The organism is Paenarthrobacter sp. E2MeOHC11 (assembly GCF_058744955.1).
Genome location: NZ_CP196673.1, coordinates 4,628,588 through 4,686,258, shown reverse-complemented (window position 1 = coordinate 4,686,258; position 57,671 = coordinate 4,628,588). Strand labels below are relative to the sequence as shown.

General features: G+C 63.2%; 50 protein-coding genes (2 of these 50 running past the window's edge). 29 read left to right on the top strand and 21 right to left on the bottom strand.

Annotated elements, in window-relative coordinates; translation table 11 throughout:
* The 3 genes from ACSSVG_RS21690 to ACSSVG_RS21680 form a co-directional block, all read right to left on the bottom strand.
* Positions 1-1,678 carry the 5' portion of an acyltransferase gene (locus tag ACSSVG_RS21690; RefSeq protein ID WP_492416252.1) on the bottom strand. Its footprint begins 11 nt before the window's first position, so 1,678 of the gene's 1,689 nt are visible here — the first part of the coding sequence; it begins with the start codon at positions 1,676-1,678; its stop codon lies off the left edge, out of view.
* A gap of 97 nt (positions 1,679-1,775) precedes the next feature.
* Positions 1,776-2,180: a (R)-mandelonitrile lyase gene (locus ACSSVG_RS21685; protein ID WP_231341283.1), complete on the bottom strand. Its 405-nt coding sequence runs from the start codon at positions 2,178-2,180 to the stop codon at positions 1,776-1,778.
* A 20-nt stretch (positions 2,181-2,200) separates the two neighbouring features.
* The gene (locus ACSSVG_RS21680; protein WP_231341284.1) at positions 2,201-3,097 is read right to left on the bottom strand and encodes a helix-turn-helix transcriptional regulator; all 897 of its coding nucleotides are present in this window, start codon (positions 3,095-3,097) and stop codon (positions 2,201-2,203) included.
* Between the two features lie 130 nt (positions 3,098-3,227).
* On the opposite strand from ACSSVG_RS21680, the gene ACSSVG_RS21675 reads away from it, so the two are divergent.
* Positions 3,228-4,271 (top strand): NAD(P)-dependent alcohol dehydrogenase, encoded by a 1,044-nt coding sequence (locus tag ACSSVG_RS21675; RefSeq protein WP_253468193.1) that lies wholly within the window; start codon positions 3,228-3,230, stop codon positions 4,269-4,271.
* A gap of 92 nt (positions 4,272-4,363) precedes the next feature.
* Positions 4,364-7,012: an ATP-dependent helicase HrpB gene (gene hrpB / locus ACSSVG_RS21670; protein ID WP_492416249.1), complete on the top strand. Its 2,649-nt coding sequence runs from the start codon at positions 4,364-4,366 to the stop codon at positions 7,010-7,012.
* Here the strand turns inward: hrpB and ACSSVG_RS21665 are convergent.
* Positions 7,009-8,643 (bottom strand): amidohydrolase, encoded by a 1,635-nt coding sequence (locus ACSSVG_RS21665; RefSeq protein WP_492416248.1) that lies wholly within the window; start codon positions 8,641-8,643, stop codon positions 7,009-7,011. The genes hrpB and ACSSVG_RS21665 overlap by 4 nt on opposite strands.
* A complete protein-coding gene (locus ACSSVG_RS21660; RefSeq protein ID WP_253468196.1) occupies positions 8,633-10,090 on the bottom strand; it encodes an APC family permease in 1,458 nt (485 codons plus the stop codon). The genes ACSSVG_RS21665 and ACSSVG_RS21660 overlap by 11 nt, the downstream gene beginning before the upstream one ends.
* A 159-nt stretch (positions 10,091-10,249) precedes the next feature.
* On the opposite strand from ACSSVG_RS21660, the gene ACSSVG_RS21655 reads away from it, so the two are divergent.
* The 3 genes from ACSSVG_RS21655 to ACSSVG_RS21645 all read left to right on the top strand — a co-directional run bounded on the left by ACSSVG_RS21655 (position 10,250) and on the right by ACSSVG_RS21645 (position 13,886).
* Complete coding sequence (locus tag ACSSVG_RS21655) at positions 10,250-10,867, top strand: TetR/AcrR family transcriptional regulator C-terminal domain-containing protein (RefSeq protein ID WP_231341289.1); 618 nt, start codon at positions 10,250-10,252, stop codon at positions 10,865-10,867.
* Complete coding sequence (locus ACSSVG_RS21650; protein ID WP_492416246.1) at positions 10,864-11,616, top strand: M50 family metallopeptidase; 753 nt, start codon at positions 10,864-10,866, stop codon at positions 11,614-11,616. The genes ACSSVG_RS21655 and ACSSVG_RS21650 overlap by 4 nt, the downstream gene beginning before the upstream one ends.
* 161 nt (positions 11,617-11,777) lie before the next feature.
* Positions 11,778-13,886 (top strand): elongation factor G-like protein EF-G2, encoded by a 2,109-nt coding sequence (locus tag ACSSVG_RS21645; protein ID WP_492416244.1) that lies wholly within the window; start codon positions 11,778-11,780, stop codon positions 13,884-13,886.
* 3 nt (positions 13,887-13,889) lie between these two features.
* Here ACSSVG_RS21645 and ACSSVG_RS21640 read toward each other — a convergent pair whose 3' ends face one another.
* Positions 13,890-14,555, bottom strand: coding sequence for an alpha/beta hydrolase family protein (locus ACSSVG_RS21640; RefSeq protein ID WP_492416242.1), 666 nt, complete (start codon positions 14,553-14,555; stop codon positions 13,890-13,892).
* A gap of 76 nt (positions 14,556-14,631) precedes the next feature.
* On the opposite strand from ACSSVG_RS21640, the gene ligD reads away from it, so the two are divergent.
* Together ligD and ACSSVG_RS21630 are read left to right on the top strand one after the other, a co-directional pair.
* Positions 14,632-15,657 (top strand): non-homologous end-joining DNA ligase, encoded by a 1,026-nt coding sequence (gene ligD / locus ACSSVG_RS21635; RefSeq protein ID WP_231341293.1) that lies wholly within the window; start codon positions 14,632-14,634, stop codon positions 15,655-15,657.
* 12 nt (positions 15,658-15,669) lie between these two features.
* Positions 15,670-16,770, top strand: coding sequence for a serine hydrolase domain-containing protein (locus ACSSVG_RS21630; RefSeq protein ID WP_492416240.1), 1,101 nt, complete (start codon positions 15,670-15,672; stop codon positions 16,768-16,770).
* A gap of 2 nt (positions 16,771-16,772) precedes the next feature.
* Here ACSSVG_RS21630 and ACSSVG_RS21625 read toward each other — a convergent pair whose 3' ends face one another.
* The 6 genes from ACSSVG_RS21625 to ACSSVG_RS21600 all read right to left on the bottom strand — a co-directional run bounded on the left by ACSSVG_RS21625 (position 16,773) and on the right by ACSSVG_RS21600 (position 22,783).
* Positions 16,773-17,393, bottom strand: coding sequence for an L-threonylcarbamoyladenylate synthase (locus ACSSVG_RS21625; protein WP_253468200.1), 621 nt, complete (start codon positions 17,391-17,393; stop codon positions 16,773-16,775).
* A 20-nt stretch (positions 17,394-17,413) separates the two neighbouring features.
* Positions 17,414-18,280 carry an ABC transporter permease gene (locus ACSSVG_RS21620; protein WP_492416238.1) on the bottom strand — a complete coding sequence of 289 codons (867 nt, stop codon included), beginning with the start codon at positions 18,278-18,280 and terminating at the stop codon, positions 17,414-17,416.
* Positions 18,270-19,241, bottom strand: coding sequence for an ABC transporter ATP-binding protein (locus ACSSVG_RS21615; RefSeq protein ID WP_492416236.1), 972 nt, complete (start codon positions 19,239-19,241; stop codon positions 18,270-18,272). The genes ACSSVG_RS21620 and ACSSVG_RS21615 overlap by 11 nt, the downstream gene beginning before the upstream one ends.
* Positions 19,238-20,356: a LolA family protein gene (locus ACSSVG_RS21610; protein ID WP_492419266.1), complete on the bottom strand. Its 1,119-nt coding sequence runs from the start codon at positions 20,354-20,356 to the stop codon at positions 19,238-19,240. The genes ACSSVG_RS21615 and ACSSVG_RS21610 overlap by 4 nt, the downstream gene beginning before the upstream one ends.
* 76 nt (positions 20,357-20,432) lie before the next feature.
* Entirely contained in the window at positions 20,433-21,350 is a 918-nt protein-coding gene (locus ACSSVG_RS21605) for an N-acetylglucosamine kinase (RefSeq protein WP_492416234.1), read from the bottom strand.
* Complete coding sequence (locus tag ACSSVG_RS21600; RefSeq protein WP_492416232.1) at positions 21,347-22,783, bottom strand: sugar porter family MFS transporter; 1,437 nt, start codon at positions 22,781-22,783, stop codon at positions 21,347-21,349. The genes ACSSVG_RS21605 and ACSSVG_RS21600 overlap by 4 nt, the downstream gene beginning before the upstream one ends.
* 111 nt (positions 22,784-22,894) lie before the next feature.
* Here ACSSVG_RS21600 and ACSSVG_RS21595 point away from each other — a divergent pair, with 111 nt between their 5' ends.
* The 6 genes from ACSSVG_RS21595 to ACSSVG_RS21570 all read left to right on the top strand — a co-directional run bounded on the left by ACSSVG_RS21595 (position 22,895) and on the right by ACSSVG_RS21570 (position 28,752).
* Positions 22,895-23,626: a GntR family transcriptional regulator gene (locus ACSSVG_RS21595; protein ID WP_492416230.1), complete on the top strand. Its 732-nt coding sequence runs from the start codon at positions 22,895-22,897 to the stop codon at positions 23,624-23,626.
* Position 23,627: 1 nt separating this feature from the next.
* Complete coding sequence (locus ACSSVG_RS21590) at positions 23,628-24,422, top strand: IclR family transcriptional regulator (protein WP_492416228.1); 795 nt, start codon at positions 23,628-23,630, stop codon at positions 24,420-24,422.
* Between the two features lie 173 nt (positions 24,423-24,595).
* On the top strand, positions 24,596-25,381 hold the full coding sequence (locus ACSSVG_RS21585; RefSeq protein ID WP_492416226.1) for an SDR family NAD(P)-dependent oxidoreductase: 786 nt from the start codon (positions 24,596-24,598) through the stop codon (positions 25,379-25,381).
* A gap of 33 nt (positions 25,382-25,414) precedes the next feature.
* On the top strand, positions 25,415-27,079 hold the full coding sequence (chcC1, locus tag ACSSVG_RS21580) for a 4-oxocyclohexanecarboxylate 2-dehydrogenase (RefSeq protein WP_492416224.1): 1,665 nt from the start codon (positions 25,415-25,417) through the stop codon (positions 27,077-27,079).
* Positions 27,076-27,366, top strand: a complete 291-nt coding sequence (locus ACSSVG_RS21575; protein ID WP_231341302.1) for a Dabb family protein — start codon at positions 27,076-27,078, stop codon at positions 27,364-27,366. The genes chcC1 and ACSSVG_RS21575 overlap by 4 nt, the downstream gene beginning before the upstream one ends.
* A gap of 42 nt (positions 27,367-27,408) precedes the next feature.
* Complete coding sequence (locus tag ACSSVG_RS21570) at positions 27,409-28,752, top strand: MFS transporter (protein ID WP_231341303.1); 1,344 nt, start codon at positions 27,409-27,411, stop codon at positions 28,750-28,752.
* Positions 28,753-28,755: 3 nt separating this feature from the next.
* On the opposite strand, the gene ACSSVG_RS21565 is transcribed toward ACSSVG_RS21570, so the two are convergent.
* Genes ACSSVG_RS21565 through kynA form a run of 3 tightly spaced genes read right to left on the bottom strand, consistent with a single transcriptional unit; the run spans position 28,756 to position 31,800 of the window.
* Positions 28,756-29,637, bottom strand: a complete 882-nt coding sequence (locus ACSSVG_RS21565) for a PaaX family transcriptional regulator (RefSeq protein WP_253468207.1) — start codon at positions 29,635-29,637, stop codon at positions 28,756-28,758.
* A 7-nt stretch (positions 29,638-29,644) separates the two neighbouring features.
* On the bottom strand, positions 29,645-30,883 hold the full coding sequence (gene kynU, locus ACSSVG_RS21560; protein ID WP_231341305.1) for a kynureninase: 1,239 nt from the start codon (positions 30,881-30,883) through the stop codon (positions 29,645-29,647).
* Positions 30,884-30,930: 47 nt separating this feature from the next.
* Positions 30,931-31,800, bottom strand: coding sequence for a tryptophan 2,3-dioxygenase (gene kynA, locus ACSSVG_RS21555; RefSeq protein ID WP_231341306.1), 870 nt, complete (start codon positions 31,798-31,800; stop codon positions 30,931-30,933).
* Positions 31,801-31,907: 107 nt separating this feature from the next.
* On the opposite strand from kynA, the gene ACSSVG_RS21550 reads away from it, so the two are divergent.
* From ACSSVG_RS21550 to ACSSVG_RS21525, 6 genes are all read left to right on the top strand, one after another.
* Positions 31,908-32,426 (top strand): HAD domain-containing protein, encoded by a 519-nt coding sequence (locus tag ACSSVG_RS21550; protein ID WP_492416221.1) that lies wholly within the window; start codon positions 31,908-31,910, stop codon positions 32,424-32,426.
* A gap of 181 nt (positions 32,427-32,607) precedes the next feature.
* A complete protein-coding gene (locus ACSSVG_RS21545) occupies positions 32,608-33,813 on the top strand; it encodes an inorganic phosphate transporter (RefSeq protein WP_231341310.1) in 1,206 nt (401 codons plus the stop codon).
* Positions 33,810-34,031, top strand: coding sequence for a hypothetical protein (locus ACSSVG_RS21540; protein ID WP_159699835.1), 222 nt, complete (start codon positions 33,810-33,812; stop codon positions 34,029-34,031). Before ACSSVG_RS21545 ends, ACSSVG_RS21540 begins: the two co-directional genes overlap by 4 nt.
* 96 nt (positions 34,032-34,127) lie before the next feature.
* Positions 34,128-35,123, top strand: a complete 996-nt coding sequence (locus ACSSVG_RS21535) for a hypothetical protein (protein WP_492416219.1) — start codon at positions 34,128-34,130, stop codon at positions 35,121-35,123.
* Positions 35,120-36,010 carry a hypothetical protein gene (locus tag ACSSVG_RS21530; RefSeq protein ID WP_492416217.1) on the top strand — a complete coding sequence of 297 codons (891 nt, stop codon included), beginning with the start codon at positions 35,120-35,122 and terminating at the stop codon, positions 36,008-36,010. Before ACSSVG_RS21535 ends, ACSSVG_RS21530 begins: the two co-directional genes overlap by 4 nt.
* Before the next feature lie 13 nt (positions 36,011-36,023).
* On the top strand, positions 36,024-36,575 hold the full coding sequence (locus ACSSVG_RS21525; protein ID WP_253468211.1) for a dihydrofolate reductase family protein: 552 nt from the start codon (positions 36,024-36,026) through the stop codon (positions 36,573-36,575).
* Between the two features lie 27 nt (positions 36,576-36,602).
* Here ACSSVG_RS21525 and ACSSVG_RS21520 read toward each other — a convergent pair whose 3' ends face one another.
* A complete protein-coding gene (locus tag ACSSVG_RS21520; RefSeq protein WP_231341324.1) occupies positions 36,603-37,067 on the bottom strand; it encodes a hotdog fold thioesterase in 465 nt (154 codons plus the stop codon).
* A 160-nt stretch (positions 37,068-37,227) separates the two neighbouring features.
* Between ACSSVG_RS21520 and polA the strand changes: the two genes are divergently transcribed.
* The 4 genes from polA to rpsA all read left to right on the top strand — a co-directional run bounded on the left by polA (position 37,228) and on the right by rpsA (position 43,942).
* Complete coding sequence (gene polA, locus ACSSVG_RS21515) at positions 37,228-39,870, top strand: DNA polymerase I (protein WP_253469240.1); 2,643 nt, start codon at positions 37,228-37,230, stop codon at positions 39,868-39,870.
* A gap of 85 nt (positions 39,871-39,955) precedes the next feature.
* Positions 39,956-41,275 carry a GNAT family N-acetyltransferase gene (locus tag ACSSVG_RS21510; RefSeq protein ID WP_492416214.1) on the top strand — a complete coding sequence of 440 codons (1,320 nt, stop codon included), beginning with the start codon at positions 39,956-39,958 and terminating at the stop codon, positions 41,273-41,275.
* A 50-nt stretch (positions 41,276-41,325) separates the two neighbouring features.
* A complete protein-coding gene (locus ACSSVG_RS21505; RefSeq protein WP_492416212.1) occupies positions 41,326-42,276 on the top strand; it encodes a polysaccharide deacetylase family protein in 951 nt (316 codons plus the stop codon).
* 184 nt (positions 42,277-42,460) lie between these two features.
* Positions 42,461-43,942: a 30S ribosomal protein S1 gene (gene rpsA / locus ACSSVG_RS21500; RefSeq protein WP_026540604.1), complete on the top strand. Its 1,482-nt coding sequence runs from the start codon at positions 42,461-42,463 to the stop codon at positions 43,940-43,942.
* Between the two features lie 142 nt (positions 43,943-44,084).
* Here the strand turns inward: rpsA and ACSSVG_RS21495 are convergent, their stop codons facing one another.
* Positions 44,085-44,774, bottom strand: coding sequence for an IMPACT family protein (locus ACSSVG_RS21495; protein ID WP_231341753.1), 690 nt, complete (start codon positions 44,772-44,774; stop codon positions 44,085-44,087).
* 22 nt (positions 44,775-44,796) lie between these two features.
* On the opposite strand from ACSSVG_RS21495, the gene coaE reads away from it, so the two are divergent.
* From coaE to ACSSVG_RS21475, 4 genes are all read left to right on the top strand, one after another.
* Positions 44,797-46,035 carry a dephospho-CoA kinase gene (coaE, locus tag ACSSVG_RS21490; protein ID WP_492416210.1) on the top strand — a complete coding sequence of 413 codons (1,239 nt, stop codon included), beginning with the start codon at positions 44,797-44,799 and terminating at the stop codon, positions 46,033-46,035.
* Positions 46,036-46,064: 29 nt separating this feature from the next.
* Complete coding sequence (uvrB, locus tag ACSSVG_RS21485) at positions 46,065-48,164, top strand: excinuclease ABC subunit UvrB (protein ID WP_492416208.1); 2,100 nt, start codon at positions 46,065-46,067, stop codon at positions 48,162-48,164.
* A 168-nt stretch (positions 48,165-48,332) separates the two neighbouring features.
* The gene (locus tag ACSSVG_RS21480) at positions 48,333-49,361 is read left to right on the top strand and encodes a TerC family protein (RefSeq protein ID WP_231341756.1); all 1,029 of its coding nucleotides are present in this window, start codon (positions 48,333-48,335) and stop codon (positions 49,359-49,361) included.
* Between the two features lie 29 nt (positions 49,362-49,390).
* Entirely contained in the window at positions 49,391-50,743 is a 1,353-nt protein-coding gene (locus ACSSVG_RS21475; protein WP_253468215.1) for an MFS transporter, read from the top strand.
* Here ACSSVG_RS21475 and ACSSVG_RS21470 read toward each other — a convergent pair.
* From ACSSVG_RS21470 to ACSSVG_RS21455, 4 genes are read right to left on the bottom strand one after another with little or no spacing between them, the layout of a single operon-like run.
* Positions 50,740-52,089 (bottom strand): alpha/beta fold hydrolase, encoded by a 1,350-nt coding sequence (locus ACSSVG_RS21470; RefSeq protein WP_492416206.1) that lies wholly within the window; start codon positions 52,087-52,089, stop codon positions 50,740-50,742. The two genes, ACSSVG_RS21475 and ACSSVG_RS21470, sit on opposite strands and share 4 nt — an antisense overlap.
* Positions 52,067-52,579, bottom strand: a complete 513-nt coding sequence (locus ACSSVG_RS21465; RefSeq protein WP_492416204.1) for a GNAT family N-acetyltransferase — start codon at positions 52,577-52,579, stop codon at positions 52,067-52,069. The genes ACSSVG_RS21470 and ACSSVG_RS21465 overlap by 23 nt, the downstream gene beginning before the upstream one ends.
* Positions 52,580-52,607: 28 nt before the next feature.
* Complete coding sequence (locus ACSSVG_RS21460; RefSeq protein ID WP_492416202.1) at positions 52,608-53,981, bottom strand: CoA transferase; 1,374 nt, start codon at positions 53,979-53,981, stop codon at positions 52,608-52,610.
* An 11-nt stretch (positions 53,982-53,992) separates the two neighbouring features.
* The gene (locus ACSSVG_RS21455) at positions 53,993-56,527 is read right to left on the bottom strand and encodes a DEAD/DEAH box helicase (RefSeq protein ID WP_492416200.1); all 2,535 of its coding nucleotides are present in this window, start codon (positions 56,525-56,527) and stop codon (positions 53,993-53,995) included.
* 70 nt (positions 56,528-56,597) lie between these two features.
* Here ACSSVG_RS21455 and ACSSVG_RS21450 point away from each other — a divergent pair, with 70 nt between their 5' ends.
* Positions 56,598-57,377, top strand: coding sequence for a trans-aconitate 2-methyltransferase (locus ACSSVG_RS21450; RefSeq protein ID WP_492416198.1), 780 nt, complete (start codon positions 56,598-56,600; stop codon positions 57,375-57,377).
* Positions 57,378-57,531: 154 nt separating this feature from the next.
* Positions 57,532-57,671 carry the beginning of a GntR family transcriptional regulator gene (locus ACSSVG_RS21445; RefSeq protein ID WP_231341763.1) on the top strand. Its footprint extends 241 nt past the window's final position, so 140 of the gene's 381 nt are visible here — the first part of the coding sequence; it begins with the start codon at positions 57,532-57,534; its stop codon lies beyond the right edge, outside the window.

Sequence of the window (57,671 nt, the reverse complement as noted above, 5' to 3'; positions counted from 1 at the left end):
GCAGCTGGAATGCGGCTTCAGGTCGATGCACGCCACGGGGCCGGTATCCCAAAGCTTCGGCGCTACCGAGAAGGTCCGCGAGATACCAGATGATGGCCAGCCACATCTCGGTTCCTTGAAGGGTTGGCAGATGCTGGCTGCCGCTCTCCGGCGCGGCGCTGAAGGCAATTCCCTCGCCCGGATGCCACCAGGCAAGGGCCTGCTTCAGCTGGGTCGCAGCCCATGCATTCACCTCATCCCGGCGGTGCATCGTCTGCTTCGACGCAAGCCATAGAGGATGGACAACGTCCAGGACGTTGCACGCGTTCTGCCGGCCGGGAGCGAAATATCGTGGGTCCTTGGAGTGCTCAAGGACGGTATCCACCAGGCGCTCAACGTTGGGGACCGGCAAGCCGAACTGGGCAAACGTGCCTCGGGTGAGGCGGTAATATCCGTTCACTACTTTCAACCGGGTGTCGGCCGTGGGGGTACCCCATGTACCGGCCCCAGGATTGACGTGCGTCAACAGCCAGCCGAACATCGCCTCAACTGAACCCGGGGAGTTCGGATGCCTTTGGGCGAGGTTCCAACAGGCGGCAGTTCCCCAAGCATCCACCCACGCGCCGGACTCCCAGGCTTCCTGACGCCAAGGCAGGGCCTCCAGGGACGCCACCAACCCAGCCGGGTCCATCTCTGCCACGGCACGCACCGGGTAAAGGAACCGGCTGCCCAGCAGATCCACTGCGTATCCCACGGATAGGACGTGGTATGTGGCAGGGCCGGAACCGAACCGAAGTCCGCCATCGGAACCCTGTGGATCAAAACCCAGTTCCGGAACCAGGCCTGTCAATGGATCCTGGAGATTCTGAAGCCGCGATATGTGCTCCTCACGCGACAGTTCCAACGGGGCACAACCCAGAAGAAGATCCGCTATTTCAACTGCATCGCAGTGCGCCCTAACGGTCGGCGCCGTGCCAGGCCGGTCCACATAACTGCCACCGGCGGCAGACGTCCAGTTCCTCGAAAGAATCGCAGGAGCGTCAGCGCGTGCTGCATCGGCGAAGGCCGCCAACCTGGCCAACAACCCGTCGTCGAACGCAGACTCCCCGGCACCGGATGGTCCAGCTGAAGCGGTCTCCCGCCTATCCCGGATCCGGCGGGCCGGGTTCCCTCCAACAATCGACCATTCCGGGACATCCTTGGTGACCACGGCACCGGCGGCCAGGACAGCATGGGATCCGACGGTAACTCCATCAAGGACCACAACGTTGGAGCCGATCCAGACGTCGTCCCCAAGCTGGATGCCTTTACTGGTCAGTGGTTGCTTGAAGACCGGTTCGGACGGATCCATCGAATGGTTGAAGCCAAGGATGGACGTATGGGCACCTATCCGCACGCCGCTGCCCATGGTGACGTTGCCTCGAACCACGGTGAAGGCGTTGACGGTGCAGTCGTTGCCGATGGTGATGGTGCCGGTGACATATGCGTGAGCAGCAATAAACGAGTCGGCGCCGATGGAGAGGGCATCGGGATCGACGCTGGCAAGGGGCGAAAGGAATGCCCGTTCACCGATAGTGACTCCGGCCCGTTCCGCGAAGACCTTCTGATACTCGTGCTGTGCCTCGCGCTCCATATCCGATGCGGAAGTCCAGAACGTCCAAGGGGAGTAGTCGTAGCTGAGGTGGTGAGGGGCATTCACGTTGTTGACTCCGCGGTGAGTAATGGAAAGCGCTTCCCCTATTATTCGCGCCGGTCAAACGCCGGTCAATGCGTCCACCACAATCGATCATGTTCGTTCACCCCGGGTAGCCATACTCCTCGTCGCTGACCAACTCGCCCCAGGTCGTCTCGGAACCATCAGCAACCCCGGTGGTTTCCCACATGGCCAAGTGGCTCATGAAGTGGTCAGGGGCAGCGCCGTGCCAGTGCCACTCGCCTGGAGGTGTGTAGATGGTTTGGCCCTCCTGGACCACCTTTACCTCGCCGCCGCGGGCCTGAACCAAGCAAACCCCGTCAGTGACGTGCAGTGTTTGCCCAGCGGCATGGGTGTGCCATGCGGTGCGGGAACACGGTGCGAAGCGGACGAGATTGACCCGCAGCTGCGAGGGAGCTTCACCCTTGGCGATGACGTCAAAGTAGACATCACCGGTGAAGAGTTCTGCGGGTCCTTTGGTGCTGATGGTCTTGGGGAAGATGTCCATGATTCCTTTATCGTTCCGGGTTACTGGTTGTGGATGTTTCGGGCAGGCGCTGATTCCCGGGGAATCTCCAGCGTGGTGGCGGCCCAGCTTGCGAGCAGTTGCAACGCGTCCGCTGTGCCCGTGCCGGGTTCGGCGTTGTAGACGGTCAGGGTCAAGCCGGCGTCGGCGGACAGATCCAATGCCTCGTACAACAGATGCAGGTCGCCCACGATCCTGTGACGGAAGTGCTTCTTCCCGGTGTAGTGCTGGCGGACATTGTGTGACGCCCATCGGACCCGGAATTCCTCGCTGCGGGTCGACAGCTCGCCTACCAAGTCACTGAGCCCCCTGTCGTAGGGATCCTTGCCGGCTTCGGTCCGCATGATGGCCACGGTGTCGTTGGCGGCACGTTCCCAGTCCGTATAGAAATCGTGGCTGCGCGGGTCAAGGAAGAGGAAGCGCGCATGGTTGGGCGGCCCGGCCGGGCTGTCGTAGATGTCCGAGTACAGCGCCCGGCCCAAGGCGTTGGTCGCCAGCAAATCCAGGCGCCCGTTGCGGATGAACGCGGGCGATCCGGTGATTGCATCCAGGGTAAGTTGCACGCCTGGCCGGATGGCCTGCTTTCGGATCGGACGACGACGAGACCTGCCGCCGTCGCTCGCCGCTCGTGCGAGGTCGTAAAGGTGGGCGCGTTCGGCGTCGTCAAGCTGCAGTGCGTTGGCCAGGGACTCCAGTACGCTTTCCGAGACACCGGAGAGATTTCCGCGCTCCAATCGGGTGTAATACTCAACACTCACTCCGGCGAGCATGGCCACCTCCCCGCGACGAAGGCCCGGGACACGGCGGTTGCCACCATAGGCTGCCAGCCCAGCCCGTTCGGGGGTGATTTTCGCCCGCCGGGTAGCAAGAAAGTCGCGCGTCTCAGTCCGGTTGTCCATGCTTTCAACGGTATGGCCTATGACCAGCTAAGGGAGTCCCTGTCATTACCCCTAACAGCAGTAACTCCTTCCGTTCAGGGAATCAGGGTTAGATGGAGTTATCCAACAAAGAGAACCACGCAGGAGAAACATGCCTACCGCTAATGCTTACGCTGCCCCCTCGGCCACGGGCGACCTGACCTTGACTACCATCGAACGTCGTGAGGTGGGCCCCAACGACGTCCACATCGACATCAAGTTCGCCGGCATCTGCCACTCCGACATCCACACCGTTCGCGGCGACTGGGGCCCGCAACAGTATCCGCTGGCTCCCGGCCATGAAATCGCCGGCATCGTCACTGAGGTCGGCCCGGAGGTCACCAAACACAAGGTGGGCGACCGTGTGGGCGTCGGCTGTATGGTCAACTCCTGCAAGGAATGCAAGAACTGCCTGGCCGGAGAAGAGCAGTACTGCCTCAACGGAAATGTGGGCACGTATGGTGCTGTTGACCGCGACGGCACCATCACCCAGGGCGGCTACTCCAGCCACGTGGTAGTGAACGAGGACTTCGTCGTCACCATCCCGGACGGCCTGGACCTCGATGTCGCTGCGCCGCTGCTGTGCGCAGGCATCACCACCTACTCGCCGCTCCACCACTGGGGCGCCGGCCCTGGCAAGAAGGTTGCCGTCGTCGGACTCGGCGGGCTCGGCCATATGGCCGTCAAGATCGCGCACGCCATGGGCGCTGAGGTCACGGTCCTTTCGCAGTCACTGAAGAAGATGGAGGACGGGCTGCAGCTTGGCGCGGACCACTACTACGCCACCAGCGATCCCAGCACCTTCGAGCAGCTCGGCGGGACGTTCGACCTCATCATCAACACGGTCAGCGCCTCCATCGACATCAGTGCGTACCTTCAGTTGCTGACGCTTGATGGAACGTTGGTCAACGTTGGCGCTCCGGCCGAACCACTTCCGGTGAACGTATTCTCGCTGATCACGGGTCGTCGCCGGTTCGCCGGTTCAGCCATTGGCGGCATCCGCGAAACGCAGGAAATGCTGAACTTCTGCGCAGAACACGGATTGGGCGCTGAGATCGAGGTCATCCCGGCCAGCAAGATCAACGATGCCTACGAACGCGTCCTTGCCTCGGACGTCCGCTACCGCTTTGTCATCGACGCCTCCACCATCGGCTAACAGGCACAGCAGGCACAGAAGCCACAGGAAAGGCCACGCCCCCGGATGCGGGCGTGGCCTTTCCCGTGCCAGGCACCAGAGACAATGGTCTGGTGACTTTCAGACTGGACACCATCGGCAAGGGCTTGGTCTTCGCTGATTCCCTTGAGGCCTTGGCAAACGCCGTGAAGAATCAGGGCGACGGCGGCACTGCAGTCGTGCAAGCACCACCTGGTACAGGCAAGACCACCTTGGTTCCACCGTTGTTGGCCAACCTTATCGATCAACGACAAACAGGCCGGACACGCGTCGTCGTCACCCAGCCGCGGCGTGTTGCTGCCCGTTCAGCAGCCCGCCGTCTGGCGTCATTGGACGGCAGCCGCCTGGGCGGCAAAGTGGGTTACACCGTCCGTGGTGAGAGCAAGACCAGCCAGGAAACCATGGTGGAGTTCGTCACGCCCGGCATCCTTCTCCGACGTCTCCTCGCCGACCCCGGCCTCGAAAGCACCGATGCCGTAGTTCTGGACGAGGTCCACGAGCGGGGCCTGGAAACGGACCTCCTTATCGGCATGCTCTCCGAGGTCCGGGAGCTCCGGGACGACCTCATGGTGGTGGCCATGTCGGCAACCCTGGATGCCGCACGCTTTGCCGCACTGCTGGGGCGGAACGGGTCAGGGGATGCCGACGGCGGGCCGGCTCCCGTCGTCGACTGCCCGTCCGCGCTGTATCCCCTGGAGGTTCAATGGGCTCCTGCCGCTGAACACCGGCTCAACGACCGGGGCGTGGCCCGCAGCTTCCTGGACCACATCGCCCGCACTGCAGCGACAGCCCACGCTGCGGCCCTGGCCAAGCACGACGACGTGGACGCGCTGGTTTTCCTCCCTGGCGCCCGTGAAGTGTCCGACGTCGTGACGCGCCTTCGCGCCCAGGTGCAGGGGGACGTTGAGGTACTGGAGTTGCATGGCCAGATCGGGCCGGACGCCCAGGACCGCGCCGTTTCAGGCCGGGTGCCGGGAGGCCCGCCGCGGATCATCGTCTCGACTGCCCTTGCGGAATCGTCCCTTACCGTTCCCGGCGTGCGGTTGGTCATTGATTCCGGGCTGTCAAGGGAACCGCGGCGGGACTCAGGCCGTGGAATGTCCGGACTGGTGACAGTGTCCTGCTCGCGGGCTTCGGCCGAGCAACGTGCTGGCCGCGCTGCGCGGCAAGGACCGGGCACCGTGGTCCGCTGCTACGACCAGCAGGCCTTGGCGGCCTCCCCGGCGCATCAAACGCCCGAAATCTCGGTGGCAGACTTGACCGGAGCCGCGCTCGTCCTTGCGTGCTGGGGTGCGCCGGGCGGCAAGGGCCTGAAGTTGCCTGATGCGCCCCCGCCCGGGGCCATGAACGATGCCATGGAGATCCTTCGGGAACTTGGCGCTGCCTCAGCCGACGGCTCAGTCACCGCCTTGGGCAAGACCTTGGCCCGTGTCCCCGCAGACCCACGGCTTGCCCGCGCCCTGCTGGATGGAGCTGCGGTAGTTGGCAAACGTGCAGCGGCCGAGACGGTGGCCCTGGTCTCCGGTGACCAGCGTGCACCGGGCGCAGACCTCACAAGGCTCCTGACCTCCCTGCGGTCCGGCTCCGACCCCGGTGCCCGGCGATTCGCTGAGGACGCGAAGCGGATGGAATCGATCGCGCGTCAGGAGGCGGCCGCCGTCGTGCCTTCACTACCGAAGACGGAGGTCACCGCGAGGGAAGCGCCTGGCTTTGTGGTGGCGTTGGCGTTCCCTGACCGGGTGGCCCGGCTGGTTCCCGGTGACGGATCCACCACGTACTTGCTGTCATCCGGGACGCGGGCAGGGCTGCCGGCGGGAAGTCCACTGTCCGGGCATCACTGGCTTGCGGTGGCCGAAGTGTCTCGCGCACAGGGCCGCGATGCAGCCGGAACGGGTGCCGTGATCCGCTCAGCCGCTCCCTTGACGGCGGAACTCGCCGAAGCTGCGGCGCCGGATCTACTGGTCAGCAGGGTGCAGGCGAAGTTTGACCAGGGCAAGGTGACTGCCCGGCTGGAACGCCGACTGGGCGCGATCGTCCTGTCGTCCACACCTGTCCGTCCCAGCGCGGAGGCCGGACGTCACGCTGTTGCTGCGGCGCTGGGAAAGGCCGGGTTAGCGACCATTGGCTGGTCCGCCACAGCTGATGCCCTGCGAAGGCGGCTGGCGTTGCTTTATCACCAGCTCGGCGATCCCTGGCCCGACGTCCGTGAGCCCAATCTCCTGGCCCGGCTTGAGGACTGGCTGGCCCCGGAACTGGAAGCGATGGCCACCGGGACCTCCGTTAATTCCATCAACCTCACGGAACCTTTGCGGCGACTGCTGCCCTGGCCCGAGGCATCCCGTCTGGACAGCCTCGCGCCCGAGCGGCTTGAGGTCCCCAGCGGCTCGCGGGTGCGGATCGACTACCCCGAAGTTTCGGACCGTGGGGATACGGGCGACGGCGGCAGGCCGGTTGTGGCGGTCAAACTCCAGGAATGCTTTGGCTGGGACCGCACGCCGCACCTCGTCGAGGGCCGGGTACCTGTGCTCTTTCACTTGCTGTCACCGGCAGGCAGGCCCCTGGCCGTTACTGATGACCTCGCGTCTTTCTGGTCCGGTCCGTACTCCCAGGTCCGGGCCGAGATGCGTGGTCGCTACCCCAGGCATCCCTGGCCCGAAGACCCGTGGACCGCGCCGGCCACCGCCAGGACGAAGAACCGGATGGGCTCCGGTCCCTCCAGCTAGGCCAGCCGTTCCAGCATGAACTGGATCTCGCCGTCCACGAACGTTCCCACTATGGCGCTGGCGGCCAGCTCGTCCGGGGCTGTGGTCAGGGGGTCGTGCTCGAACGCGGTGAAGTCTGCCCGTTTTCCTACTGTGATGGAGCCCGACACGTCCCACAGGCCGGCAGCCTTTGCCGCGTGCGAGGTGTAGCCCTCCAGCGCCTGGAGTGCGGTGAGTGCCTGGGCCGGCGCGATGGGTTCCTGCTCCGGATGTCCGGATCTCCGGCGCAACTGTGCATCGGCGATGATCGGAAGTGGCTCAAAGGGTGCGATCGGCCAATCCGAACCGATGCCCAACGTCACGCCTTCCTCGCGAAGGTCCCTGCAGCGCCATGCCCGCTCCGCCCTTTCAGTGCCGAGACGGGTCGACCAGTTGTCACTGTGATCCGCGAGGGAATAGTGGGTGCAGTGTGTCGGTTGCATGCTGGCCACCACGCGCGACCCCTTGAAACGAGCGACGAGCGCGTCCGGGACGGTCTCGAGGTGTTCGATCCTGTGGACGGTCTGGCTCAGGATGTCCGCTGGAACAATGCCGGGGAGCGACTCCAATGCGGTCAACACATGCTCCACTCCCGCATCACCAATGGCATGCGTCGCTGTCGGGATACCGCGCGATGCGAAGTAGCGGACGGCCGCGGTATATTCCTCCGGCCGTGGCCAGAATGGTGCGGTCGACTGGCCGTGAACATCAGGTTCGTAGAGCCAGGCTGTCCCGTTGTCCACGGTTCCATCGACGAAGAGTTTGATGGCTTCAACGGACCACCGGCGGCCGCCCGTACCAATCGTGCGGGCAAGTTCCTTCCAGTCGGTTTCATCGCTGCCCGGCATGCACCACGGCGCTGCCCGCAGCCGCAGCGGCAGCCCGCCGTCGGACTCCAACGCCTGGAAGAGTGCGCTGGATTCGTCACTGTGGTCCATGATGTGGCCCCCCGTCAGTCCCGAGCGGGCGAAGTCCTTCAAGAGATCGCCGAGGCGTGCCTTACGTTGGTTGAAGGTCTCCTGCGGGATGTGCCGTTGGACGAGCTCCATGGCTGCGGCTTCAAGCAACAAGCCGGTGGGGTCGCCGTCGGAATCGCACACCACTTCGGAAGCCTGCGCGAATTCGTGCGGACCGTGGATGCCGGCCAGTTCCAGCGCCCGGCTGTTGGCCAGGGCCGAGTGGCCGTCGAACAACCTGATCATTGCGGGCTTGTGGCCGCTGACGTCGTCCAAGACGCTGCGGTGCAACGGCGCTGTCCCAAAGGCATTCGGGTTCAGCCCCCATCCACGCAACCAACCGGCGTCGCTGGCAGCTTCCGACGACAGCAGGGCTTTGACCTCATCCAGCGTCGTCGCTCCCGACAAGTCAACGCCGATAGTCAGGTCCAGGCCGAATACCGGATGGATATGGCAATCCACCAGGCCCGGAGTAAGCGTGGCGCTGCCCAGGTCAACCACCCGCGTGCCGGCTTGCTGCCACTGCTGGGCATCCATGCGGCTTCCGACGGCGGTAATCACGCCGCCGCGGACGGCTATGGCCTGGACAGGCTGTCCGTGGGTTTGCCCATCCATCGTGTGGATGGTGTCGGCAAGGACGATGAGGTCAGGAGTCATGGGTTTCGTAGCTTCCAATCCGGGCGAAGACGTCGGGGCGGGTGGTGCGCAGGCTGCGGGCAATCAGCAGGCCTGCCAGGAAAACGATGGGGGCAACAAGGATCAGGATGGTGTTGGTCAACGCATCGGCAAAGGTGAGGAGCTCGATGTTGATGGCGATCAGCGCCACTACGCCGAAAAGCAGGATGGCCGAGGCGACGCTGAGCGGAAGGAGCAGGCGGTTGGTGACCGCCGCGGGGTTGCGACGCAGGTAGATGAACGCTGCGACCGACACCAGGCCCTGCAGCGCAACGATCCCGAAGATCCCTGGGGTGTTGACCCAGATCAGCAACTGCTTGTAGGGGTCGGCTCCGGCAATGGCGCAAATGATGATGACGACGGCGGCCAGGATGGTTTGGATCTGCCCGGCGCGATGCGGCGACTTGTATTTGGGGTGTGTCCTGCCGAGGAAAGCCGGGAGGACGCCGTCTTTGGCAAGCATGTAGACGTAGCGGTTAATAGCATTGTGGAAGGCCAGCTGCGAGGCGTAGACGCTGGTCACGATGAGGACGTACATGACCACCTCGGCCCACGGTCCTACGTACTCATTGATGGTGGCGAAGAACATTCCATCCGCCAGTTCGCCGGCAGCTGCCACCACGTTTCCGTCACCGTAGGCCTGGATGACGGTCCAAACGATGAAAGCGTAGAACACGGACATGAACCCAACGGCGATGTAGGTTGCCCGCGGGACGGACCTGTCCGGGTTGCGCGCTTCACGCCGGTACAGCACGGTGGATTCGAAGCCCATGAAGGCCGCGAAGCAGATCGCCAGGATGGCAAGGACTCCGGGGGTGAACGCGTGCTCCGGGGAGAACGAGGCGAAACTGATTCCTTGGGCGCCGCCACGGGCGAGGATTGCCACGCCCATGATGCCCAGGATGGCGGTCTCAGCGATGAGGAGGACGCCCAGGACTTTGGCGCCGACATCAATCCCTCGGTAGCCGAGGAACCAGACGGCCGCAATAGCAACCAAAGCAACTACCGGCCACGGTACGTCCAGGCCGAAGAGGGTGCTCAGCATGGCTTGGGTTTGGACCGCGAAGAGTCCGTAGACGCCGATTTGCAGGCAGTTGTAGGACACGATCGCCAGAATGGCCGAGGCCAGCCCCACTGTTTTGCCCATGGCCAGGGTGATGTAGGTGTAGAAACCGCCGGCGGCCTTGACGTGTTTGGTCATGGCCATGAAGGAGATCGCGAAGACGAGCAGGACAGCGCCGGCAATGACATAGCCCATGGGGGCGCCGATGCCCCCGGTGCCGATGGCTACAGGCGCCACGCCGGCCATGACAGTCAACGGGGCTGCGGCAGAAATTACCAGGAAGGCGATGCCGCCAGTGCCAATGGCATTCCGTTTGAGCCCGCTTCCAGCATCCGCTGCTGGAGGTCGGGTTTCGAGGTCAGACATGGGGGTCCTCTGTGGTTATTGGGGGAGGGAAGTTTTAGGAGAATGGAACATAAAGCGAAAGGCTTTCGTTTATCGTAGGGTCTTGTGACTCGCAGCACAATACTTCGACGCAAACTTCTGGCTAGAGTCGTAACAACAACCCTGAATGGAGACACCCGTATGGCACGCCCGCTGGTCCCGCTGATATCCATCGATGCACTCGTTACCGCCGCTCTTGAGTTGGTGGACGAGGCAGGGGACTTCAGCCTGCCGAAACTGGCCAAGCGGATCGGGGTCAGCCAGTCGTCCATCTACAACCACGTCAGCGGGCGTGAGGAGATCCTTGAACTGATGCGCGGCCGGATCATCGCTGAGAGCCCCTATGTCCTCGGGGACGGGCAGGATTGGGAGGCCGCGCTCAGGGCGATCGTCAGAAGTTACCGTGACGCTTTTGCACGCCATCCCCGGCTCGCTCCGCTGTTGGTCCTCCAAACGGTTCAGGATAATCAGGTTCTTGCCCTCTACGAGAACCTTGCCGTGGCACTTGAGAGTGCGGGATTCCGTGGCCGGGACGTGGTGTCAGCGATCTCCACCATCGACAGTTTCGCGCTCGGTTTCGCACTGGACCTCGCCGCCCCGGACGTTGTCTGGGCGCCGCCCGCCCAGGGATTCCCCAGGCTTACCGGCGCCCTGGCCCAAGCAGGTCCGGCTGGGAAGCGCGGTGAGGCGGCCTTCGATTTCGGCCTCGAGATCCTCATCGCCGGCCTCCACGCGCGTCTTCAGTCGACGGTGCTGTGACGGTGGAAGGCGCCGGGAATATCGCCCAAACCTGGTGGGACTCCGTGGTGCGCGGTTTCTCGGAGACCCACACCACGGCAGTGCCATTGCCTGCGCTGCTCGGCATCCTCGCATGTGCCATCCTCCTGAGCATTCCACGCGTTACGTGGCGCTGGTTCGGCCTCTATGTAACGTTCGTCCATGAACTCGGCCACGCCTATGCGGCGCTGATGACCGGCCGCTTCGTGCACAGCCTCCGCATCGGGCTCGACCATTCCGGCCGCCTCGTCAGCAGTGGACGGAGCGCATTTGGTGCGGCATGGTCAGGGTTTTGGGGCTACCCGGCGCCCGCCGTGGTCGGGCTGGGCCTGATTGCCGCCTGTGCCGCAGGCAGGTCGGGCGCGGCCATGTCCGTCGGAGCCGTGGTCCTGCTGGTGTCGCTGATTTTCCTGCGAAACCTTACCGGGATCCTCGTAGCGGTACTCAGTGCCGCCGTCGCCCAGGTCCTGGTTCTGTTTGCAGCCCCCACCACCGTTAACTATGTCGTGCTTGCCCTCGGCATCGCCCTGTCCGTCGGCGGCGTCCGGGACCTCCTCAAGCTTGCCGGCGTCCACATCCGGCGCCGGGAAAGGCTCGCGGCATCCGATGCGTTCATCCTTGGCCGCACTACGGGCGTCCCCGTATTCGTGTGGTTATCGGGTTTCACTGCGGTGATTGCGGGATGCGCAGCAGCGTCCGCCTGGTTGTTGTGGGGCATGCTCGCCGTATAGACCGCTGTTTGGCTGCGCTTCCGCGGTTCGACGGCGGTTCGTCCGCGTTGCTCGCTGCCTGCCCCTTGCCCTGTGGTCGCTTTTGGGTGTCCAATCCTCTTTAACGTTCGAAGTGTTTGGCATTCGGACTCCGTGCCGGGAGATAACACCAGGAGGTGCCCATGTCCGCGAAGGGCACACGCGAAACTGCAAAGGGAAGCGGCACCGGAACGCCCGAGGCCAAGCGGAGCGATAACGGATCGGCATTGGCATTGGCAGCAAGTGATCCTGCCCGCATCCGGAATGTTGCACTCGTCGGCCATTCAGCGGCAGGTAAGTCGATGCTCGTCGAGGCCCTGCTCGCAGCAACGGGCGCCATCTCCCGCATGGGCTCCATCAGCGAGGGCACCACGGTGAGTGATTCCGACCCTTCGGCGATCCACCAACAACGGTCCGTGACCATGTCCGTCGCACCAATCCTGGTAGGAGACGTCAAGGTCAATCTGATTGATACCCCCGGTTACACCGACTTCACCGGCGAACTTCGCGCAGGTTTGAGGGCCGCCGATGCGGCCCTTTTTGTTGTGTCGGCTTTGGACGGCATTGACGGTGCCACCACTGCCTTGTGGGGCGAGTGCGAGAAGGTCCGTATGCCCCGGGTGGTGGTGATCAGCAAACTGGACCACCCGCGCGCTGACTTCAGTGCCGCCGTCGTGAGGTGCCAGGAAGCCTTTGGCGAGTCGGTCCTCCCGCTGTACCTTCCCGCGTCCGGCAACGCCGGCCTCATCGGAGTGCTGGAGGGCGCCTATCATCAAGGCCTGCCGGTCGCGGACGTCGAAGAAGCCAGGGGAACCTTGATCGAAGGCATCATCGCCGAGAGCGAAGACGAAACCCTCATGGACCGGTACCTCGGCGGGGAGGAGTTGCCTCTGATGGACCTGATCAGTGATCTGGAAACCGCTGTGGCCAGGGGGAGTTTCTTCCCGGTGATCCCGACGTCTGCCGAGTCGGGGTTGGGCCTACCGGAGCTCATGGCCCTGGTGACCGATGCCCTGCCATCGCCATTGGAACGCATCGCTCCCGCTGTGATGAAAGCCGACGGTTCATCATTGAAGCCTTTGGAATGTGATCCAACCGGGCGCCTTGCCGCCGAGGTGGTTCGGACCACTGTAGATCCCTTCCTCGGCCGCGTGTGCTTGGTTCGGGTCTTCTCCGGGACCCTGCGCGAAGACTCCTCGATACATGTCGGCGGCAGGGGGCTGGCGGACAGGGGACACGAAGACCACGACGCCGACGAACGCGTCACGCATCTCTACTCGCCTGTTGGCACCAGCCTGAAGGCCGTTCCGAAGTGCATTGCCGGTGACATCTGCGCCATCAGCAAGCTTGCCAGCGCCGAGACCGGAGACACTGTCTCGGACCGCGAGGCTCCGCTGTTGATCGAGACCTGGAACATGCCCGAGCCCTTGATGCCCATTGCCATCGAGGGCGCCTCCCGCAGTGACGAAGACGCACTGGCCAAGAGCATCGGAAAGGTGGCTGCGGCCGATCCAACTCTTCGTTTGGAGCGCAACCAGGACACCCACCAGCTCATCCTCTGGTGCATGGGGGAGGCCCACGCTGAGGTGGTCCTGGACAGGCTTCGCCATCAGGGCGTCAAACTGCAGACCGTGGACGTAGTCACCCCGCTGAGGGAAACTTTCGCCACCAAGGCTGCGGGACACGGGCGTCACGTCAAGCAATCCGGTGGCCACGGGCAGTTTGCCATCTGCGACATCGAGGTGGAGCCCCTCGGCCGGGGTGAAGGATTCGCCTTCACGGACAAGATCGTCGGCGGCGCCATTCCCGGGACGTTCGTTACGTCCGTGGAGAAGGGGATCCGTTCGCAGATGCTCAAGGGTGTGTCTGCGGGGTTCCCTGTGGTGGACATCAAGGTGACCTTGGTGGGCGGAAAGACCCACAGCGTGGACTCATCCGATGCAGCCTTTCAAGCAGCGGGAGCGTTGGCACTCCGCGAGGCCGCCGCGGCCGCCAAAATCCAACTGTTGGAACCTGTCTCATCAGTAGTCATCAGCGTTCCCGATGACTACGTGGGTGCGGTCATGAGCGATCTTTCGGGGCGGCGCGGCCGGGTCACGGGCACCACCGCGGCAGACGGCCAGGGAACGGACATCAGTGCGGAAGTTCCTGATCAGGAACTGCTGCGGTACGCGATCGATCTGCGCGCCCTCAGTGCCGGAACGGGGCGTTTCCGCCGGTCCTACCTTCGCCACGAGCCACTGCCGAAGTAGCCCCTAGGAGTTGGCCCGGATAAAGGACACCACTGCCGGGGCAAGGGATGCTCCCACCTCGGCGGCACTGCGCTTCAAGCCTTTGACCACGAACGAATGGTCACCGCCTTCGCTCCACTGGAGTGTCGCCGTCGGACCGATCCTGTCCACTACGCCCTCCAGCAGGTCCTGTGTTGCAAACGTATCCCGGGTGCCTTGGAGGAAGAGCATCGGAACCGTGACGCCGTAGAGGTGTTCGTCGCGCAGTTTCTCCGGTTTTCCGGGCGCGTGCAGTGGATAGCCGAGATACACCAGACCTTTGGCAGGCATTCCTTCGGCGACGGCCATGGACGCCATGCGCCCACCGAAGGACTTGCCGGCCGCCCAGAGGGGCTCGCCGTCGCTGAGCCCGGCGGCCTTGTCCATTACCGTTCGCCAGGTGGCGATGGCCAGCGGCGGGCGATCAGGGAAACGCCTGCCGGCCTCGCGGTAGGGGAAGTTGAACCGCAGGGTGGCCACCCCTAGGTCAGCCATCGCCACAGCGAAACCCTGGAGGAACGGGTGTTCCATTCCGGCCCCGGCGCCGTGCGCCACCACCAACGTGGCAAACGGATGATCCGGCCGGATGTGGAGGGCGGATATGGCGGACTCTCCGACAGCGATGGCAACAGGTGTTTCAGTGTTTGGCATGTATCCATCTTTGCCCATTGCAGCAAAAACGCCGTGGGTGCTGACGCGCGTGGCCTTAACGGGGTAGCTTGTGCCCATGGCGAGCGAAGCAACCACCGTTACTGTGCCCGGTCCCGACGGCCCCCGGGAGGTCCGGATTTCCAGTCCAAGCCGGGTCATGTGGCCGGAGGCGGGGCTGACGAAACTGGACCTTGCCAACTACCTCATCGACGTCGGCGAAGCGTTTGTCACCGCCAACGGGAACCGGCCCATCAGCCTCCAACGGTACTCAGGCAACATTGAGGGGGAGATGTTCTTCTCCAAGAATCCGCCCAAGGGCGCTCCGGAGTACGTCCGCTCGGTCCCGGTGACGTATCCCAGTGCCCGGTCGCATCCACAATTGGTGATCGATGAGCCGGCAGCGGCTGTGTGGGCGGCGCAGATGAATACGGTGGTATTCCACCCTTGGGCGTCCCGGGCCAGCGATCCCGACAATCCGGATGAGTTGAGAATCGACCTCGACCCCCAACCCGGAACCGACTTCGCCGACGCGATACCTGCCGCGCAGGAACTCCGCAACGTTCTGGCGGAAGCCGGACTGACGGCGTTCATCAAGACCTCCGGCAACCGCGGACTCCATGTGTACGCGCCGATCCACCCCAAGCATGAGTTCCTCGACGTACGCCACGCCGTGATTGCCGCTGGACGGGAGTTGGAGCGCCGCATGCCGGAGAAAGTCACCACCGCGTGGTGGAAGGAGGAACGCGGGACAAGGATCTTCGTGGACTTCAACCAGGCCAACCGGGACCGGACCATCGCCGGCGCCTACAGCCCACGGGCCGTGCCACTGGCCCAGGTGTCCTGTCCGCTGACGTGGGATGAACTGGAGAACGCCGACCCGGCAAAATACACCATCGCCACTGTTCCGGACCGTTTGACGTCGGTGGGGGACCCGTGGGCGTCCATGCACGAACAGCCTGGCGGCATCGACGTCCTGCTCGGGTGGTGGGAGCGGGACGTGAAGAATGGTCAAGGCGAAATGCCGTTCCCACCGGAGTTCCCCAAGATGCCGGGCGAGCCCATGCGCGTGCAGCCGAGCCGGGCCCGCAAGCAGGAGGAGTAAACGGGAGTCCGCATGCCGGAAAGTGCAGCGAGGTTGGCCCTGACCGCGGCAGTCGTGTGCGGGCTGTTCCTCTGCGGTTGCACGGGCACACCGGAGCCGATGCCATCCCAGCCCACCACGCTTGTGGAACCATCGCAGACACCGTCACTGGAACCTTCGATGCCGGTGACGATGGCTGTTTCGCCGGCCTTCCAGGAGCTCCGGGCCACCTTGGAACTCTTCGCCAGGGAGAAGCTGGACGAAGGCGCCTCGGCGGTGCTCATCAAAGTGAAGGCCGGCCAGCAGGAGTGGAGCCACGCAGCCGGAGTGAGGAGCCGTGCTGCGCCGGTTTCGGTCCAGCCCGGTGACCGTTTTGATGGTGGGGATCAGCTCCGGACCATGGTGGCCGTGTCCGTGCTGAAGCTCGTCGAGGAAGGCCGGCTGGCCTTGGACGATCCCATCAACACCCACCTGCCAGGATCTGTCCCGGCAGGCAACCCCGTGACGATCCGCCAGCTCCTTGGTGACGCCACGGAGTTGCCTGCTGCGCCATCGCCCCAAGCCGACACCCTGCTGGGTCTTCTGGTGGAGCGGTTGAGGGGTGTGCCCCTGGAGACGTCCCTGCGAACAGATATCCTGTCGCCCTTGACCCTTGATTCCACATCGCTGCTCGTGCCGGGCTCCGCCACACCGGATGATGTGGTCCACGGCTACGTCCAGCTGAACGGGGAGACGGTGGATGTGACGTTCCCGCACGTACCGAACGGGGCTTCATCCGTACGCCTCCTATCCACAGTGGAGGACCTCACCAGGTTCCAGGCCGCGCTGCTGGAGGGCCGGCTGTTGGCGCCGCAGAGTCTCGTCTCCATGAAAGGGAGCGTGTTCGCGGGCTACGGCCTTGGCTTGGACCATTGGGAAGACCACTGCACGAACGGCTCCTACTACGGCCATGCCGGAGACGTGCCCGGATACGGGAGCATCACCATGAGCAGCGCCGACGGGAACCGCCAACTGGCCATCTTCATGGCCTATCCACCGCAGCCGATTGCACCACAGCCTTCAGCGCTGGCCTTGGAAATGACGGGACTCGCGCAGGTGGCGTTGAATTCGAGCTGCCGTTTCCACTTCCGCTGAGCCTACTCGAAGCGTGAAGGATCGCCCGTTCCCCGGCGCACTACTTCGGCTGCTCCACTGGAGAAGTCAATCACTGTGGTGGGCTCGGATCCAGTGTCCCCGGCGTCGATGACGCCGTCCACCTGGTTGTCCAGCCGTTCCTTGATCTCCCAGCCCTGGGTTAAGGGCTCTTCTTCGTCCGGAAGCAGGAGCGTGCTGGACAACAGCGGTTCGCCCAGTTCCGCCAGGAGCGCCTGGACCACCCTATGATCCGGAATACGTACGCCCACAGTCTTCTTCTTCGGGTGCAGGAGCCGCTTGGGCACTTCACGGGTGGCAGGGAGGATGAAAGTGTAACTGCCGGGGGTAACGGCCTTGATGCTCCTGAAAATGTCGTTGTCAATCATCACGAACTGGCCCATTTGGGCAAAGTCCTTGCACACCAGGGTGAAGTGGTGTTTGTCATCCAAGTGCCGAATGCTCCTGATGCGGTCCAGCGCCTCCCTGTTGCCGATCTGGGCGCCAAGCGCGTAACAGGAGTCGGTAGGGTAGGCGATCAGGCCGCCGCCTTGGAGCATGTTCACCACTTGGCCGATGGCGCGTGGTTGTGGATCTTCCGGGTGCACGTCAAAGAATCTGGCCATGGAAAGAGCCTACGACAAAGCTATGACAAGACGTCCTTGTTGGAGAATTTTGCGTAGGCCAGCGCGCCGCACACTGCGATGTATCCGGCTTGGAGGAGCCCATTCCCGGCGAACGACGTCCAGGAGACCGGCTGGCGCAGCAGATCCGCGAACCCCAGCCAGTGGTGGCTGAAGAGCCATGGATGAAGCCACTCAAGCTGGGGCAGGTTGTCCAATACTTGTGAGACCACCGAAAGGACGATGGTGGCAGCCATGGCGCCTACCGGCACATCCGTGAAGGTGGAGATCAGCAGTCCGATCGCGGACAGCCCAAGGAGCGACACCGTGATGTACGCAGCGATCAGCAGGGACCTCAACGCTGACTCGCCAACGCTGATGGTGTCGCCGGACAGTAAAGTCACCGGGCCCACGGGAAAAAGTACGACGCCGGCCAGGGCGCCGGAGGCAGCGACGGTCGCCGTCGCTGCGAAACAGAAAGCAACGGCCCCGGCATATTTCACCAGCAGCAGGCGGATCCGTCCCGCGGGAGCGAGGAGCAGATACCGCAGGGTTCCCAAGCTGGCCTCGCCGGCGATGGTATCGCCGGCCACCACGCCGACCGTCAGTGGCAGGAACAGCGGAACGCACACCACCAGGGCAGTCACTGCGACGAACAGGCCGTTCTGGGTGATCCGGTCCAGGAACAGTGGTCCCCGCCCGGGTGTCGTGGGCCGGGAGGACAATTTGACGGCCACGGCAATCAGGATGGGCACGGCAGCCAGGGCGATCAGCATGGCCCACGTGCGGAGCCGGCGGAACAGGACGGACAACTCCGAGCCCAGCAGCGCCCATCCGATTCCCGGTCGGCCAATGACGGCGCCGTGAGGCGAAGCAATTTCAGCCGACAACGTCGAACCCCTCTCCGGTCAGCGACACGAACCGATCTTCCAGGCTCGCTTTTTCCACGGTGAAGCCGCGGACACGGACACCGTCGGCCACCAGAGCGGCCACGATCCTCTCGGGTTCGACTCCGTTGAGTCCGGTGCCCAGCAACGCGGTGGATCCCCACGCGCTTCCGGTTCCCGGAGCTTCGCCGGGAACCAGTCCAAGGCGCGTCAAGACATTGGCGGCGCGTTCGACGTCGGGCGTTTGCACCACAACGTGCGCCTGCCCGGCAGCGCGCAACTCATCCAAAGGTCCTTGGGCCACCAGGCGGCCGGCGCTCATCACGCCCACATGGGTACACATCTGTTCCACCTCAGCCAGTAGATGGCTGGAAACGAACACCGTGGTCCCGCCTGCCGCTAGTGAACGGACCAGGCCCCGGACCTCACGCGTCCCTTGCGGGTCAAGGCCGTTGGTTGGTTCGTCGAGGACCAGCAGCTCCCGCGGCCTGAGCATGGCATTGGCCAGCCCCAGCCGCTGTTTCATGCCGAGCGAGTAAGCGCGGACTTTCTTTCCGGCGGCGTGGCTGAGCCCAACGCGTTCCAAGGCGTCATGGACGCGCTGCCGCCGGGTAGAGGACAAAGCATGCCGATCGGCGGCATCAAGGCGCATGAGGTTGCCCGTGCCTGAGAGGAAAGGATAAAAGCCCGGCCCCTCCACCAAGGCCCCCACATCAGGCAGCACTGTTGCCAAGGCCTCCGGCATCGGCTTACCGAGGACGCGGACGCTCCCACTGTTCGCCGAAGCCAGGCCCAGCAGCACCCGGATGGTGGTGGTCTTTCCTGAACCGTTGGGGCCAAGGAAACCGAACACGGACCCACGGGGGACCGAGAGATCAATTCCATCGACGGCGGATCGGTGGCCGAAACGCTTGACCAAGCCGTGCGTTTCTATGGCGGGTTCGGCAGGGACGGGTTCCTTCACAGTGCGGCAGCGGCTGCCTGGAGCCGTTCCAAGGGCACCATGCCCGCGTAGATGCGGCCGTCGTCGAGAATCAGGATGCTCACCAGCGGTGTCCTCAACGCCCGGCCGCCGGCAACTGGCTCCAGCGTTTGCGCAAACTGGGGATTGGAGGTCAGCCCGGACGGAGCAGAACCGGCGGGCAAGGCGATGATCGAATCCCAGCCCTGTCCTGTGACAGTGGGGCGGGGGTGGCTGGTCGTGGGGGAACCCTCAGGGGCCGTCATGGTTGGAACGGGCTTGGCCGGGAGTGCCTTCTCCGACACAGTGGCGCCCGGGGGTGGGGTGAAGTCGAACAACGCGGCATCCGGTGTGGACAGGTCCAGCTCAGTGAAGGCAAGCGAATACGCCGGTTCGGTTTGCCCTTTGGCGCGGACTTCGATGCCCAACGGAAGCCCGGTTTCCGCGTCGACGTCGATGGTCACCGAGTCAACCAGGGTTTCCGCGCTGCGCGGGTGCAGGCTCACACGGTATGCGCTGCGGCCGGCTACTGAGGAAGCCTCGCCGACCGATACCCCTGTGCTGTCATCAATGGCGGCCAGGAAACGGCTCGCCATGGCTTCAGGCGTGGGCACGTCCCGCGCAGAGGTGTCCGGCGATGGCGTGGGAGGGAGCGATTCCCTCGGCCCCGCGAAGGACGGGACTTCCGCTCTGCTTGGCGCCGGCATGGTCAAATGCGTCGCGCTGTTGTCCGCGGAGTTGTAGAACCACGCGTCACCACCGTTGATCACGACGTCACGCTCGGCCATGCGGTCCAAGACCTGCAACCGGGCCTTGAACGGGCCATCGAGGTAAACCCGGGCCGTGTGCGACCCGGTCAACAGTTCCATGGCTGAGGCCGCTCCTGGGGCGGTTCCCGGTCCTGCAGGGACCTCGGGTAACCCAAGCCCGGCGGTCTGTTCCACTGTGCCGGACAGAGCCCGCACTTCGGTGCGCGCGATCATGGCCAGGACCTCGTCGGCGGTCTTGGGTGGGAGGGACACCGTGGCGCCGGCCTGTACTGAGCCGAACATTACTGCCATCGCCACCACAAGGGTGATCAGGACGGCAGGCAGCCACCGCTGCTTGGTCCGCGCCACTGCTACCAACCACCACACGTGAAAGGCATAAATCCAGACTACTCCGGATAACCGTCCGGATCACCTGCCCCCTGCATCAGCCCCGGATAAGTTGGCGGGCCAATTCCACCGCCCCGTGGACTGGGGTTTGCTTAAGGATCCGGATCAACGACGGATCTTCCAAGGAAACCTTTCGGCCAACTGACCCGGCAAGTTGGGTGTGGTTCACCAACAAACTGCCTGCCATGACCAGAGGCAGGTCCAAGCCAAGCTCTCCCAAGACCTGCCTGGCCAGCGTGGCCAGATGATGGGCTGCCTCTGCCTGGATCCGCAAAGCGGCCGGATCGCCTTCAGTTGCCAGTTCAAGGACCAACGGAGCGAGCACAGCCCAGTGGTCCGGCTCAGGCTTCGCATAGAAGGAGTCCATGAGTTGCAACGCATCCACACTGGCCGTTGCGGCCATGAGCGCGCGGACAAGAGTGCCGGGTTCCAGCCCTGCGTAATACTCCCGCAGCGCCTCGCGCACGGCATCACGCACCACCGAATAGCCGCCGCCTTCATCGCCCAGCAGGTAGCCGTATCCACCGCTGCGTGCTTCGCGTCCGTCATGGTTGCGGCCCCACGCCACCGATCCGGTGCCCGCAACCAGGACAACACCGGCGTCGAGGCCGGCCGCCGCGAGCACGATCCGCGTGTCATGGACCACGTCTATACGGGCGCCTGGGAAGTGCTCCGTGAGCAGGGCGGACAGGACTGCCCGGCTGGCCGGGGTGTCCGCGCCGGCTGCTCCTGCGCACACGGCCTCGATTCCGCCACCGACGCTTGCGGCAATCCTCCGCAGGACGGCATCGGCGCCCTGATGGCCCACTGAGGAAAGGTTGGCACTGGCTTCGGTAATCTCTACGCCGTCCGTGGAAACGGCCCCGCCCTGCTCTTCGCTCGTGAGTGCACCGCCTGAGCGGACGGCGTGCGTCTTGGAACCGCCAATGTGCAGGCCCAGAACTGCGGGCGTCACCGGATGGCCGCCGCTTCATCGTTTTTTACTGAGGGACCGGCAGGGGTCCCGGCTTCGTCGTCGGGCCATTTGCCGCCGTTTTCCCAGAACTGCTGTATTTCCTCCAACTGACGTCCCTTCGTTTCGGGTGCGAACTTTCGGACAAACATAAACCCGAGGATAGCCAGAACACCGAACACTGCGAAGGTTCCGGCTCCTCCGAGTCGCTGGAGCATCGTCAGGAAGAACGCGGCAACCAGCACGTTGGCCACCAAGTCCGAGGTCAGCATGGCGCTCGCTCCGAGGGAACGCAGCCGCGAAGGAAAGCTTTCGCCGGCGTAGACCCAGACCAGGGCGCCGAAGCCGAAAGTGAAACCGACGGTGAAAAGAAGGACGCCGAGGAAGCCCAGCACAGTGAGCAGGCCGCCGAAGTTCTGTCCTGCCATGAAGACCCCTACCAAGAGGACATTGGCCAGCACCATCATGCCGATGCCCGTCAGGAGCACCGGGCGGCGCCCCAACCGGTCCACCAGGGACAGGGACACGAAGACGGCAAACAACGCAGCAACCTGGACTGCTGCAGGGAGGAGGAGCAGCGCAGCATTGCCGCTGAAGCCCATCGCCTCGAAGATGCGGGGACTGTAGTACACGACTGCATTGATGCCTGTTATCTGGATGAAGAAGCCCAGGCCCACCACGAACACGGTTGCTCTCAGGTAGGGAGTACGAAGCATTTCGCGAAGGCCACCCCCGCGTTCTTCACTGATAGCCCGCTGCATCTCTGCGAGTTCGTCCTCCACGTCACTGTCCGGCTCGATGGCGGAGAGCGTCCTCCTGGCCTCTGCAGTCCGTCCGCGCATCATGTACCACCGCGCGGTATCCGGGAGTTTGATGACAATGGCCAGGACAATGACTGCCGGAACGGCGGCCAAACCCAGCATCCACCGCCAGGAACCGGTGCCGGCCAAGGCATAGGCGGCCACATAGCCCACAATGATTCCTATGACCGTTGCCACTTGGTAGGCCACTAGGAGGGCGCCCCGAACTTTGGCCGGCGCAGACTCAGCGACGAAAACCGGGACGACCACCACGGACACCCCGATGGTCAGGCCCAGCAGGAGCCGTGCGATCAGCAGGGTGGGTACATCGTTCGACATTGCGCTGAGTACGGCGAAGAGCGCGTAACCCACGGCGAGGCCCACCATGCAGGCTTTGCGTCCAAGGCGGTTGGAGAGCCAGCCGCCCACCAGTGCGCCAAGGACTTCTCCTGCAACGACGGCGGTCGTCACCAGTTCCTGCTGGGAAGTGGTGAGGTTGAACTGCTTGGTGATGAAGAGGAGTGCACCGGCAATATTCGACATGTCGTAGCCGTAAATCACTCCGACGGTCGCGGCAGCGCCGCCCACCAGGAGCCCGAGCCGGGGTGTTTGCCGTAGGTCGTGCAGGATCGACATCTTTGTCCTTGAATCTGTGGAAAAGTAGGGTCTTGCCGGATTGGTTCCGGAATTGGTTTAGACCAACCTGCTCAAGATTGGCATAGACCAATAGTGTTGTCTACAAGTAGGATGTCCAATATGTCCACAGACGTCGGAGCGGCAACGCCCAAGTACTACCTTCTCAAGACCGAAGTACTTGGCCTGATCGCCGGTCTCCAGCCCGGCACGCTCATCCCCACGGAGCGTGCGCTCGCCGAGCAATACGCGACGTCACGCACTACCGTCAGGCAAGCAATCAGCGAGCTCGTGGCCGAGGGGAAATTGGGTCGCATCCAGGGGCACGGCACGTTCGTCGCGCCCCCCAAAGTGACGCACGTCAGGCAGCTGACGTCCTTCTCCGACGACGCCCGCAATCAAGGTTTGCGCCCGGATTCCAGGGTGCTTGCCCTCGATGTCGTGAAGTCTGACGCCGACGTCGCAGCCCACCTGGGTCTTGACCAAGGCGATCCGGTAACCCGGCTTGAGCGCATCCGCTTGATTGACGGGGAACCACTGGCGCACGAGATGGCCTGGCTGCCCGGCAAGCTTCCGAGATTCAAGTCGAACCTCGCCAAGGCGGGCTCGCTGTACGCCGTATTGGCAGATGTCTACGGGATCCATATCGCCGACGTCGAGGACACCGTGGAAACCGCCCTGGCTGGTCCGGCCGACGTCAGGTTGCTGGGAATCGAGATGGGGGCGCCCTTGCTGGTGGTTCATCGCCTGGCACGCGACGCCGCTGGAGCCCCTGTGGAGTGGACCCGCAGCGCCTTCCGGGGGGACAGGTTCCGGTTCGTATCCCGCGTGAAGTCCGGAGCCTGAAGTGGCCAACTCGTCCTCGGGTGAGTCGGTTATCCGGCGAGTAGTCCGGTTGGTAGGAGCGTTCGATGACGCCCACCGCACCATGAGCGTCGCCACCTTGGCCCGGCGTTCAGGGCTCCCTGTCACAACGACGTACCGCCTGGTGGACGAACTCCTCGCCGAAGGGTTGCTGGAGCGGGAGGCAAGCGCCGAGGTTCGCATCGGCACGCGGCTGTGGGAGCTCGTGTCCAGGAGCTCCCGGATGGTTGGTCTCCGTGAAGCGGCCCTGCCCTTCATGGAGGACGTACAGTCGGTGGTCCAGCATTCCACCACCTTGGGGATCCTCGACTCCGACGAAGTTCTCTACATCGAACGGATCGGCTCGCGGGATTCCATGGTGGACATCACCAAGGTTGCCGGCCGCCTGCCGGTTCACGGAACCTCCTCCGGCTTGGTACTGCTGGCCTATTCGCCGCCCGCCTACCAGGACCTGTTCCTGGCGGGAACCCTGGAGAAATTCACCGACGCCACGCTCACCAATCCCACTGAACTCCGCCGCCATCTGGCGGGCATCCGGCAACGCGGGTTCGCTTCGATGCCAGGGATCATCGTGCCCGAATCCAGCGGCATCGCAGTCCCCGTCTTCGGGCGTGCGAGTACAGTGGTCGCCGCCCTGAGCGTCGTGGTCCCAAGGAACGAAGAAAACGCCGCTACCCGGGTGCCGGTCCTGATGACGGCGGCCCGCGGAATTTCCCGGGCACTCGGATGGCGGGGAGAGCTCAAAGGCGCCCTCCGTCAAAGCAACGGAAGCATCTGATTCCCGTTCATCGGTAACGCTGTGGTTCCACTCACACCCACGCTGGCAGAGTGGAAGCCAGCAGGGCATTTCGCCCGGTAACCACACACACGGCCCCTTGGGCTCCGTTCCGTGCTGCCCTGCGCCTCAACCAGGTTTCAGCAGCCGCAATGCCGCGGCAGGAGGAGTTGGTCATGGAGACCGCAACGCACGCACATCAGGAACCCATAACCCGGCGGGTCGCCGGCAAGGTGGCCATCATTACCGGGGGCAGGGGAGACCTTGGCGGCGCAACGGCCCGTTTGCTGGCCGATCACGGGGCCACCGTTGCCAGCCTGGACCGGGCCGGAACGCCCGCCACAGCCAACCACCCCCGCATTACCGAGTACGACGTCGATGTCACCGATGAAGCCAGCGTTGCGGAAACCGTCCGGCTGCTCAGCGCAGAACTCGGTACGCCGGATGTCCTGGTCAATGCGGCAGGAATCATCGGGCCTGCCGGTGCCAGCAACACCGCCACGATGGAGGACTTCAACCTCATTTTTGACGTCAACGTCAAAGGTGTCTGGCTCCTGACGAAGTACGTCGTTCCGTCCATGATCGAGAAGAAATCCGGCAGCATCATCAACTTTTCCTCCATCCATGGACTGACCGGCGGGCGAAACGTGCCGCTGTATCACGCGACCAAAGGAGCCGTCCGCCTCCTCAGTAAGTCCGACGCCGCAGCTTATGGCACCTACGGCGTGAGGGTGAACTCCATCCACCCTGGCTCCATGAACACCCGCATGAGCAGGCGCTCGGCCGAACAGTCGGACATCGGCGCGGAGGCGTACTACAAGCAGTTGGTCGGTGGAAACCCGATACCCCGGCAGGGTGAGCCGGACGAGATCGCCTATGGCGTTCTCTACCTCGCTTCCGATGAGTCCCGGTTCACCACCGGTTCCGAGCTGGTCATCGACGGCGGATACACCGCGGTCTGAGACACCCCACCACGCCCTAAGAGAGGTACCACCATGAAATTCCTGAACTCCACACCCTCCGATACCTACGACGTCGTCGTCGTAGGTTCCGGCGCAGGCGCCCTGACCGCAGCGGCGACGGCGGCACGTGCCGGTAAGTCCGTCGTCGTGCTCGAAAAAACTGACGTGCTGGGCGGCACCTCTGCCGTGTCGGGCGGCATGCTCTGGGTGGCCGACAACCACCACGCCCGCGAAGCGGGACTGAGCGACTCCAAAGAAGCTGCCGCACAGTACATCCGGGCCGTGGCGCGCGGACGGAGCCGTGAAGAGCTCTTGGACGCTGCGCTGAACTACGGGGACGCCATGCTCCGTTTCACTGAAGACGAATGCGGCGTCCGTTTCATCTTCCTCGATAACTTCCCGGACTACCGCCAGGATTTGCCGGGATCCGTGGAGGGCGGCCGAACGGTTGAACCCGAACTATTCAACATCCGCGAAGCGCTCGGCGAGCTTGCTGTCCATGTGCGCTCTGATGGCCGGGCTCCGTTCACCATGCAGGAATACGAAACCTGGGGTGCATTCACCAAGTTCCCTTGGGCGGAGCTGGGCCAACGGCAGGAAGAGGGGCTTGTTGCCAAGGGCCAGGCGCTGGTTTCGATGTTGTTGGCGAGCCTGATCCGTGATGACGCAGCGCTGGTGGTTGGTGCCCGCGGGCACCGGCTGTTGAACGACGGCGGCAAAGTAGTTGGCGTCCAACTCGAGTCGGGCGAAACTTTCCATGCCAACGACGGCGTCGTCCTGGCTACGGGCGGATTCGAATGGGACAAGGCCCTGGCGGATTCCCTGTTGGCCTCGCGCCTGTACATCATGTGTTCGCCTCCCTCGAATACCGGCGATGGCCTCAGGATGGCACAGCGGGTAGGGGCACAAACGAGGGGAACCCGGGAAGCATGGTGGGCGCCGATGTCCATCACGGGGGACACCAGGGACGGCGCGCCGGTTGGAACACTGCTTCGCTTCGAGCGACAGGGACCGGGTTCGCTGATGGTCAACCGGCACGGCCGCCGTTTTGCCAACGAGTCCCAGAACTACAACGACCTCGCGCGCTGCCTGCAGTCTTGGGACTCGCCCAACAACCAGACGTTGAACACCCCGGCACACGTGGTGTTCGATCACAGCTATCTGGAACGGTACGGGGTCCTTGCACATCGGGCGGGCCAGCCGACTCCGGCTTATTTGATCGAGGCTTCCACCCTTGAGGAACTTGCTGCCAAAATCGGTGTCCCTGCAGAGAACCTTGCCGCTACTGTGCAGCGTTTCAACCACTATGCGGTCAAAGGCGAGGACCCCGACTTCGGCCGCGGTGAGAGCGCCTACGACAAGTACTGGGGCGACGACGACTGCCCGTGGCCCAACCCGTCCCTGGGTCCGCTCCACACTGGTCCGTTTTACGCAATGGAGGTTGTCAACGGTGCCTTCGGCAGCAACGGAGGCGTCGCCACTGATGGTTTGGCAAGAGTGTTGGACGTGGACGGCCAACCCATCCCTGGACTGTTCGCCGCCGGAAACACCACGGAGAATGCCTACGCTGCAGGCTACCCGGGGGCCGGTGCAACCCTGGGCCCCATCATGACCATGGGCTACCTGGCCGGCCGCACCATCGCGGGCCAACCGGCAGATTACGCCGCCACCGACGTCCGGGCGGGAGTTGGAGCATGATCCGCCACGCCGTGCTCTTCAAGTTCAAGGACGACTTCCCCGATGCGGACAAGGCTGCCTGGATAGAGGGGTTGAACCGGATGGACGGCAATATTCCCGGGCTCGTGAAGCTCACCCACGGCGCCGACGTACTCCGCCACGACCGTTCCTTCGATTACGCCATTGTGGCTGACTTCAATTCCGTGGAGGACATCGAAGCCTACAACACGCACGCGCTTCATGAACCACTCAAGAAGTACTCGTTTCCCAACAGCGAGCAGATCATTGCCGTTGATTTTCCGCTATAGCTTTCGAGCTGTTCGAACCTGCGCATTCAAGGGAGAATCGCCATGTCAACATCAACCCAGCAGCCTTCAACGTTGCGCAAGACCCCTGGTAAAGCGGCCCTCGCCTCGTTCCTGGGAAGCACGCTTGAATACTACGACTTCTTTATCTACGGCTCCGCCGCTGCGTTGGTCTTCGGGCCACTATTCTTCCCGTCCGAGGATCCCGCCGTCGGCCTGATCGGCGCCTTCGCCACGTTTGGCGTGGCGTATGTGGCCCGTCCGGTGGGTGGGCTGGTGATGGGCCATTTCGGTGACAAACTCGGGCGGAAAAAGATTCTGCTCATCACCCTGGGCGTTATGGGACTCGCCTCCCTCGGCATCGGCTTCCTGCCCAGTTACAGCCAGATCGGCGTCTGGGCACCCATTCTGTTGGTGCTTGGCCGCCTGGCCCAGGGATTCTCTGCCGGCGCCGAGTCTGCCGGTGCTTCCACGCTGACTTTGGAGCACTCTCCGGAAGGGCGCCGCGGGTTCTTCACCAGCTTCGTGATGACCGGGTACGCCTCCGGGATGGTACTTGCCACGCTCGTGTTCATCCCTGTTGCTGCGTTGCCGACTGAAGCCCTCATGAGCTGGGGATGGCGCATCCCCTTCTGGTTGTCCATCGTTGTCCTGGCCATCGCATACTGGGTGAGGACGCACTTGGACGAGACACCCGTGTTCGAGGAAGCCAAAGACCGGCAGGCGGTTGCACCCATGCCGCTCCGGGAAGTCCTGCGCTTCCAATCTGCAGACGTGCTCCGCGTAGTTGGAATGTCCATCATGTCGGTCATGCAGACAATCTTCACGGTGTTCGGGCTGTCCTATGCAACCGGCGCTGCAGGGTTCGACAAGGCGGCGATCCTCACTGTCAATGCCGTTGCCATTGGTTTGTCGATGTTCGTGATGCCCTTGACTGCCAAGCTGTCCGACCGGGTGGGCCGCAGGCCGCTCCTCCTGACGGCAGCCATCGGGTGCTCAGTGACGATCTTCGCCTACTTCGGGGCGTTGTCCACCGGCAACATTCTTTTGGTCTTCGCCGCGGCCTTTGTCAACATGACCTTGCTGTACTCGTGCTTCAACGGGATCTGGCCTGCCTACTTCGCTGAGCTCTTTGCCGCCCCGGTCCGGTATTCCGGTATGGCATTGGGGAACCAGCTGGGTTTGGTGGTGGCGGGTTTCGCTCCCCTGATCGCGGGCCTGCTCCTTGGCAAAGGCCATGACGGCTGGCTCCCCGTGGCTTGTTTCGCGGTCCTGTGCATGGTGATCGCCGGCGTTGCTGCCTTCTTCTCGCGGGAGACGGCCAAGACGCCTATCGAAGATCTGGGCGAGCCGTATTGGCGGGGAGTCTCAGCCCGGAACGGGGCCTAGCAATCAGGAAACCGCAGCCCCGGCAGTTGCCAGCAACGTGTTGCGCACGAACTGTGCGCTGGGTTCGGCGTAGGTGGCAACAATCCGGCTGAACAACGCCGTACCTTCGGCCCCGGGCCAGTCCGCAGGCAGGAATGCCGCCGGCAACCCGGGGTCGAGGTAGGGAATGATCCGCCACCGGTCAATGCACTGGACATACGTGGAAAAGGCGTCAGGGGAAGGCTCCACCACACCGCCAGTATGCACCTGGCTGTCTGGCCCTTGATCGCTGCCCGAACCGTGCTCACGGATAAAATCCTTGTGCAATCCGGCTACTGCGTCCAGGTCCCACCACTTGGACGCAGCATCCCGGAGGCTGCCAACCACCAGCGGGGTTTCGGTCACGAAGATGGTGGCCATGGCCCGCAGCTCAAGATCGGCCAGAATTTCCTCTACTTCCACGCGCAACGAGTCCGGGCAGATCCACAGGCCTGCGGCCACGGTCCCGCATCCGATCCAGTGGAGCCTGCGCCGAAGCTGGTGCCGTTTCTCGCGCTCCGTCTCCGGGATGGAGAAGGAGATCAAGCACCAGGGATCAGATTCCGACATGCTGCGGGGGTTGTAGATCCGGCGGTCGCCGCGGGCCAACATGGTTGCAGCGCCCTCGGTGAGTGTGAAGCCGGCGACACCATCGCGGGCCTCCTGCAACACAACATCCTTTTTGCGCAGCCTGCCCAAAGCGGTCCGGGTTACTGTTCCGGACGTCCCCAGCGCTTCCATGAGGTTCACTATGTCCTTGGCGGACATCCACCCCCCGGCATCACGCAGATACAAGCCAATGACGGTACGGAGCAGCGAGGTTGTACTCCCTGGGCGGGAGTCCATGTCGTCAAGGACGGCACTCATTTCCGGCTCACAGCAGTTCCGAGAGGGCATCACGGATGGCCGCGACTCCCAGCTCGACTTCGGCATAGCTGGTGCTCAAGGGTGACAGGCCGATGCGCAGGCCGTGGGGAGGCCGGAAATCGGGGATGACGCCTTTCTCCCACAACGTGGCAGTGACATCAGCGAAGAGCGGGTGGTCCACGGTGATGTGCGAGCCACGTTCGGCAGGATTCCGGGGGCTCACGATTTTCGCACCAAGTGGCACCAGGTACTCCTCGGAAAGCGCGATCGCGTACTCGGTCAGCTTGATCGACTTCCCACGGACGGCATCCATTCCCACCGTGGCGATCAGTTCAACCATGTCCTTGAGCGGCTGCATGGCCAGCACCGGAGGCGTTCCGGTGATGAACCGGCGCATGCCCTGCGCCGGCTGGTACGAGTCCGTCATTCCAAACGGGTTATCGGCACCCATCCAACCCCAGATGGGTTGCTGCAAACGATTTTGCTGCGAAGCGCTGACATAGGCGAAAGCGGGTGAGCCGGGCCCGCCATTGAGGTACTTGTAGGTGCAGCCGACGGCGAGGTCCACGCCCCAGGCGTCCAGTTCCAGGGGCACGGAGCCAACGGAATGGCACAGGTCCCACAGCATCAGGGCCCCTGCTTGGTGCACCTTTGCGGTGATCGCCTTGGCATCTGCCAGGAACCCGGAGCGGTAGGCGACGTGGCTGAGGACCACGACGGCGGTCCGCTCGCCCAACAGTCCGTCCAGGTCTTCCGCCCGGACACCGCTGGCAGGGTTGGCGGCGATCCACTTGATGTTCGCGCCCCTCTCCTTGGCGATGCCTTCGATGATGAACCGGTCGGTGGGGAAGTTATCGCGGTCGATGATGATTTCATCCCGGCCGGGCTGGGCGTCCACGGCCGCGCGGATCATCTTGTACAGCATGACGGACGTTGAATCGCCAACCGTGGTCTGTCCCCGGGCGGCACCAAGCGCTACTTCGCCGATGCGGTCACCGACGGCAGTGGGCTCGTCCATCCATTGCTCATCCCAACCACGGATGAGGCGGCTGCCCCATGCGTCGTGGACGAAGGAGGCGAGGTTTCCTGCCGTAACCTTCAGCGGGCGCCCCAGCGAGTTGCCGTCCAAATAGGAGGTGAGCTGGTCGGCGTCGGGCGCGTAGAAGGCGTCACGCTGCGCGGCGAGGGGATCGGCGGCATCCAATTCGGCCGACGTTGGCCGTTGGGTTTGCTGTGCTGTGGTCATGGTTCCTCCTGCGGAAAGTGTCGGACGGGCGGTGCCCGTGCTGGTGCTTAGTTGCCGATTTCGGTTCGTACGGCGTAGAGCTCGGGGAAGAAGGTCAGGTCCAGTGCCCGCTTGAGGAAGTCCACGCCGGAGGATCCGCCGGTGCCCACCTTGAAACCGATGGTGCGCTGGACCGTCCGGAGGTGGCGGAAGCGCCAGGCCTGGAAGTTGTCTTCAATGTCCACCAGGTCTTCGCAGGCTTCATAGAGGCCCCACGGGGTGTCGTCCGATTCGTAGATCTTTTGGAAAATCGGGACGAGGTCTTTGCGGAAGGTCCATGGTTCACTCGTGTCCCGCTCGAGGATGTCGGCAGGGATGTCATAACCGGCGCGCGCCAGGACCCGCAGGAACGCGTCGTACAGCGTGTGTTCTTCCAGCAGGCTGCTGAGCAGCTGGTGGGCTTCGGGTTCGCTTTCGAAGACGCGCAGCATTCCACGGTTCTTGTTGCCCAGCAGGAATTCGACGCCGCGGTACTGATACGACTGGAACCCGGATGAGCTCCCCAGGAAACCACGGAACTGGGCGTACTCGCGGGGAGTGAGGGTACCGAGGACGGACCACTGCTCAGTCATGGTGCGCTGGATGGCCTTTACCCGGGCGATGCACTTCAGGGCCTTGCCAAGGTTGTCAGCATCGAAGAGCCTCCGGGCTTCCAGCAGTTCATGCAGGACCAGTTTCAGCCATAGCTCGCTGGTCTGGTGCTGGATGATGAACAGCAGTTCATCGTGGTGTTCAGGCTCGCTGAGGGGGTGCTGGGAGCTGAGCAGGCGGTCAAGGTCCAGGTACCCGCCATAGGACATAGCGTGCCGGAAATCAGTTCGGACGGTGTCCTCGATATCGCGGACGCTCTGGGCGGAATGGACTGTGGGCTTTTCCATGCCTTGAGATTATCACTTCCATGACGAACGTCAAGAGATTGATTTCAACTGGCTGGGCTGCTCGGGTCCCGTAGGCTGAACTTCAACCGCTGGGAGGGGGAGTGGACATGGGTACCGAGGAAAACGCCGTTGTGCCAGTGTCAATCTATTTGGACGTCGACGGCGTCGTGAACCCGTTTAGCCCCACGGGCACCACTGATTGGGGTAACGAATGGACCTTTGCCGACGCCGGCATCCTTGATGTCGCCTTCGCGCCGGAACTGGTAGCCGAACTCAATGACCTTGCCGAGTATCCTGCCGCGCGTTTTGTCTGGCTGACCACATGGGAGCGCCTTGCTCCGGAGTTCCTCTGCCCCGCCATCGGGCTTAAAGGACAGGACTGGCCGGTCCTTTCCAGCCAAGGCTGGGACCAGGGCTCGGAATGGTGGAAGCTCGTAGCTCTCCAAAAGGATCTTGCTGCCACCGGCAGCGAGCGGATTATTTGGCTGGACGACCAGCTCAGCCAGGAATCCGATGCCCTGTCCTGGGCTGAATACCAGCAGGACCGTGTGCTTTGCATCTCACCTGATCCCCGCAAGGGACTGTCCCGTCGCGACCTTGCGGCCGTGCGGGCCTACCTGGGGTGAATCGCAGCTCCGGTACGTTTGTCCACTCACGGTAAGGCACGTAGGATTCTTAAGGTTTCAAGCCCGCCAGAGTGAATCCCGCAAGCCGAGTCAGTTGAACAATTGCTGAACTATGCTGTGGATGGCAGGTATGGGGAAGTGAAACTGCTGAACGTCGACGACTCTGCAGATTGGGCAACAGGTGGATATCACCTTCATGGTCGCGCTGGTAATAGCGTTGGCCCTATTCTTTGACTTCACCAACGGTTTTCACGACACTGCCAATGCGATGGCTACGCCCATCGCTACGGGGGCGATCAAGCCCAAGACGGCTGTCGCCCTGGCCGCCGTGCTCAACCTCGTCGGCGCCTTCCTTTCCACGGAAGTGGCCAAGACCATCTCCGGCGGACTGATCCGGGAAGGCTCTGACGGCATTCACATCACTCCCGACATCATCTTTGCCGGACTCATGGGGGCAGTGCTCTGGAACATGGTTACTTGGCTCAAGGGCCTGCCATCAAGTTCCTCGCACGCATTGTTCGGCGGCCTGATCGGCGCAGCGGTGGTGGGCATCGGATTCCATTCCATCAATTTTGAAACCGTGCTGCAGAAAGTGATCCTGCCAGCCATTTTCGCGCCCCTCATTGCCGGCCTGGTGGCATACATCTGCACCCGGCTCGCCTATGCGCTGACCTCGCGGCATGATCCGGAAACCGGCGACAAGCTCACCCAGAAGCGCGGCGGATTCCGTACAGGACAAATTTTCACGTCGAGTTTGGTGGCCCTCGCGCACGGCACCAATGATGCCCAGAAGACCATGGGCATCATCACCCTTGTCCTTATCGCCGCCGGCACCCAGACTCCGGGCAGCGGACCCCAGTTCTGGGTTATCGCAGCCTGCGCTTTTGCCATCGCCATCGGTACCTATGCAGGCGGCTGGCGCATCATCCGGACTATGGGATCGGGCCTGACCGAAGTGAAGCCGGCCCAGGGATTCTCCGCAGAAACCAGCACCGCGTCAGCTATTTTGGCTTCTTCGCACCTGGGCTTCGCCCTCTCCACAACCCAGGTCGCATCAGGTTCCGTCATCGGCTCGGGCCTTGGCCGCAAGGGCACGTCGGTCCGATGGGGCACTGCCGGCAAGATCGCCCTTGGCTGGCTCTTCACACTCCCGGCCTCGGCCATTGTTGGTGCGTTGACAGCCCTGCTGGTCGGCACCGGAGTGGTGGGCGTCATCATTGCCGCCGTCGCTGGCACGGCGGCGGTCTTGTTCATGTTCGTTGTCTCGCGGAGGTCCCATGTTGGCCACCACAACGCAGTTGAGGTCGAAGAAGCCGGGCACGCTGTCCGTTTCCGGAAGAAAAAGAAGTCACGAAAGACCACGCCGAGTAAGGATGCGCAGCGATGAAATGGTTGGAATTGCTGCAGGTAGCTGGAGTCACCCTCTTCTCCGCGGTGACACTGGTGGTCCTTTATTCACTGGGGGTCCGCCTCACGGCCATCGCCGGTGACGCACAGCAGAAGTCGCCAGGGCTCATGCGTTCCCTTGCCTACGCGTGCTTCGCTGTCTGTGGCGCGGCTGTGCTGTTCGGCATTTACCTCATTGTTCCGTACTTCGGAAAATAGCCGGCTCTCTGGCAGTCACGTCCATTCGGGAGAATAATCAGCAGTGTGGTCATACACATGACTACGTGGTTGTGATCCGGCAGATGTGGGGCTGTCATGAAGTGCCAATCCCGAAGCCACATCATCGGACTGGCGCTGGTTCCGGTCTTGATGCTGAGTCTGTCTGCCTGCCTTCCACCCTCCTCTGATGGCGTCCCGCCAGGTCCTGGATCAGCGTCCTCCTCGGACGGTACGTCGGCGCAAACCCTGCCGTCCGTCGTCGTTCCTACGGCCAGTCAACCCGTTGGTCCGGCGGGTCCTGGCGCACCCCAGGCTGAAGCGCCCGTCGTCCGGTGGGTCCCCATCGGACCGGTCGGACCCAATGACCCGACGTCAGGCCAGCGATACCTCCTCCTCCAGCAATTCCAATGCGACGCCTTGACCCAGAGCGTGGAAGGCGCCGATGACGCGGCCGTCTGGTTGGCAGGCGCTGCCGTGTGCCGCGCCTTGCAAAGTGGCAGCCAGCAGGACTGGCAACGGGCGTCCATCGCGGTCGCCGCCACGCCAAGGATTCCACAAACCCAATGCCTCGAATTCAGGGTGGCTGCCACGTCCGCCGCACTGCTCGCCCAGCACCGAAGCAATCCGGGCGCAACCTTCAAGGTGGAACCGGGCCAGGGCGAAGCATGCCCGCGGCAGCTGGTTGGTTTGACCGTGGTAGACGACGAACTCAGGCCGGTTCCAGGAACGGCACGTGCCTCCGGCCCTCGTTCGGGCGGCACCATTGTGCGTTTGGACGGCTACTACGTACGGGTGGGCGACGTCCTGTTCGACGGCGTTCCTGCCGATGTTGAGTTTGTCGGCGACAGGAATGACTACGGCACCATCTATCTGCGGATGCCACCGGCAAATGGACGGGACTCCGTTCGTATTTCCATCACGGACACCGTGGACGTCGCTGGAACCGTGACCTTCTACTATGACGATTCCACGCCTTCCGGCAGCCCCGCCCCGTCCGAAACGGCCGGCACCGCACCGGCCACGGGGGCGCCCAGCGGTACGGCCCCGCCCACATCGACGTCCGGCGAAGCAACCCCGACGGCCGCCCCGTGAGCACGGTGCAGGAGCCCGAAGAGCGAAGCATCATCAACACCCGTTGGCAGAGGACCCTTGAAGTCCTCTCCGTCATTGGTCCGCCGTTGACGGTTGCCACGGCTTTGCTGGTCTACTTCGGTTGGGCACGTACGGATGCGCAGGCCAAAGCAATGGGCCTCGATGTCAGCCTGTTCGGCTACACGGTCCAGGACTTTATCCTCAGGAGCATCCAATCGTTGTTCCAGCCGTTGGCCTGGCTGGTGGTCATTGGTTTGCTCTGGCTCATGCTGGACCGGGCGGTGTCCCGTCTCCTTGAGGCGGGCCGGCACAGGAAGCCTGTCCGCCTGACCGCCACCATCGTGATGTTTCTCGGCTTTGCCTATGCGGCAGCGATGTGGTTGGCGGTCTCGGCGCGTCCCGGGCAAATCGTGCTTTACGCCCCGTTCCTGATCGCTGGAGGCCTCGTCGTCGGGGCGTGGGGACTCAGTGTGCGCCGCCGGGCCGTAGAACCCTCAGGGCGCGCCCTGCGCATCACGCCCAGGGCCCTTGAGAGGTCCCTGGTGTTCGTACTCGTCACATTGCTGCTCTTCTGGGGCACCTCCGATTACGCCCAGGCCTTGGGGCGGGGCGCAGCCCTCGATTACCAGGAGCGGTCCAGCCTGCTGCCCACCGCCGTCGTCTACAGCAAGGAGCGGCTTGCGGTTACGGCACCCAACGTCCAGGAGGAGTCGGCCGGATCGGAGGCGGCACCGCTGTACCGGTATACGGGGTTGCGGCTGCTGGTGGTCAGCGGGGGACGGATTTTCCTCCTGAACGACGGGTGGTCCCTGGCGCGGGGCCGCGTTGTAGTCCTGCCGGACGACGGCAGTGTCCGCGTGGAGTATGGGAACCCGGCCGCGGACTGACTAGTCTGGCCACATGTCGACCTTCCAGTACTACGTAGCATCCACCATCGACGGCTTCATAGCCTCCCCGGAGGACGACCTAGGGTGGCTCCTGCAGTTCGACCGGGTTGAGGGCGTGAACGAAAGCATCGAGTCCTTCATGGCGGGCGTCGGTTGCATCGCCATGGGTGGAGACACCTACCGCTGGCTCATGGAGCATGAACCGGGCAAGTGGCCTTACCCGGACACGCCCTGCTGGGTCTTCACCCACCATGAGTACTCGGCTCCGGCGGGCTCGGATATTACTTTCGTCCGCGGTGACGTGCGCGAGTTCGCGCCGGACCTGCTCAAGGACGCGGGTGGGAAGAATGTGTGGCTGGTGGGCGGAGGCGACCTCGTGGCGCAATTCGCCAATGCCGGCTTGCTCCAGGAGATGATTGTCACCATCATCCCCGTGGTGTTGGGCGCAGGAAAGCGTCTCTTGCCGCTTGAGGGCCCGACGGCGCCCCTTGAGTTGATCTCGCACAAGATCCTTGGCGGGGCCGCGGCCGAGTTGCACTACCGGTTGCCGCAGCGCCCGGTTTAGGCGCCCCGCTTTCAACAGTCCCGGGGTTCAGTGGCGGTTGTCCCGGATCATGTTGGTGATCCGGGCAGTGGAGAGCCGGCGGCCCTTCTCATCGGTGATGACGATTTCGTGCGTGGCCAAGGTGCCGCCGAGATGGATAGCCGTGCAGGTACCTGTCACCAGGCCGCTGGCCACGGAACGGTGATGGGTTGCCCCCACCTCGATGCCCACTGCGTGCCGGCCCCTGCCGGCGTGAAGCGACGCGGCGAACGATCCCAACGTCTCGGCGAGGACTACGTGGGCTCCGCCATGGAGGATGCCCGCAACTTGGGTGTTTCCTTCCACGGGCATGGTGGCCACCATGCGCTCCGCGCTCATTTCCGTGAACCGGATACCCAGTTTCACCACCAGGGCACCAACACCATGAGCCGAGAGCCAATCGTGGAACGCTTCGGGTACACCTGCCTCGTTGAGCTCATCGGCAAACGGGTTCGGCGTGAAATTGTCCATCATGCCAACTAGGCTGGCACCTGTGAGTGAAACAACCAAACCGGACCAGGTTCCAACGGCCCAAGCTGCTGCCATCGCGACAGCACCCACCCCTTCTGCCACAGCATCCGCCAGCACCGCGGGGGAGGGCCGGCCCAGGTTGCTGGTCCTGGACGGCCACTCCATGGCGTTCCGGGCTTTCTACGCCCTGCCGGCTGAAAACTTCTCCACGGCCAGGGGGCAGTACACCAACGCGGTACACGGGTTCACGTCCATGCTGATCAACCTGATCAAGGACCAGAAGCCAACCCACGTAGCCGTGGCATTCGACGTTTCCGACGACACCACTTTCCGCAAAGCCGAATACAGCGAATACAAAGGCGGGCGCAATGCCACGCCTGTGGAGTTCGCCGGGCAGATCGGCCTCATCGCCAAGGTCATGGAAGCATGGGGCATCAGGACCATCGCCATGCCCGGCTACGAAGCCGATGACGTCCTGGCCACACTCGCATCACAAGGCGACGCCGCGGGCTTCGAGGTCCTGCTGGTGTCCGGCGACAGGGACGCGTTCCAGCTGATCAACGACAACGTCTTTGTGCTCTACCCCAAGCAGGGCGTGAGCAATATTCCCAGGATGGACGCTGCAGCCATCGAGGAGAAGTACTTCGTCAAGCCCGGCCTGTACTCGGACCTCGCCGCGCTCGTCGGCGAAACAGCGGACAACCTCCCCGGCGTTCCGGGCGTAGGCCCCAAGACGGCCGCCAAATGGATCAACCTCTACGGTGGCCTTGAAGGCATCCTCGAAAACCTTGATTCCATCGGTGGCAAGGTGGGCGGAGCCCTCAAGGAGAACCTTGAGAACGTCAAGCGCAACCGCAGGCTCAATCGCCTGCTGACGGACCTCGAGCTGCCCCTGACGTTGGCAGACCTGCACGAGCCCCGTCCGGACCGCCAGGCGATCGAGGATCTTTTCGAGGAACTCGAATTCCGGACGCTCCGCACGCGGCTGTTCGATCTCTACGGTGACGACACCGCCGGGGAGGCCCCGGACACCATCGATGCCCCGGAATACTCCGCCCTCACGGATGCCGCGGAACTTGAGTCCTTCTTCGCAGCCGGCTCCGGTGTGCGCTCGGCGCTGGCAGTGCAGCTCGTCCCCGGACGCATCGGGGATGACGCGAGTGCCCTGGCTGTTGTCAGGAGCAACGGGGCGGGGTACATCGACCTGACGAGTCTGGACGCTGCAGCTGAGTCGGTCTTGGCCCGGTGGCTCAGGGATCCCGAGGAAGCGAAGGTGCTGCACGAGTTCAAGTCGGCCCTGAAGGCCCTTCACAACCGTGGCCTCGGCCTGGAAGGCGTGGTGGATGACACCTCCATCTCCGGCTACCTGATCCAGCCGGACCGCCGCAGCTACGATCTCGCCGAACTGGCCCAAGTGCACTTGAAGATCTCACTTGCCACGGCCGCCGCCCAGTCCGGGCAGCTGGAGCTCGACCTCTCGGGTGAAACAGACCAAGCTGCCGCAGCAGCGCTCGTCCAGCATGCCGCCGTCGTGCATGCCCTCAGCAAGCACTTCGAAACTGAACTTGCCGATATCAAGGCCGATGCCCTGTTGACGACGCTCGAACTTCCGGTGGCACGTGTGCTGGCGCAGATGGAACTGACCGGCATCTTTGTGTCCACGGACCGCATGGACGAGCAGCTCGCTGACCTTACCAAGGTGATCGAGAACGCCCAGGAACAGGCTTTTGCTGCGATCGGGCACGAGGTAAACCTCGGCTCGCCCAAGCAACTGCAGACAGTCCTCTTCGAGGAATTGGGACTGCCCAAGACCAAGAAGATCAAGTCTGGCTACACCACCGATGCCGCTTCCTTGAAGGGCTTGCTTGAGAAGACCGGACACGAATTCCTGGTCCAGCTCATGGCGCACCGTGAGTCCTCAAAGCTGGCCCAAATGGTGGAGACGCTCAAGAAGTCCGTGGCCGATGACGGCCGCATCCACACCACTTACGCGCAGAACATCGCCGCCACGGGCCGTATTTCGTCCAACAACCCCAACCTGCAGAACATCCCGGTGCGCAGCGAAGAAGGCCGGCGGGTTCGTGGAATTTTCGTGGTCAGCGAAGGCTACGAGTGCCTGTTGTCAGCGGACTACTCGCAGATCGAAATGCGCATCATGGCGCACCTTTCCGGCGACGAAGCCCTGATCCAGGCGTACCGCGACGGAGAAGACCTTCACCGCTTCGTGGGCTCCCGGATCTTCAACGTGGAGCCGGCCGAAGTCACCAGCGCCATGCGGTCCAAAGTGAAGGCGATGTCCTACGGCCTCGCGTACGGACTCACGTCCTTCGGCCTCTCCAAGCAGTTGGAGATCTCCGTGGACGAGGCCCGGACGCTCATGAAGGACTACTTCGACCGCTTCGGCGGCGTACGCGACTACCTGCGTGGTGTCGTCGACCAAGCCAGGACGGACGGCTACACGGCCACCATCGAAGGCCGCCGCCGTTACCTCCCTGACCTGACGAGCACCAACCGCCAGGCGCGCGAGGCAGCAGAACGCATCGCCTTGAACTCGCCCATCCAAGGCTCTGCTGCAGACCTCATCAAGCGCGCCATGCTGGGTGTGTCCGCCGAGCTCGCCAGCCAGGGCCTGAAGTCGCGGATGTTGCTGCAGGTCCACGACGAACTGGTCCTGGAAGTTGCTCCAGGAGAGCGCGAAGCCGTGGAGAAGCTGGTCATCGAACAGATGGGTTCAGCCGCCGAGTTGTCAGTCCCGCTCGATGTCCAGATCGGCGTTGGCTCCAGCTGGTACGAAGCCGGGCACTAGTCCGGTCCGTGAATTCCGGGTATCGCCGCAGGGCGCGCCGCCGAGATGGTGGCGCGCCCTGCGGCGTCTGACTAGGCTCGGAATCGTGGCCGATCCCAATGAACCAACCTCCCAAAAATATTCCGTCCAGCGTTTTCCCGCCGTAGCCGACAAGGAAGACGCCGCCGGCTACCGCCGCTGCGCCACGTGGGTGCAGGCTGTATCGCACGGATTCCACCAGCAGCGGCGTGATGACGAGTACGTCGCCAAGACCCTTGCTTCATACCAGACCGACAAGCGTGAGCTGACAGGCGTCTACGTCAACGGCCCCGTACCGGAGCACTCCCTTGGCGCCAATGTGCCGGTGGCAACCTACGCCACCATGCGCAAGGCCCTGAATATCGGTTTTGGCCGGCAGCTTGAAGCCAACCTGGTCACGGCTGTGACTGTCCGCGGAACACACCGCCGCCATGGAATCCTGCGGGGGATGATCACTGCCGACCTGGAGAGCGCCAAGGACGACGGCCTGGCCATGGCGGCGCTGACGGCCTCCGAAGGTTCCATCTATGGGCGTTTCGGCTTCGGTGTGGCTACGTTTGAGCGCAGCATCAAAGTCGACACGGGTCCCCGATTCCGGATGAAGGGACAGCCGCAGGGAACAGTGGAGGTCGCCGATCCATCGGTCCTGTTGGAACTGGCACCCCACGTGTTCAAGCGTGTGCAGCGGCTGACGCCGGGCTCGGTGGACCGCCAGGAGTATTACCGGCTTGTTGCCTCGGGTTCCATTGGGCATGACGGCAAGCCCGACACCAGCGTCCGCTGTGCCCTGCACTACGACCTGTCCGGGGCATTGGATGGCTTCGTCTCCTACCGTTTCAAGGGGTGGGACCACAAGCCGTACACCATGGAAATCGTGGACCTGGTGGCCGCAACCAATTCCGGATACCTCGATCTGTGGCGCTTCCTGGGCAGCATCGACCTCATTGAGGAAGTAACCTGGGCCGAAGCCCCGGTTGACGACGCCCTGGCGTGGGCGCTTGAGGACCCACGCTGCATCGAGGCCTCCGAAGTCCGCGACATGCTGTGGCTCCGGATCCTGGACATACAGTCCGCCTTGCAGGCCCGCCATTACGCCTCGGCAGGTCGCTTGGTCCTGGAAGTGACGGACCCGCTCTCCCTGGCGGGTGGCACTTGGGTCCTGGAGTCCGACGGCGGTGCTGCCGCCGCCGTCGTAACTGAAGCCTCCGGACAGTCACCCGACCTCAGCATGGACGTGGCCGACCTCGCCTCCATCTATCTTGGCGTGGTGTCGCCGGTGACCCTGGCCGCCGCCGGGCGCATCCACGAAAAGTCCTCCGGTGCCGCGTTCCTGGCCCAGCAACTGTTCGCGGTCGAGCGCCCGGCTCATTGCTTGACGCACTTCTAGGCCGCACCACCTCATCACAACCACATAGCCACATCTGAGTAAGGACATCCATGGGGGATTCCAAGCGGCGGCCATTGGCCGGCCGGCGATCAGTGCTGCTTGGAATGGCGGGCCTCGCGTCCGCTGCCCTGGCAGCATGCGCTGACGGCGCATCCGTCGAAGTACCCTCGGCAGCATCGGCGCCCTCCGTGGCGGCGGGGACGGGCCCGGCCACACCACCGCCGTCGATCGCTGCAAGATCAAGCGAACAGGCTGCCGCCGCCCTCGCACCAGCACCGACGTCCAAACCGGCCGCAGTGCCGGACAGGCAGCAGATCGTGGCCGAGTTCGCCGGCAGGCATCCCAGGGAATGGGGGCTGCACATCACTGGAGTGGTCAACAACTCGCCATCGCAGCACGTGGCCTTGACGTTTGACGCCTGTGGCGGGCCGGGCGGCGCGGGGTGCGACAACGCCTTGTTGCGTACCCTCCGCCGGCTCGACGTCCCTGCCACGCTGTTCATCAACAGCCGGTGGATCCATGCCAATCGGTCGTTGTCGGAGGAACTGGCGGCGGACCCCCTGTTCGAACTCGCCAACCATGGCACCATGCACCAGCCGCTTTCCGTTAACGGGAGGTCTGCTTACGGAATCCCCGGAACCGCCACCGCCGCTGCTGCCTATGACGAGCTGATGGGGAACCATGCTCTGCTGCAGGAACTCACCGGGGCCGCCCCTAAGTTCTTCCGGCCGGGGACTGCGTTCTACGACGACGTAGCGGCGGAAATGACTCGCAGGCTTGGCATGCTGCCCGTCAATTTCACAGTCAATGGTGACGGCGGCGCCACCTATTCGGCAGCCACCGTGGCCGCGGAGGTAGGACGCGTGGCGGCCGGTGACATCGTCATTTCACACTTCAACAGGCCGGCGTCCGGGACTGCCGAAGGATACGCCCGGGTGTTGCCGGGGCTGCTCGACCGGGGCGTTACCTTCGGCCGCCTGCGGGACGTGCTGGGCGTGTGACACTCCTTTTGACCCTGCTTTGCCTATGCGACTAGAATAAACGGGCGTGTACTACGTGCATGCATCCATTTTGTATTAATCCACAAATCAGGATGACCCGGTAATTTGCCGTGTTCTGCCGTCCGGACCCGGGCGGCAGCGGTTTGCCTGACCGACTCACTATCCACAACGGAGCCCCTACTACATGACCATCACCTCCACCGAGAAGCCCGGTACCCCCGTAGTCGCCATTAACGACATCGGTACCGCTGAGGACTTCCTCGCAGCTGTCGACGCCACCATCAAGTACTTCAACGACGGAGACCTCGTCGAAGGTACCGTCGTCAAGGTCGACCGCGACGAAGTTCTGCTCGACATCGGTTACAAGACCGAAGGTGTCATCCCTTCCCGCGAGCTTTCCATCAAGCACGATGTTGACCCCGGCGACGTTGTCGCCGTTGGCGATCAGGTCGAAGCTTTGGTTCTCACCAAGGAAGACAAAGAAGGCCGTCTGATCCTCTCCAAGAAGCGTGCTCAGTACGAGCGCGCCTGGGGCGACATCGAGAAGGTCAAGGAAGAAGACGGTGTCGTTACCGGTACCGTCATCGAGGTTGTCAAGGGTGGCCTCATCCTGGACATCGGCCTGCGCGGCTTCCTGCCCGCATCCCTCGTCGAGATGCGTCGCGTCCGCGACCTGGCTCCGTACATCGGTCAGCAGATCGAAGCCAAGATCATCGAGCTGGACAAGAACCGCAACAACGTTGTGCTGTCCCGCCGTGCATGGCTCGAGCAGACCCAGTCCGAGGTTCGCTCCACGTTCCTCAACAAGCTGGAAAAGGGCCAGGTTCGTCCGGGCGTTGTTTCCTCCATCGTCAACTTCGGTGCATTCGTGGACCTCGGCGGCGTAGACGGCCTCGTTCACGTTTCCGAGCTGTCCTGGAAGCACATCGACCACCCGTCCGAGGTTGTCGAAGTTGGCCAGGAAGTCACCGTCGAGGTCCTCGAAGTGGATCTGGACCGCGAGCGTGTCTCCCTGTCGCTCAAGGCTACGCAGGAAGATCCGTGGCAGACCTTCGCCCGCACCCACGCCCTCGGCCAGGTTGTTCCGGGTAAGGTCACCAAGCTGGTTCCGTTCGGTGCGTTCGTTCGCGTCGAAGACGGCATCGAAGGCCTCGTGCACATCTCCGAGCTGGCTGTCCGCCACGTGGAGCTCGCAGAGCAGGTTGTCTCCGTTGGCGACGAACTGTTCGTCAAGGTCATCGACATCGACCTCGAGCGTCGCCGCATCTCCCTCTCCCTCAAGCAGGCTAACGAGGGCGTTGACGCTGACAGCACCGAGTTCGATCCCGCTCTGTACGGCATGGCCGCTGAGTACGACGAAGAGGGCAACTACAAGTACCCCGAGGGCTTCGACCCCGAGTCGAACGAATGGCTCGAAGGTTACGAGACCCAGCGTGCAGCTTGGGAGCAGCAGTACGCTGACGCCCAGACCCGTTGGGAAGCCCACAAGAAGCAGGTTGCCCAGCACGCTGCTGACGACGCTGCTGCTGCAACGTCCGGTGAGAGCGATTCCGGCACCACGAGCTACTCCTCGGAGCCGGCCGCTGCTGAGTCCAACACCGGCGGCGGTACCCTGGCGTCCGACGAAGCACTCGCCGCACTGCGTGAGAAGCTGACCGGCAACTAATTCCGCCTCCCTCACGGGATGTGCTGAATAGCCAAAGAAGGACCCCTGCCTCCGGGCGGGGGTCCTTCTGCTTAAGCCGCGACGTGAAGCCAGCGGCACGGACTGATGCGCCCCCAAACGGCTGAGACTCCTCGTGGTGAAGTCAGCGGGGAAGATCCACCCATTCGGTTCCCTGTGGCCGCAACTCCAAATTCCCGGACGTCAGGGAAGCCAGACGGGCGTGCGCCTCGGAAATGGTTGCCGCATCGTCCGGAAGAGCAATACGGAGTGTGGCGTGCTTGGCTCCATAGCCGGTGTCCGCCATGACGTACCCGGTACTCCGAAGTTCGTTCTCCAGCCGGCCGGCGTCGGCGTGGGGAACGTCAATGGCACATATCCGCAGCCTCCGACGCTGAACCAGTGGAGCGAGATCCAAGGCAGAAGAGACTGATTCGGAGTAAGCGCGGACCAGTCCGCCCGCGCCCAGGAGAATCCCACCGAAATAGCGCACGACGACGGCACTCACGTCAGTGAGGTCCGTGACCCCGGGCATAGCTTCGCGTTTGATGAGGGCTTCGAGCATGGGGATGCCGGCGGTGCCGGACGGTTCGCCGTCGTCACTGGAGCGTTGGATCATGCGGTCCGGCCCGATGACGAACGCCGAGCAGTGGTGGCGGGCATCGTGGAATTCGCGCCGGAGCTCTGCCACCAGGGAACGGGCAGTTTCCTCGTCGGGGGACCGCCGAAGGACCGTGATGAAACGGGACCGGCGTATTTCCAGCTCATGGCGGAAGTCCGGACCGTCCGTCAATGTCGTATAGGTGGTCGCACGGCTGTCTTCCTCGTTTTCCACCGCTTCAGTCTAGTGTTGAGGAGTGCTGAAGATCGGGCTGACGGGCGGCATCGCCTCAGGGAAATCATTGGTGGCATCCAGGTTGCAGGAACTGGGTGCGCTCCTCATCGACGCGGATCTCATTGCCCGCCAAGTGGTGGAACCGGGTACACCCGGCCTCCGCCGTGTCGTGGAGGCGTTCGGTCCGGGCATCCTCGACGCAGACGGCAGACTGGATCGGCCCAAGCTGGGAGCCATCGTGTTCCAGGATCCATCCCAACGCGAATTGCTCAACAGCATCATTCATCCGCTGGTACGCGAGGCCGCCGCCACCATCATGGCAGGGGCCGGCGCCGGCGACATCGTCGTGCAGGACATCCCGCTCCTCGTCGAAACCGGCCAGGGCAGCAATTTCCACTTGGTGGTCGTTGTAGATGCCCCGGACGACGTGCGCATTGACCGTATGGTCGAATTCCGGGGGATGACTCCGGAAGACGCGCGGGCCCGCATGGCGGCGCAGGCCACTCGTGAACAACGTATTGCCGCTGCCGATGTAGTCCTGTTAAACGCGGGGGGCCGTGACGAGCTGCGGGCCGAAGTTGACGCCCTGTGGACTGGGAGGCTGTTGCCTTTCGCGGAAAACATCAGCCGGGGGACAAGGGCGGCTCGACACCTTGGCCCGGTCATCACCCCATGGACACCTGACTGGAACCGTCAGGCCGCTCGCCTCGGGGCCCGTATTGCGGCTGTGGCACCCCAGGACATCCTGGCCGTGGACCATATCGGTTCCACGTCAGTACCCGGGCTGGCAGCAAAGGACGTTCTGGACCTCCAAGTAGCTGTCGCCGATCTTGGGGTGGCAGATCGACTCGCAGTCCAACTCGCCCAAGCCGGGTTCCCTGCAGTGCCGGGAGCCAACCAGGACACACCCAAACCCACCCAACCTGAGCCCGCACAGTGGCAGAAGCGGTTCCACGCCAACGCCGATCCTTGCCGGCCGGTGAACCTGCACGTGCGGCTCGCGGGATCACCGGGGTGGCGTTACGCGTTGCTCTTCCGCGACTGGCTGCGGTCCGAACCCACAGCCGTCACAACGTATGAAGCGCATAAGCGCGAAATCGCCGCAGCACATGTGGGCGACAACAGCAGCACGGGCTACGCGGATACCAAGGAGCCGTGGTTCACGGACGTTGCCTGGCCGCTCATGGAAGAGTGGGCCGACCGCACAGGCTGGCAGCCGCCGTCGTATATGTCTTCTGCCGAGGGCAAACGCGGACAGTAGCTGTCCGTGGCCGGGGGTAGATTTGTTCTATGAGCCTTGCCCAGGAAATCAACCGTGTCGTCGCGCCGTTCGAAGTGATCAGCGAATTCAAACCCGCCGGAGACCAGCCCACCGCAATCGCGGAACTGACGGAACGCATCAATAACGGGGAAAAGGACGTGGTCCTCCTCGGCGCCACTGGTACGGGAAAGAGTGCCACTACGGCCTGGCTTATTGAGCAAGTCCAGCGACCCACCCTGGTCATGGTTCAGAACAAGACCCTTGCCGCGCAATTGGCCAATGAATTCCGGGAACTGCTGCCAAACAATGCGGTGGAGTACTTCGTCTCGTACTACGACTACTACCAGCCCGAGGCGTACGTAGCCCAGACGGATACCTTTATTGAGAAGGATTCCTCCATCAACGAGGAAGTTGAACGCCTCCGGCACTCGGCGACCAACGCGTTGTTGACCCGCCGCGACGTCATCGTAGTGGCCACAGTCTCCTGTATCTACGGCCTGGGTACGCCGGAAGAGTACATCGCGGGCATGGTTACGCTGCGCAAGGGCGCGGAGATGAACCGCGACCATCTCCTTCGGAAATTCGTCTCCATGCAGTACGCCCGCAATGACATGGACTTCCACCGGGGCACATTCCGGGTCCGCGGCGACACCGTGGAGATCATCCCCATGTATGAAGAACTTGCCATCAGGATTGAGTTCTTCGGAGATGAAATCGAGAACATCCAGACCCTCCATCCTTTGACCGGAGAGGTCCTCCGCGACGAAGAAGAGATGTACGTGTTCCCGGCCTCGCACTACGTGGCCGGCCCGGAGCGGATGGCCCGTGCCATCAAGCGCATCGAGGACGAACTTGCCGACCGCCTGCAGGTCCTCGAAAGCCAGAACAAGCTGGTAGAGGCCCAGCGCCTTCGCATGCGCACCACGTACGACCTCGAAATGATGCAGCAGATGGGCTTCTGCAACGGAATCGAGAACTACTCCGTGCACATTGACGGCCGTAATCCCGGGACCGCTCCGCACTGCCTCATCGACTACTTCCCGGACGATTTCCTCCTGGTGGTGGATGAATCCCACGTCACCATCCCGCAGATTGGCGCCATGTATGAAGGCGACATGTCCCGTAAGCGGAACCTGGTGGACTTCGGCTTCCGCCTGCCATCAGCCATGGACAACCGACCGCTGAAGTGGGACGAATTCCTCGAACGCATCGGCCAGACGGTGTACTTGTCCGCAACGCCCGGTAAATACGAGCTTGGCAAGGCTGACGGCTACGTCCAGCAGATCATCCGTCCCACGGGCCTCATCGACCCCGAGGTAGTAGTCAAACCCACCAAGGGGCAGATTGATGACTTGCTGGGGGAGATCAGGACCCGCACAGAGAAGAACGAGCGCGTCCTCGTCACGACATTGACCAAGCGCATGGCCGAGGACCTTACTGACTACCTGGTGGGACACGGCGTCAAGGTGGAGTACTTGCACTCCGATGTCGACACCCTGAGGCGGGTGGAGCTGCTCCGTGAGCTGCGGATGGGCGTGTTTGATGTCCTTGTAGGCATCAACCTCCTCCGTGAAGGCCTCGACCTGCCTGAGGTTTCCCTCGTGAGCATCCTCGACGCTGACAAGGAAGGTTTCCTGCGTTCATCCACCTCTCTGATCCAGACCATCGGCCGCGCAGCGCGTAACGTGTCGGGCCAGGTCCACATGTACGCGGACCGGATTACCGATTCCATGGCCCACGCCATTGAAGAAACCAACCGGCGCCGCGCCATCCAGGTGCAGTACAACACGGACCATGGCATTGATCCGCAGCCGTTGCGGAAGAAGATTGCTGATATCACGGACCAGTTGGCCAAGGAAGACGCAGACACCCAGGAGCTTCTCAACAACAACCGACTCGCCAAGGGTGGCAAACGCGGCAAGACCGCTGCCAAGGGTGCGGCAACGGTTCGGCAGGATGGCCTCGCCGCTGCTCCAGCCGAGGACTTGGTGGGCCTCATTGAGCAGCTGACCGAACAGATGCACGGGGCGGCTGCTGAACTGCAATTCGAAGTCGCGGCCCGCATCCGAGACGAAGTCAAGGAGTTGAAGCGCGAATTACGCCAGATGCAGTCCGCCGGGCACGCCTAAGGTAAGGTTGAGGTCACGTAGGGGAGTATCCCAAGCGCTACGTCCGTCAGCACGCAAGGCACAGATGCCTCGCCGGATCTAGCGGGCCGCCAATTTTTGCATTCACCGCACCCTGGCAGGCCGGAGAGACTTACACCGCTTTCCCGTACCCTGCGAAAGGCACCTTTAATGCAGCTTCCCGTCTGGTTTGAGATCGGCTCGTTTGTCGTTCTCGGAATCATCCTGCTGATCGACCTCCTGTTGGTCGTCAAGCGTCCCCATGAACCTTCCATGAAGGAAGCCGGCCTGTGGGTCAGCTTCTATGTAGGACTGGCACTGCTCTTTGCCGTAGCCATGTTCGCGTTCGCCGGCCCGGAATACGGCGGCCAGTTCGTCGCCGGCTGGGTCACTGAGTACAGCCTCAGCATCGACAACCTCTTTGTCTTCATCATCATCATGGCCCGCTTCTCGGTGCCCCGTAAGTACCAGCAGGAAGTGCTGATGGTGGGCATCATCATCGCCCTGATCCTCCGCGGTATCTTCATCGCCCTCGGCGCCGTCGTGATTGAACAGTTCAGCTGGGTCTTCTACATCTTCGGTGCGTTCCTCCTGTGGACTGCCTGGAAGCAGGCCAAGGACTCCGGCGAGGATGAAGAAGAGGGTGCCGAGAACCCGCTGATCGCCCGCCTTCGCAAGGTCCTGCCGATGTCCGAGAAGTTTGACGGCAACAAGATCCGCACCGTGGTGGAGGGCAAGAAGGTCTTCACGCCAATGCTGATTGTTTTCATCACCATCGGCTTGACGGACCTCCTGTTCGCGGTTGACTCCATCCCCGCGATCTTCGGCCTGACCCAGAGTGCCTTCATCGTCTTCACGGCGAACATTTTCGCGCTGATGGGCCTGCGCCAGTTGTACTTCCTCCTCGGTGGACTCATGACACGCCTGGTGTACCTGAAGCACGCACTGTCCGTGATTCTCGCCTTCATCGGCGTCAAGCTCGTCCTGCACGCCATGCACGTCAACGAACTTCCGTTCATCAACGGCGGCCACCACATCGAGTGGGCACCTGAGATTCCCACCTACGTGTCGCTGGCGGTCATTGTCGGAACCATCATCGTGGCAGTGGTTGCCAGCCTCCTGAGCCCGCAAGCACGGCAGGCCAAGCTGGATGCACGGCTTGAAGAAGATGCCAAAAAGAGCATGAGCGAGGCAGAGTAACTCTCCTCGGAAAGTTGTAGTCTCGTGAAGTGACTACCACTTCAACTACGGCGCTGGACCCACAACGGGTTCAGCGCCGTACTGTTTTCCTGCTCAGTTCCGCACAGCTGCTCAGCGGCGTTGGCAATGGAGCCACACTCTCCATCGGATCGTTGCTGGCTGTGGACCTGTCAGGTTCCGAAGCGTGGGCCGGCTCCATCACCACCGTCCTGACACTCGCGGCGGCGATCGCCGCGCTGCCCTTGGCGCGCCTCGCGGAATCGAGGGGCCGCCGGGTAGGACTGGTGACAGGACTGGTCGCTGCGATGGTCGGGGCGCTCCTCATCATCGCGTCCGTGATGGGCCAGTCATTCGTCCTGCTCCTGCTTGGGGCGGCCTTCCTTGGCCTGGGCACGGCCGCGAATCTCCAGGCGAGGTTCGCCGCCGTCGACCTCGCTGAACCTGAGCACCGCGGGCGGTCACTGTCCACGGTCGTCTGGGCCATTACCATCGGTGCTGTCGCCGGTCCCAACCTGATCCAGCCAGGTGCAGTGGTGGGCGCAGCCCTTGGGCTGCCTCCTATCGCCGGACCGTTCGTATTCTCAGCAGCCGGGCTGTTTCTGGCTGCCGCCCTGCTGTTCGTGGGCCTGAGGCCCGACCCGCTGTTGTTGTCCCGGAGACTGGTGTCGGAGGCCGACGGCAACGGAGGTGCTGGAGCGCAGCCTGTGCGGGGAACCATCCGTTCCGGGCTGCGTGCCGTCCGCGCGTCGCCCCGGGCCTTGTTGGCCTTGGCCGCCGTGGTGGCGGCACACGGTGTCATGGTGGCAGTCATGTCCATGACGCCCCTGCACCTCCAACAACTCGTGGGCGGTTCCCACGAAGGGCATCATGGTGGGGCAACCGACAGCACGGACGCACTGGTGGTCATAGGCCTCACGATTTCGCTCCACATCGCAGGAATGTTTGCGCTTTCCCCACTGTGGGGCTGGCTGACCGATAAAGCAGGGCGCTTGCAAACCATCGCCATGGGGCACGGACTGCTGTTGGTGGCGGTGTTCATCGCCGGGTTTGGCCAGCGTGAGCCCGTGCTTGTTACCGCCGGACTGGTTCTCTTGGGCTTGGGTTGGTCTGCAGCAACCATCGCCGGATCGACCCTTTTGGCCGAAAGCGTTGCACCTGACGAACGCGTTACGGTGCAGGGCGTCTCGGACACGCTCATGGGTGGCGCCGGCGCAATCGGCGGCGCCACCTCGGGCTTGCTCCTGGCCTGGATCGGCTATCAAGGCCTCAACGTCGCTTCAAGCATCCTCGCCGCAGCCGTGTTGGCCCTGACAGCCGTCGCGGCAGTCCGCGGGAGATCGGCCGAGGCGCAGGACCGGACAACGGATAGTCCCGCGGTCTAGCGAGTTGAGCGGACCATCCTGAAAAGCCGGGCGAAGATGCCCTCGCCGTCTTCGCCAATGCCGTCATGGTGGAAGTCCGAGGTGACCCACGGCTGAAGGCCACGCACCGCTTCAGCCGTTTCGAGTGACAGATCGTGATCCACGTAGATGTCGTCCATGTACACGGCTGCGGCTACAGGCACTGTGTTGGCCGCCAATCGTGCGGGGTCGTACAACGGCTTCCAGTCCTTCCTGGCGGCCAGCTGTTCAGCTACGTCACGGAGGGGCACGAGTGCCGGGTCCTGTTCGAAGTACCACGGATAAACCATCTCGCCTGTCAGCAGCGGTTCCGCGGCATCGGGCCTGAACTCCGGATAGGCTTCCAACACGCGCCACGCGGCCCAGTTGGTTGCCTCATCCTGACCGTAGATGGACTCGTGCAGGACGGCGTACAAGGGATTGGCGGCACGGCTAACGAGCCCCCGCACTTGTTCGAGGAACGATTCCGACAGGCGTTCTCCGGACGGCGTGTCGATGAAGGCGTCCTCCAGGAGATAGTGGAGGGCATCCACGCGGGTGTTGCCGCCCAGGAATGATCCCACCATCTGGAAGCGCTCGGTCGTTAGCCTTTCACCACTTGCCAGGAACTCAGGTTGCCGCTCCAGGTGGCGGGCGATCCTTGTGACTTTCTCCCGGTCTTCGGGGTACCAGGAGAAGTATTCGGCATTCCGTGCGGCGACGCGGTGGAACGTCGCGTGATACACCCGGTCCGCCGGACCGTGGAGCGGGGCCAGCCCACCGGTGATGAGCACCTCGCGCAGCCCCTCCGGCGCGAATGACAGATAGGTCAACGCGCAGAAGCCACCGAAGCTCTGGCCGAGGACGGACCAGGGCCCTGAACCCAGGACTTTCCTTATGTATTCAGCGTCAGCCACGATGGAGTCGGCACGGAAGTGGGTCAGGTATTCGGCTTGGGCCGTGGTGTCGCCCCTGAGCCCCAGTGACTGCTGCTCGACGGGCGTGGACAATCCCGTTCCGCGTTGATCCAGCATGAGGATACGGAAATCTTTGGCAGCCGCCTTCATCCATCCGGACAGCGAGGTAACCCGGTTTCCCCGGCCGCCCGGACCGCCCTGCAAATACAAGAGCCACGGAAGCCTGCCGGCCTGCTCAGGCGTGTGCTCCGTGGAGGAGTACTCCCTGGCAAAGATCGTGATTGTCTCGCCGATGTTGCCGGATCCAGCAGCTGTGTGCACCAAGGGGACCGAGAAATAGTGTTCCGCAGTCCGTACCCCCCGGAATTCGTGGTGGGCGCGGATGCTGTGCGCTTCGTTGGGGTGCCGGTCAGCCACGGGCAAGGGCCTCATTGGCGTGGCCCGCCTTCGCGCCGAAGGCGTTAAGGGCGTCGCCGGCCAGACGGAAAGTGGACCATTCCTCCATCGGGAAGGCGCCAAGGTTCTTGTAGAAGTTGATGGAAGGTTCGTTCCAGTTCAGGACGCTCCACTCCACGCGGGCATAGCCATGCTCGACGGCGGTGGTGGCCAGATGCTGCAGCAGGGCCTTGCCATGGCCCTCGCCGCGAGCGTCGGGAATCACGTAGAGGTCTTCGAGGTAGATGCCGTGGACGCCTTCCCAGGTTGAGTAGTTCAGGAACCACAGGGCGAAGCCCTGCACTGTGCCCGCACTGTTTTCGGCCATAGTGGCGTAGACACGGGGATTCTCGCCGAAAAGTACTTCGGTAAGCATCTCCGGAGTGTTTTTGACAGCGTCCGGTTCCTTCTCGTAGATCGCAAGGTCATGGATCATACGGAGGATGGCAGGGACGTCTTCTACAGTGGCTGGGCGGATTACACTCATGCCTTCGAGCTTACTAGGGGAGCCGCGCCTACTGCCGCCAGGCCAGTGCCGAGGTGCCGTACCGTGTAGGGGCCCTGTCATACCGAAGGGGAACACCGTCAACCGTCAATGGAGGTCCGACAAACCGGAGGTGGCCGTAAGGACTCTCCATTTCGAGGTACTCCGGTTCCGGCAGTGAGCTCAGCGCGGACTGCTTGGGCGCCGGCAAACGGAACAGCTCCTCAGCTGTCCGAGCGAGGGAAAGCTGCGCTGTTCCGCCTGCGCCTGTACTGAGCCGTTGAGCCAGCAAGGCCAGCGCGGCTGCTGCGAGACCGTACCCCGTTGCGTGGTCCAAGGCCTGGACAGGGAGCGCGCCCGGCTTCCAACCGTCGTCGTCATGCCGTCCGTACCGTTCAGCGATTCCGCAGGCTGCCTGCACCAGGCTGTCGAAACCGCGTCTGGCAGTCCACGGTCCGCTGCCCCACGCATTTAACGTCACCACCACAAGATCAGGCCGGGTGGCAAGCAGTTCTTCAGGGCCGAGGCCGAACCTGTCCAGGCCGCCGCGGCGGTATCCGGTCACCACGACGTCAGCTGACGCGAGCAGCTGCTGCACCACTGCCAGCACTTGGGCATTGCCCAGGTCGGCTTCCGCGCTGCGCTTGTCGAAACCGGAGTCGACGAAAGCATCGGTGAGCTCAGGAAGGCCCGGGGGATCGATACGGAGCACATCCGCACCCAAAGCACCAAGGAAGCGGGTGGCTGTTGGCCCCGCAATAACCCGCGTTAAGTCGAGGACCCGTAATCCTGCCAGGGGCTGAAACGGCTCCGCGGAGGGCACCCACGACGACGGCCGCGAAGGCTCCGCCTGGGCCGATGCAGGACGGATGAAGCTGATCCAAGGACCCGCGCTTGCCCCGCCGTGCATGGGTGACGAAAGCCACTCTTCCCGTGTGCGAACAGCCGCCGCAACACCTTTCCCGGCCGCGATGGCTTCCTCGGCTTCCGCCGACGTCATGGAAAGCAGGGCCCGGTCTACGTCATGGGGCGTGCTGGCCGCGAGCGTGTCCATCAACCGTGCGGCATGGTGCGGGTAATTGGCATGCAGGCGGATCCAGCCGTCCAGGGTCGGCCGGAATCCCGACATCCGGGCGAAACCTTGGGGCTTCATGCCCGAAATCCTGAGGTGCCCCAGGGAATCGAAGGAAGCAGCCGTTGGGCCTGACGCCACAGCATACCGACCGGCCGTACCTGTCAGGGCCTGGAGGGCCGTGGCTGCTGCCTGTACTGACCCGAGCGCGAGCCCTTCTACGTCCAGGGGGCCGCCCCACCATCGACGCGGACCCAAGCAGCCCGCCGGGAGTGCTGCACGGAGGGCTTCCAGCCCCCGCAGGCTGTCGGTCAGGTCCGGGAAGGGTTCCACAGCGGCTGAACCTAGAGCCTGTTGACGTCTGTTACCCGGACCACCGCGGTGCCGGTCTCGTCTGATGCTGCCAGATCCACCTCGGCCGAGATTCCCCAGTCATGGTTGCTTGCGGGATCGTCGAAGATCTGCCGGACCTTCCACGTGCCGGTTTCCTCGGTGATGATCAGCAAACCGGGCCCGCGCGCGTCTGGACCTGTTCCAATGTCGTCGTGTTCATCGAAGTAGTCGTCCAAGACCTCTTCCCAACGTCCTGCGTCCCAGCCGGCTTCCCCGTCGAGTTCGCCAAGCGCCGCAGAGTCTTCATCAGCGAAGAGTTCAACCCTGCGGAACATCTCATTACGGACCATCACGCGGAAGGCACGGATGTTGGCAGTCAGGAGCGGCGGCGGGGGCGGGGGAGCGTCGTGCTGCGTGGGAACAAGCCCGGACGTGAGCTCTTCCCATTCGTCCAAAAGGCTGGAGTCAACTTGGCGGACCAGTTCCCCCAGCCACGCAATAAGGTCTTCAAGGTCTTCACGGAGCGAATCCTGGGGAACGGTCTGTCGCAGCGCACGGAACCCGTCAGCAAGATAACGCAGGACGATGCCCTCGGAGCGGGCCAAGCCATAGAACTGCACAAACTCGCCAAAGTTCATGGCGCGCTCATACATGTCCCGAATGATCGATTTTGGTGCGAGTTCGAAGTCGCCCACCCAAGGAGCCGCCTTGCGGTAGACCTCGAAGGCCTCGCCAAGAATCTCGGCCAAGGGCATCGGATAGGTGACTTCATCCAGCATGGCCATGCGCTGCTCATACTCGATGCCATCCGCCTTCATGGCGGCAACCGCCTCGCCGCGCGCCTTCTTTTGCTGCGCCGAAAGAATCTGGCGCGGCTTCTCAAGCGTCGATTCGATGACGGAAACAACGTCCAAGGCGTACGACGGCGACTCCGGATCGAGAAGTTCAAGCGCGGCGAGAGCGAAGGGCGAAAGGGGTTGGTTCAAGGCGAAGTTGGCCTGCAGATGTACCGTCAGTCGGACTGAGCGTCCCTCGGCTTCCTGTTCCTCTTCCGGGATCCGTTCCACCACTCCGGCGGCCAGCAGCTCGCGGTAGATACCCAGGGCCTTCTTCATGAGTTTCAATTGCGCGGGGCGGCTCTCATGGTTCTCGCTGAGCAGGCGCCGGGTTGCGTGGAAGGGATCGCCCGGGCGTTCCATGAGGTTGAGCAACATTGCGTGGGTCACGGTAAAGCTGGACGTCAGCGGATCAGGCACCGACTCGACCAGCCGCTTGAACGTTGGCTCGCCCCAGGACACGAATCCTTCCGGGGGCTTCTTCTTCACCACTTGGCGTAGTTTCTTTTGGTCATCGCCGAACTTGGCGGTGGCCTTGGCCATCGCCTTGGTGTTCTCCACCACGTGGTCCGGAGCCTGGACCACCACCGTGCCGGCGGTGTCGTAACCCGCCCGGCCGGCACGTCCGGCAATCTGGTGGAACTCACGTGAGTTAAGCGATCTGGTGCGTACGCCGTCGTACTTGCTCAAAGCGGTCAACAACACTGTTCGGATGGGCACGTTGATGCCTACTCCCAAAGTATCGGTGCCGCAGATGACTTTCAGGAGCCCGGCCTGGGCCAGTTGCTCCACCAGCCGGCGGTACTTGGGGAGCATCCCGGCGTGGTGCACGCCGATACCGTGGCGGACCAGCCTGTTGAGGGTTTTTCCGAAGCCGGCCGCGAACCGGAAACCAGCAATGAGCTCAGCGATGCGGTCCTTTTCGGCACGGCTGCACATGTTGATGCTCATGAGGTTCTGGGCACGCTCAATGGCTTCTGCCTGGCTGAAGTGCACCACGTAGACGGGGACCTGCTTGGTGGAGAGCAACTCCTCCAACGTCTCGTGAACCGGCGTCAGGTGGTAGTAGTGGTGCAGCGGAATGGGGCGTTCCGCGGAGCTCACGGTGGTGGTGGTCCGACCCGTCAGCTCAGTCAGTCCGGATTCGAAGCGGGAGACGTCGCCCAAGGTGGCGGACATCAGGAGGAACTGTGCCTGGGGGAGTTCCAGGAGGGGCACCTGCCATGCCCAACCGCGTTGGGGGTCGGAATAGAAATGGAACTCGTCCATGACCACCGAACCGAGGTCCGCCGTCGACCCTTCGCGGAGGGCGATGTTGGCCAGGATTTCCGCCGTGCAGCAAATAATGGGGGCATCCTGGTTGACGCCGGAATCACCGGTAATCATGCCCACGTTCTCCGCGCCGAAAATGTCGCAGAGAGCAAAGAACTTTTCGGATACCAACGCCTTGATGGGCGCCGTGTAATAACTCCGCTGGCCGCGCGCCATGGCTTCGAAGTGGGCCGCGATGGCTACCAGTGATTTCCCTGAGCCCGTTGGCGTGGCGAGGATGACGTTGGCGCCGGAGGCAAGCTCCATGATCGCTTCGTCCTGGGCAGGGTACAGCTGCAGCCCACGGCTCTCCGTCCACTCCACGAACCGTGTGTAGATTTCGTCCGGGTCCAGGGGATCGGCGGCGATGGTACCGGGAAGCTGTTCAAGAAGTTTCATTGGTTTCCAGCTTAGTGCCCGGACGGTTTAGGCTCTGCCCAGCAGTGGTGCCAGACGCGAGGAGGCTTTGATGAAGTGGGATCCGTCCAAGTATGTGGAGTTCGGCAACCATCGGGACCGCCCGTTCCATGACCTCGTCGGGAGGATCCAGGCCAGTGACCCACGGAATATTGTGGACCTCGGGTGCGGACCCGGGAACCTGACTGCGACCTTGACAGAGCGCTGGCCGGGAGCCCGGGTGGTGGGCATTGACTCGTCGGCGGAGATGCTGCTCAAAGCGGAGTCCCTTGCCGGGCAATCCAGCCGCCTGGAATTCGAGCACGGCGACATCGCCACGTGGGTACCAGGTGCCGACACCGACGTCGTCGTCACAAACGCAGCCCTTCAATGGGTGCCGGGTCACCAGGACATGGTGGCGAAGTGGTTGCGCGCCCTCAAGCCCGGCGCCTGGTTTGCGCTGCAGGTCCCCGGCAATTTCACCTCCCCGTCACATACGCTGATGCGCGAACTCGCAGAGTCGCCCCGCTGGGCGTCGCGCTTGTCCGGCGTACTTCGGCACGATGGTGCTGTTGGTAGTCCGGCGGACTACTTGGGCGTGATGCTCGACGCCGGATGCGCGGCGGACGCCTGGGAGACCACCTACCAGCAGGTACTACCGGGCGAGGATCCGGTCCTTCAGTGGGTTCGAGGCACAGGACTTCGACCAGTGCTGGCAGCACTGTCCACAGCGGAGGCTACGGAGTTCGAGGAGCAATACTCCGCGTTGCTGCGCGAGGCCTATCCACCCTCCCGGCACGGAACAATTTTCCCTTTCCGGCGGATTTTTGCCGTTGCGCGAAAGAACGCATGACCGGCCCGGGCGCGTCCCTCCGCGTAGCAATGGCTTTAGTGCGCCGTGATGGCTTGTTCCGTACGGGCGTCGCTGGTCTAATTCTCGGCATGGACCAAGGACGCTTCGAACAACAGACGCCCCGGGTGACCGCGGCTCTCCGTTGGAGTGCTTCGTGACTCCGACAGGTGATTTTCCAGGCGCATGGCGCCCCAACACCAGCAGCGCGGTGGCGCTCTTCGAACAGTTACGGCTGCGGATCATTGAACTCGCCGACGCCGGAGTCCTGGCAGTCGGAGCAAAACTGCCTCCCGT

What these genes read in the sequence shown, in the direction of transcription:
- ACSSVG_RS21575 (WP_231341302.1), top strand. Translation starts at nt 27,076, where the DNA reads ATGATCCGCCACGCCGTGCTCTTCAAGTTCAAGGACGACTTCCCCGAT.
- ACSSVG_RS21600 (WP_492416232.1), bottom strand. Translation starts at nt 22,783, where the DNA reads ATGTCGATCCTGCACGACCTACGGCAAACACCCCGGCTCGGGCTCCTG.
- ligD (WP_231341293.1), top strand. Translation starts at nt 14,632, where the DNA reads ATGGCGAGCGAAGCAACCACCGTTACTGTGCCCGGTCCCGACGGCCCC.
- polA (WP_253469240.1), top strand. Translation starts at nt 37,228, where the DNA reads ATGGCGTTCCGGGCTTTCTACGCCCTGCCGGCTGAAAACTTCTCCACG.
- ACSSVG_RS21565 (WP_253468207.1), bottom strand. Translation starts at nt 29,637, where the DNA reads ATGAGTGCCGTCCTTGACGACATGGACTCCCGCCCAGGGAGTACAACC.
- ACSSVG_RS21535 (WP_492416219.1), top strand. Translation starts at nt 34,128, where the DNA reads ATGAAGTGCCAATCCCGAAGCCACATCATCGGACTGGCGCTGGTTCCG.
- ACSSVG_RS21550 (WP_492416221.1), top strand. Translation starts at nt 31,908, where the DNA reads ATGGGTACCGAGGAAAACGCCGTTGTGCCAGTGTCAATCTATTTGGAC.
- ACSSVG_RS21630 (WP_492416240.1), top strand. Translation starts at nt 15,670, where the DNA reads ATGCCGGAAAGTGCAGCGAGGTTGGCCCTGACCGCGGCAGTCGTGTGC.
- ACSSVG_RS21640 (WP_492416242.1), bottom strand. Translation starts at nt 14,555, where the DNA reads ATGCCAAACACTGAAACACCTGTTGCCATCGCTGTCGGAGAGTCCGCC.
- ACSSVG_RS21525 (WP_253468211.1), top strand. Translation starts at nt 36,024, where the DNA reads ATGTCGACCTTCCAGTACTACGTAGCATCCACCATCGACGGCTTCATA.
- ACSSVG_RS21540 (WP_159699835.1), top strand. Translation starts at nt 33,810, where the DNA reads ATGAAATGGTTGGAATTGCTGCAGGTAGCTGGAGTCACCCTCTTCTCC.
- ACSSVG_RS21585 (WP_492416226.1), top strand. Translation starts at nt 24,596, where the DNA reads ATGGAGACCGCAACGCACGCACATCAGGAACCCATAACCCGGCGGGTC.
- ACSSVG_RS21480 (WP_231341756.1), top strand. Translation starts at nt 48,333, where the DNA reads ATGCAGCTTCCCGTCTGGTTTGAGATCGGCTCGTTTGTCGTTCTCGGA.
- ACSSVG_RS21655 (WP_231341289.1), top strand. Translation starts at nt 10,250, where the DNA reads ATGGCACGCCCGCTGGTCCCGCTGATATCCATCGATGCACTCGTTACC.
- ACSSVG_RS21685 (WP_231341283.1), bottom strand. Translation starts at nt 2,180, where the DNA reads ATGGACATCTTCCCCAAGACCATCAGCACCAAAGGACCCGCAGAACTC.
- ACSSVG_RS21675 (WP_253468193.1), top strand. Translation starts at nt 3,228, where the DNA reads ATGCCTACCGCTAATGCTTACGCTGCCCCCTCGGCCACGGGCGACCTG.
- uvrB (WP_492416208.1), top strand. Translation starts at nt 46,065, where the DNA reads ATGAGCCTTGCCCAGGAAATCAACCGTGTCGTCGCGCCGTTCGAAGTG.
- ACSSVG_RS21625 (WP_253468200.1), bottom strand. Translation starts at nt 17,393, where the DNA reads ATGGCCAGATTCTTTGACGTGCACCCGGAAGATCCACAACCACGCGCC.
- chcC1 (WP_492416224.1), top strand. Translation starts at nt 25,415, where the DNA reads ATGAAATTCCTGAACTCCACACCCTCCGATACCTACGACGTCGTCGTC.
- ACSSVG_RS21665 (WP_492416248.1), bottom strand. Translation starts at nt 8,643, where the DNA reads ATGACTCCTGACCTCATCGTCCTTGCCGACACCATCCACACGATGGAT.
- ACSSVG_RS21455 (WP_492416200.1), bottom strand. Translation starts at nt 56,527, where the DNA reads ATGAAACTTCTTGAACAGCTTCCCGGTACCATCGCCGCCGATCCCCTG.
- rpsA (WP_026540604.1), top strand. Translation starts at nt 42,461, where the DNA reads ATGACCATCACCTCCACCGAGAAGCCCGGTACCCCCGTAGTCGCCATT.
- ACSSVG_RS21450 (WP_492416198.1), top strand. Translation starts at nt 56,598, where the DNA reads ATGAAGTGGGATCCGTCCAAGTATGTGGAGTTCGGCAACCATCGGGAC.
- kynU (WP_231341305.1), bottom strand. Translation starts at nt 30,883, where the DNA reads ATGACCACAGCACAGCAAACCCAACGGCCAACGTCGGCCGAATTGGAT.
- ACSSVG_RS21680 (WP_231341284.1), bottom strand. Translation starts at nt 3,097, where the DNA reads ATGGACAACCGGACTGAGACGCGCGACTTTCTTGCTACCCGGCGGGCG.
- ACSSVG_RS21470 (WP_492416206.1), bottom strand. Translation starts at nt 52,089, where the DNA reads ATGAGGCCCTTGCCCGTGGCTGACCGGCACCCCAACGAAGCGCACAGC.
- ACSSVG_RS21505 (WP_492416212.1), top strand. Translation starts at nt 41,326, where the DNA reads ATGGGGGATTCCAAGCGGCGGCCATTGGCCGGCCGGCGATCAGTGCTG.
- ACSSVG_RS21570 (WP_231341303.1), top strand. Translation starts at nt 27,409, where the DNA reads ATGTCAACATCAACCCAGCAGCCTTCAACGTTGCGCAAGACCCCTGGT.
- ACSSVG_RS21595 (WP_492416230.1), top strand. Translation starts at nt 22,895, where the DNA reads ATGTCCAATATGTCCACAGACGTCGGAGCGGCAACGCCCAAGTACTAC.
- ACSSVG_RS21660 (WP_253468196.1), bottom strand. Translation starts at nt 10,090, where the DNA reads ATGTCTGACCTCGAAACCCGACCTCCAGCAGCGGATGCTGGAAGCGGG.
- kynA (WP_231341306.1), bottom strand. Translation starts at nt 31,800, where the DNA reads ATGGAAAAGCCCACAGTCCATTCCGCCCAGAGCGTCCGCGATATCGAG.
- ACSSVG_RS21645 (WP_492416244.1), top strand. Translation starts at nt 11,778, where the DNA reads ATGTCCGCGAAGGGCACACGCGAAACTGCAAAGGGAAGCGGCACCGGA.
- ACSSVG_RS21520 (WP_231341324.1), bottom strand. Translation starts at nt 37,067, where the DNA reads ATGATGGACAATTTCACGCCGAACCCGTTTGCCGATGAGCTCAACGAG.
- ACSSVG_RS21465 (WP_492416204.1), bottom strand. Translation starts at nt 52,579, where the DNA reads ATGAGTGTAATCCGCCCAGCCACTGTAGAAGACGTCCCTGCCATCCTC.